Annotated in this window: 50 protein-coding genes, 2 tRNA genes and 2 pseudogenes (1 of these 54 only partly in view); 30 read left to right on the forward strand and 24 right to left on the reverse strand. The window is 40.8% G+C overall.

Translation table 11 applies throughout. The features are described from left to right. The 7 genes from sdhA to sucD all read left to right on the forward strand — a co-directional run. Positions 1-1,666 carry the 3' portion of a succinate dehydrogenase flavoprotein subunit gene (gene sdhA / locus FTU36_RS04255; protein ID WP_180116862.1) on the forward strand. Its footprint begins 233 nt before the window's first position, so the window shows 1,666 of its 1,899 coding nt (coding positions 234-1,899); its start codon lies off the left edge, out of view; it ends in the stop codon at positions 1,664-1,666. A gap of 14 nt (positions 1,667-1,680) precedes the next feature. Further along, positions 1,681-2,388 carry a succinate dehydrogenase iron-sulfur subunit gene (locus FTU36_RS04260; RefSeq protein ID WP_078189905.1) on the forward strand — a complete coding sequence of 236 codons (708 nt, stop codon included), beginning with the start codon at positions 1,681-1,683 and terminating at the stop codon, positions 2,386-2,388. Positions 2,389-3,184: 796 nt separating this feature from the next. Next, on the forward strand, positions 3,185-6,007 hold the full coding sequence (locus FTU36_RS04265; RefSeq protein ID WP_180116863.1) for a 2-oxoglutarate dehydrogenase E1 component: 2,823 nt from the start codon (positions 3,185-3,187) through the stop codon (positions 6,005-6,007). Positions 6,008-6,023: 16 nt separating this feature from the next. Next, positions 6,024-7,241 (forward strand): 2-oxoglutarate dehydrogenase complex dihydrolipoyllysine-residue succinyltransferase, encoded by a 1,218-nt coding sequence (gene odhB, locus FTU36_RS04270; RefSeq protein WP_078192990.1) that lies wholly within the window; start codon positions 6,024-6,026, stop codon positions 7,239-7,241. Between the two features lie 61 nt (positions 7,242-7,302). Next, complete coding sequence (gene lpdA / locus FTU36_RS04275; protein ID WP_078189903.1) at positions 7,303-8,733, forward strand: dihydrolipoyl dehydrogenase; 1,431 nt, start codon at positions 7,303-7,305, stop codon at positions 8,731-8,733. A 180-nt stretch (positions 8,734-8,913) separates the two neighbouring features. Further along, the gene (sucC, locus tag FTU36_RS04280) at positions 8,914-10,080 is read left to right on the forward strand and encodes an ADP-forming succinate--CoA ligase subunit beta (RefSeq protein ID WP_078192988.1); all 1,167 of its coding nucleotides are present in this window, start codon (positions 8,914-8,916) and stop codon (positions 10,078-10,080) included. A 13-nt stretch (positions 10,081-10,093) separates the two neighbouring features. Further along, positions 10,094-10,984, forward strand: a complete 891-nt coding sequence (gene sucD / locus FTU36_RS04285; protein ID WP_168379215.1) for a succinate--CoA ligase subunit alpha — start codon at positions 10,094-10,096, stop codon at positions 10,982-10,984. Between the two features lie 1,014 nt (positions 10,985-11,998). Here sucD and FTU36_RS04290 read toward each other — a convergent pair. From FTU36_RS04290 to FTU36_RS04300, 3 genes are all read right to left on the reverse strand, one after another. Continuing rightward, entirely contained in the window at positions 11,999-13,711 is a 1,713-nt protein-coding gene (locus FTU36_RS04290; RefSeq protein ID WP_168379214.1) for a flotillin family protein, read from the reverse strand. A 176-nt stretch (positions 13,712-13,887) separates the two neighbouring features. After that, positions 13,888-14,526 carry a YqiJ family protein gene (locus FTU36_RS04295; RefSeq protein ID WP_180007473.1) on the reverse strand — a complete coding sequence of 213 codons (639 nt, stop codon included), beginning with the start codon at positions 14,524-14,526 and terminating at the stop codon, positions 13,888-13,890. Positions 14,527-14,990: 464 nt separating this feature from the next. Then, positions 14,991-15,533, reverse strand: coding sequence for a hypothetical protein (locus FTU36_RS04300; RefSeq protein ID WP_180049124.1), 543 nt, complete (start codon positions 15,531-15,533; stop codon positions 14,991-14,993). Between the two features lie 320 nt (positions 15,534-15,853). On the opposite strand from FTU36_RS04300, the gene cysD reads away from it, so the two are divergent. Together cysD and cysN are read left to right on the forward strand one after the other, a co-directional pair. Next, positions 15,854-16,768: a sulfate adenylyltransferase subunit CysD gene (gene cysD / locus FTU36_RS04305; RefSeq protein ID WP_078189893.1), complete on the forward strand. Its 915-nt coding sequence runs from the start codon at positions 15,854-15,856 to the stop codon at positions 16,766-16,768. Between the two features lie 163 nt (positions 16,769-16,931). Further along, positions 16,932-18,545, forward strand: coding sequence for a sulfate adenylyltransferase subunit CysN (gene cysN, locus FTU36_RS04310; RefSeq protein WP_180116864.1), 1,614 nt, complete (start codon positions 16,932-16,934; stop codon positions 18,543-18,545). 53 nt (positions 18,546-18,598) lie between these two features. Here the strand turns inward: cysN and FTU36_RS04315 are convergent, their stop codons facing one another. Next, complete coding sequence (locus FTU36_RS04315; protein WP_180116865.1) at positions 18,599-19,462, reverse strand: hypothetical protein; 864 nt, start codon at positions 19,460-19,462, stop codon at positions 18,599-18,601. A gap of 118 nt (positions 19,463-19,580) precedes the next feature. Here FTU36_RS04315 and FTU36_RS04320 point away from each other — a divergent pair, with 118 nt between their 5' ends. Genes FTU36_RS04320 through FTU36_RS04330 form a run of 3 tightly spaced genes read left to right on the forward strand, consistent with a single transcriptional unit; the run spans position 19,581 to position 20,690 of the window. After that, positions 19,581-20,102, forward strand: a complete 522-nt coding sequence (locus FTU36_RS04320) for a PadR family transcriptional regulator (RefSeq protein WP_180116866.1) — start codon at positions 19,581-19,583, stop codon at positions 20,100-20,102. Next, positions 20,099-20,416 carry a DUF3861 domain-containing protein gene (locus tag FTU36_RS04325; RefSeq protein WP_180011006.1) on the forward strand — a complete coding sequence of 106 codons (318 nt, stop codon included), beginning with the start codon at positions 20,099-20,101 and terminating at the stop codon, positions 20,414-20,416. The genes FTU36_RS04320 and FTU36_RS04325 overlap by 4 nt, the downstream gene beginning before the upstream one ends. Positions 20,417-20,429: 13 nt before the next feature. Next, positions 20,430-20,690: a DUF2798 domain-containing protein gene (locus FTU36_RS04330; protein WP_111885646.1), complete on the forward strand. Its 261-nt coding sequence runs from the start codon at positions 20,430-20,432 to the stop codon at positions 20,688-20,690. Positions 20,691-20,703: 13 nt separating this feature from the next. Here the strand turns inward: FTU36_RS04330 and FTU36_RS04335 are convergent, their stop codons facing one another. Next, complete coding sequence (locus FTU36_RS04335; protein ID WP_180041690.1) at positions 20,704-21,054, reverse strand: co-chaperone YbbN; 351 nt, start codon at positions 21,052-21,054, stop codon at positions 20,704-20,706. A gap of 131 nt (positions 21,055-21,185) precedes the next feature. Between FTU36_RS04335 and FTU36_RS04340 the strand changes: the two genes are divergently transcribed. Continuing rightward, positions 21,186-22,178, forward strand: coding sequence for an NAD(P)H-quinone oxidoreductase (locus FTU36_RS04340; RefSeq protein WP_180116867.1), 993 nt, complete (start codon positions 21,186-21,188; stop codon positions 22,176-22,178). Positions 22,179-22,645: 467 nt separating this feature from the next. Here FTU36_RS04340 and FTU36_RS04345 read toward each other — a convergent pair. Beyond that, positions 22,646-22,731: transfer RNA gene (locus tag FTU36_RS04345), tRNA-Leu, on the reverse strand. A 10-nt stretch (positions 22,732-22,741) separates the two neighbouring features. After that, positions 22,742-22,815 (reverse strand) — tRNA-Cys (locus FTU36_RS04350). 152 nt (positions 22,816-22,967) lie between these two features. On the opposite strand from FTU36_RS04350, the gene folD reads away from it, so the two are divergent. Both folD and FTU36_RS04360 read left to right on the forward strand, forming a co-directional pair. Beyond that, positions 22,968-23,816, forward strand: coding sequence for a bifunctional methylenetetrahydrofolate dehydrogenase/methenyltetrahydrofolate cyclohydrolase FolD (folD, locus tag FTU36_RS04355; RefSeq protein WP_078189885.1), 849 nt, complete (start codon positions 22,968-22,970; stop codon positions 23,814-23,816). 265 nt (positions 23,817-24,081) lie between these two features. Further along, positions 24,082-24,750: a methyltransferase gene (locus tag FTU36_RS04360; protein ID WP_078189884.1), complete on the forward strand. Its 669-nt coding sequence runs from the start codon at positions 24,082-24,084 to the stop codon at positions 24,748-24,750. Positions 24,751-24,817: 67 nt separating this feature from the next. On the opposite strand, the gene FTU36_RS04365 is transcribed toward FTU36_RS04360, so the two are convergent. The 3 genes and pseudogenes from FTU36_RS04365 to FTU36_RS04375 all read right to left on the reverse strand — a co-directional run. After that, positions 24,818-25,246 (reverse strand): hypothetical protein, encoded by a 429-nt coding sequence (locus FTU36_RS04365; RefSeq protein ID WP_180116878.1) that lies wholly within the window; start codon positions 25,244-25,246, stop codon positions 24,818-24,820. A 198-nt stretch (positions 25,247-25,444) separates the two neighbouring features. Next, the gene (locus tag FTU36_RS04370; RefSeq protein ID WP_180116868.1) at positions 25,445-26,764 is read right to left on the reverse strand and encodes an MFS transporter; all 1,320 of its coding nucleotides are present in this window, start codon (positions 26,762-26,764) and stop codon (positions 25,445-25,447) included. Between the two features lie 287 nt (positions 26,765-27,051). Further along, positions 27,052-27,977, reverse strand: a pseudogene (locus tag FTU36_RS04375) (MFS transporter); the annotation flags it as partial. Between the two features lie 34 nt (positions 27,978-28,011). Here FTU36_RS04375 and FTU36_RS04380 point away from each other — a divergent pair. Both FTU36_RS04380 and FTU36_RS04385 read left to right on the forward strand, forming a co-directional pair. Beyond that, a complete protein-coding gene (locus FTU36_RS04380; protein ID WP_087547287.1) occupies positions 28,012-28,317 on the forward strand; it encodes an IS630 transposase-related protein in 306 nt (101 codons plus the stop codon). Positions 28,318-28,364: 47 nt separating this feature from the next. Then, a complete protein-coding gene (locus tag FTU36_RS04385; protein ID WP_227554803.1) occupies positions 28,365-28,850 on the forward strand; it encodes a transposase in 486 nt (161 codons plus the stop codon). Positions 28,851-28,853: 3 nt separating this feature from the next. On the opposite strand, the pseudogene FTU36_RS04390 reads toward FTU36_RS04385, so the two are convergent. Continuing rightward, positions 28,854-29,249, reverse strand: a pseudogene (locus FTU36_RS04390) (MFS transporter); the annotation flags it as partial. Between the two features lie 342 nt (positions 29,250-29,591). On the opposite strand from FTU36_RS04390, the gene glpD reads away from it, so the two are divergent. After that, complete coding sequence (gene glpD, locus FTU36_RS04395; RefSeq protein ID WP_180116869.1) at positions 29,592-31,109, forward strand: glycerol-3-phosphate dehydrogenase; 1,518 nt, start codon at positions 29,592-29,594, stop codon at positions 31,107-31,109. Between the two features lie 81 nt (positions 31,110-31,190). On the opposite strand, the gene FTU36_RS04400 is transcribed toward glpD, so the two are convergent. Continuing rightward, complete coding sequence (locus FTU36_RS04400; RefSeq protein WP_180116870.1) at positions 31,191-33,023, reverse strand: phosphoenolpyruvate carboxykinase (GTP); 1,833 nt, start codon at positions 33,021-33,023, stop codon at positions 31,191-31,193. A 412-nt stretch (positions 33,024-33,435) separates the two neighbouring features. Here FTU36_RS04400 and FTU36_RS04405 point away from each other — a divergent pair, with 412 nt between their 5' ends. The 4 genes from FTU36_RS04405 to groL all read left to right on the forward strand — a co-directional run bounded on the left by FTU36_RS04405 (position 33,436) and on the right by groL (position 37,322). Beyond that, positions 33,436-34,374, forward strand: a complete 939-nt coding sequence (locus FTU36_RS04405; protein ID WP_078192968.1) for a diacylglycerol kinase family protein — start codon at positions 33,436-33,438, stop codon at positions 34,372-34,374. Continuing rightward, a complete protein-coding gene (locus FTU36_RS04410) occupies positions 34,355-35,140 on the forward strand; it encodes a metallophosphoesterase (RefSeq protein ID WP_180116871.1) in 786 nt (261 codons plus the stop codon). The genes FTU36_RS04405 and FTU36_RS04410 overlap by 20 nt, the downstream gene beginning before the upstream one ends. 183 nt (positions 35,141-35,323) lie before the next feature. After that, complete coding sequence (groES, locus tag FTU36_RS04415; protein ID WP_078192966.1) at positions 35,324-35,614, forward strand: co-chaperone GroES; 291 nt, start codon at positions 35,324-35,326, stop codon at positions 35,612-35,614. A 73-nt stretch (positions 35,615-35,687) separates the two neighbouring features. Further along, positions 35,688-37,322, forward strand: a complete 1,635-nt coding sequence (groL, locus tag FTU36_RS04420) for a chaperonin GroEL (RefSeq protein ID WP_180111635.1) — start codon at positions 35,688-35,690, stop codon at positions 37,320-37,322. Between the two features lie 79 nt (positions 37,323-37,401). Here groL and FTU36_RS04425 read toward each other — a convergent pair whose 3' ends face one another. After that, entirely contained in the window at positions 37,402-37,884 is a 483-nt protein-coding gene (locus FTU36_RS04425) for a copper resistance protein NlpE (RefSeq protein WP_180116872.1), read from the reverse strand. Positions 37,885-38,164: 280 nt separating this feature from the next. On the opposite strand from FTU36_RS04425, the gene FTU36_RS04430 reads away from it, so the two are divergent. Continuing rightward, on the forward strand, positions 38,165-38,743 hold the full coding sequence (locus FTU36_RS04430) for a 1-acyl-sn-glycerol-3-phosphate acyltransferase (protein WP_171262613.1): 579 nt from the start codon (positions 38,165-38,167) through the stop codon (positions 38,741-38,743). Between the two features lie 93 nt (positions 38,744-38,836). Here the strand turns inward: FTU36_RS04430 and FTU36_RS04435 are convergent, their stop codons facing one another. After that, positions 38,837-39,166 (reverse strand): hypothetical protein, encoded by a 330-nt coding sequence (locus FTU36_RS04435; protein WP_078189873.1) that lies wholly within the window; start codon positions 39,164-39,166, stop codon positions 38,837-38,839. A gap of 189 nt (positions 39,167-39,355) precedes the next feature. Continuing rightward, positions 39,356-40,093 carry a sulfite exporter TauE/SafE family protein gene (locus FTU36_RS04440; RefSeq protein ID WP_180116873.1) on the reverse strand — a complete coding sequence of 246 codons (738 nt, stop codon included), beginning with the start codon at positions 40,091-40,093 and terminating at the stop codon, positions 39,356-39,358. A gap of 223 nt (positions 40,094-40,316) precedes the next feature. Between FTU36_RS04440 and FTU36_RS04445 the strand changes: the two genes are divergently transcribed. Further along, a complete protein-coding gene (locus tag FTU36_RS04445) occupies positions 40,317-40,766 on the forward strand; it encodes a hypothetical protein (RefSeq protein WP_180116874.1) in 450 nt (149 codons plus the stop codon). 56 nt (positions 40,767-40,822) lie between these two features. Here FTU36_RS04445 and rsmD read toward each other — a convergent pair whose 3' ends face one another. Beyond that, positions 40,823-41,374, reverse strand: coding sequence for a 16S rRNA (guanine(966)-N(2))-methyltransferase RsmD (rsmD, locus tag FTU36_RS04450; RefSeq protein WP_180026660.1), 552 nt, complete (start codon positions 41,372-41,374; stop codon positions 40,823-40,825). A 3-nt stretch (positions 41,375-41,377) separates the two neighbouring features. Continuing rightward, on the reverse strand, positions 41,378-43,420 hold the full coding sequence (gene mrdA, locus FTU36_RS04455) for a penicillin-binding protein 2 (protein WP_180116875.1): 2,043 nt from the start codon (positions 43,418-43,420) through the stop codon (positions 41,378-41,380). A 234-nt stretch (positions 43,421-43,654) separates the two neighbouring features. Here mrdA and FTU36_RS04460 point away from each other — a divergent pair, with 234 nt between their 5' ends. From FTU36_RS04460 to FTU36_RS04475, 4 genes are all read left to right on the forward strand, one after another. Beyond that, positions 43,655-44,173 carry a hypothetical protein gene (locus FTU36_RS04460; protein ID WP_078192958.1) on the forward strand — a complete coding sequence of 173 codons (519 nt, stop codon included), beginning with the start codon at positions 43,655-43,657 and terminating at the stop codon, positions 44,171-44,173. A gap of 64 nt (positions 44,174-44,237) precedes the next feature. Continuing rightward, positions 44,238-45,554, forward strand: coding sequence for a hypothetical protein (locus tag FTU36_RS04465; protein WP_168378316.1), 1,317 nt, complete (start codon positions 44,238-44,240; stop codon positions 45,552-45,554). A gap of 84 nt (positions 45,555-45,638) precedes the next feature. Beyond that, positions 45,639-46,298: an adenylate kinase gene (gene adk, locus FTU36_RS04470; protein ID WP_078189866.1), complete on the forward strand. Its 660-nt coding sequence runs from the start codon at positions 45,639-45,641 to the stop codon at positions 46,296-46,298. Positions 46,299-46,384: 86 nt separating this feature from the next. Then, a complete protein-coding gene (locus tag FTU36_RS04475) occupies positions 46,385-46,582 on the forward strand; it encodes a hypothetical protein (RefSeq protein WP_078189865.1) in 198 nt (65 codons plus the stop codon). A gap of 56 nt (positions 46,583-46,638) precedes the next feature. Here the strand turns inward: FTU36_RS04475 and nth are convergent, their stop codons facing one another. Together nth and FTU36_RS04485 are read right to left on the reverse strand one after the other, a co-directional pair. After that, a complete protein-coding gene (gene nth, locus FTU36_RS04480) occupies positions 46,639-47,328 on the reverse strand; it encodes an endonuclease III (RefSeq protein WP_180020700.1) in 690 nt (229 codons plus the stop codon). A gap of 2 nt (positions 47,329-47,330) precedes the next feature. Continuing rightward, positions 47,331-48,125, reverse strand: a complete 795-nt coding sequence (locus FTU36_RS04485; RefSeq protein ID WP_180073237.1) for an RnfABCDGE type electron transport complex subunit B — start codon at positions 48,123-48,125, stop codon at positions 47,331-47,333. 330 nt (positions 48,126-48,455) lie between these two features. Here FTU36_RS04485 and gdhA point away from each other — a divergent pair, with 330 nt between their 5' ends. Further along, positions 48,456-49,802: an NADP-specific glutamate dehydrogenase gene (gene gdhA, locus FTU36_RS04490; RefSeq protein ID WP_354667291.1), complete on the forward strand. Its 1,347-nt coding sequence runs from the start codon at positions 48,456-48,458 to the stop codon at positions 49,800-49,802. Positions 49,803-50,423: 621 nt separating this feature from the next. Here the strand turns inward: gdhA and FTU36_RS04495 are convergent. From FTU36_RS04495 to rlmH, 3 genes are all read right to left on the reverse strand, one after another. After that, a complete protein-coding gene (locus FTU36_RS04495) occupies positions 50,424-51,200 on the reverse strand; it encodes an META and DUF4377 domain-containing protein (RefSeq protein WP_180040690.1) in 777 nt (258 codons plus the stop codon). 168 nt (positions 51,201-51,368) lie between these two features. Next, on the reverse strand, positions 51,369-52,145 hold the full coding sequence (locus FTU36_RS04500) for a dioxygenase (protein ID WP_180055791.1): 777 nt from the start codon (positions 52,143-52,145) through the stop codon (positions 51,369-51,371). A gap of 137 nt (positions 52,146-52,282) precedes the next feature. Further along, positions 52,283-52,765 (reverse strand): 23S rRNA (pseudouridine(1915)-N(3))-methyltransferase RlmH, encoded by a 483-nt coding sequence (rlmH, locus tag FTU36_RS04505; protein ID WP_078189858.1) that lies wholly within the window; start codon positions 52,763-52,765, stop codon positions 52,283-52,285. 203 nt (positions 52,766-52,968) lie between these two features. Between rlmH and FTU36_RS04510 the strand changes: the two genes are divergently transcribed. Beyond that, a complete protein-coding gene (locus FTU36_RS04510) occupies positions 52,969-53,880 on the forward strand; it encodes a M20/M25/M40 family metallo-hydrolase (RefSeq protein WP_180073246.1) in 912 nt (303 codons plus the stop codon). 416 nt (positions 53,881-54,296) lie between these two features. Here the strand turns inward: FTU36_RS04510 and lon are convergent, their stop codons facing one another. Both lon and FTU36_RS04520 read right to left on the reverse strand, forming a co-directional pair. Further along, positions 54,297-56,723: an endopeptidase La gene (gene lon, locus FTU36_RS04515; protein ID WP_180055790.1), complete on the reverse strand. Its 2,427-nt coding sequence runs from the start codon at positions 56,721-56,723 to the stop codon at positions 54,297-54,299. Positions 56,724-56,870: 147 nt separating this feature from the next. Continuing rightward, positions 56,871-57,458, reverse strand: coding sequence for a 5-formyltetrahydrofolate cyclo-ligase (locus FTU36_RS04520; RefSeq protein ID WP_180116876.1), 588 nt, complete (start codon positions 57,456-57,458; stop codon positions 56,871-56,873). Positions 57,459-57,671 lie beyond the last annotated feature (213 nt).

A 57,671-nucleotide genomic window follows, 5' to 3' on the forward strand; every position in this document is an offset into this window, starting at 1 on the left:
CTTCTACGACACAGTTAAAGGTTCTGACTGGTTAGGTGACCAAGACGCAATTGAGTTCATGACTCGTGAAGCGCCTCAAGTTGTATATGAACTTGAACACTTAGGCATGCCATTTGACCGTAACGCTGACGGTACAATTTACCAACGTCCGTTTGGTGGTCATGCTGCGAACTATGGTGAAAAGCCAGTTCCACGTGCATGTGCTGCTGCCGACCGTACAGGTCACGCACTTCTTCATACGCTTTATCAAAGCAATGTGAAAATGGGTACTCAATTCTTCGTAGAATGGATCGCACTTGATTTGATCCGTAACGAAGCAGGCGATGTACTTGGTGTGACAGCAATTGACCAAGAAACGGGTAAAATTGCAGTATTCCAAGGTAAAGCTACATTGTTTGCTACTGGTGGTGCTGGTCGAGTTTACCGTGCATCTACTAACGCTTATATCAACACTGGTGACGGTCTTGGTATGGCAGCTCGTGCAGGTATTCCATTACAAGATATGGAATTCTGGCAATTCCACCCAACAGGTGTTGCGGGCGCAGGCGTATTGTTGACAGAAGGTTGTCGTGGTGAAGGTGCGATCCTTCGTAACGATGCTGGTGAGCCGTTCATGGAACGTTATGCTCCGACACTGAAAGACTTGGCACCTCGTGACTTCGTATCACGCTCTATGGACCAAGAAATTAAAGAAGGTCGTGGCTGTGGTCCTAAGAAAGACTACATCTTGCTTGATATGACGCATCTTGGTGCTGACACCATCATGAAACGTCTTCCATCTGTATTTGAGATTGGTAAGAAATTCGCGAACGTTGACATCACTAAAGAGCCAATTCCTGTAGTACCTACAATCCATTACCAAATGGGTGGTATTCCTACAAACATTCATGGTCAAGTGGTTGTTCCTGTTTCTCGTGAAACTGAAGCTTTGGTTGCGAACTACAACAAAGAAACTGATGTGTACTCACACAACGCGGGCGACCGTGATTTCACTAAACCAGTGAAAGGTTTTTATGCAATCGGTGAATGTTCATGTGTATCTGTACATGGTGCAAACCGTCTAGGTACAAACTCATTGCTTGACTTGGTTGTATTTGGTAAAGCTGCTGGTGAACATATTGTTGACTACGTAACTAAACACCATGGTGATGAATACGCTCCATTACCTACAACTGTTCTTGAAAACACTTTGAATCGTGTTCGTCATCTTGATGAATCTACTTCTGGTGAAAATGCTCAAGAAGTTGCAGATGCAATCCGTGACATCGTTCAAGACCACGCTGGTGTATTCCGTACATCTGCACTTCTTGAAGAAGGCGTGAAACAGATTCTTGCGATCGAACCACGTGTACGCAACATTCACTTGAAAGACAAATCTAAAGTATTTAACACAGCACGTGTTGAAGCTCTAGAAGTTGAAAACTTGTATGAAGTTGCAAAAGCGACACTGATTTCTGCAGCTGCACGTAAAGAATGTCGTGGTGCGCATACAGTGGTAGATTTCGAATTACCACCTGATCATGCTGACTACCCATACGGCCGTCGTGATGATGAGTGGATGAAACACACTTTATGGTTCTCTGTAGATAACCGTCTTGAGTACAAACCAGTACGTTACAAGCCTTTATCTGTAGATGCTATTCCACCTAAACCACGTACATTCTAATTGGGAGAAGTAAGATGAGTAGAGGTACTCGTACATTTAATATCTACCGCTACGATCCTGATAAGGATGCAGCTCCGTACATGCAAACTTTTAAACTAGAGTTGACTGACAAGCACCGTATGTTGCTTGATGCGCTTCTAGCATTAAAAGTACAAGACGAATCATTAACATTCCGTCGTTCATGTCGTGAAGGTATTTGTGGTTCTGATGGTGTAAACATCAATGGTAAAAATGGTTTAGCGTGTCTTTGGAACCTAAACGACTTACCAGAAGTGATTACAATTCGTCCACTTCCAGGTCTTCCAGTAATTAAAGACTTGGTTGTAGATATGAATCAGTTCTACGATCAGTACAATAAAATCCATCCGTTCCTAATCAACAATCAGCCTGCGCCTCCTAAAGAGCGTTTGCAGTCTCCTGAAGAGCGTGAACACTTAGATGGTTTGTACGAATGTATTCTTTGTGCATGTTGTTCAACTTCATGCCCATCATTCTGGTGGAACCCAGACAAGTTCTTGGGTCCATCAGCATTGTTGAACGCATATCGCTTCATCATTGACTCTCGTGATACAGCAACTCAAGAGCGTTTGGCTCGTCTTGACGACCCATTCTCATTGTTCCGTTGTAAAGGTATCATGAACTGTGTATCTGTATGTCCTAAGGGTCTTAACCCAACTAAAGCAATCGGTCACATCCGTAATATGCTTTTAGATCTAGGTTAATAGATTTAGCAGTAAAAAGAAGCGCACCATTGGGTGCGCTTTTTTTTGTCATATATAAAAGTGATGATAGTGAAAGTTATTCGCTGTTATTGATGTGTGCTTTAAATGGATTTTATAAAAACGCAGCGAATTAAGGGTATAAAGCGATAGATAAATGGTTATTTATTGATGAAACGCTCGTTCAAGTCTGTCAAAAGGATTAGAAGATGTTATTATGTAACGTAGTAAAAAGAGAGAGGATAGGAATGTCAGCTCTCTTTTGTTTTTGTATATGAGATGAGGGAAAAATCGAACGTAGACTTTTGTCTTAATTGAAAGATCATTTTATATGTAGCACCATATCATAGATGAAAATACAAACAGTGTATTTCGCTAATTTATGAGAGGTATGTGTCAAAAAAATCAATTGAAAATGCTCGAACGTGTTAGCATTTAAAGCATCACTATATGTAAAAAATGACTTTGAATTAGGTACATTTTTTCTACAATTTAAGCGCTGTAGACGGTATATAAATGTTAATAAAGTCGCTTTAGAAAAGATAATGGTGCAAATTTTATTTTTTCTAAGACGATTTGCAAAAATTGCCCGATTTATGTCGGGTATTTCTCAATGAGTAATGATGCCGCTGAGGGCGTTATTGTTCATTAATCACATTGGGTAATCCTAATGTAGTGATAACGCCTCAAGGCTTAAGCCTAATGGGGACTAATGTCATATTACCAATTTGACATTACTAATCATGGGTTCGCTTAAAAAGCATCCTGAAATGTTTTGCAATAGGAAATGGGTCCACACATGCAAGAAGTTGCTGACGCACTGCGTCTTGACACTGAACTTAGCGCTGACAGTGCAGCGTATATTGAAGAACTTTATGAGCAGTATCTAACGGCTCCAGACTCAGTAGAGGCTGATTGGCGTGAATACTTCGATAAATTCCCGAAAGGTGATCAACCACACAGCAATGTACGTGAGCAATTCCTATTATTAGGCCGTAATTCAAGCCGTGTTCAGCCAGTAGTGCAAAGTGCAGTAAGTTCTGAACATGAACGCCGTCAAATCGGTGTATTACAGTTGATCGCTGCATACCGTAACCGTGGTCATCAAAACGCAAAATTAGATCCACTTGGTCTTGCAAAACGTGAAATCGTGCCTGATTTAGATCTTGCTGCGCACGGTCTAACTCAGTCTGACTTAGATACTGTATTTAATACAGGTAACCTTGCAATCGGTAAGTCTGAAGCAACACTTGGTGAAATGGTTCAAGCAATGGAAGCAACTTACACTGCTTCGATTGGTGTTGAATACATGCACATTGTTGATACAAAAGAAAAACGTTGGATTCAACAACGCCTTGAAGGTACTCGTGGTCAATTTGGCTACACTGCAGACCAGAAAAAACATATCCTTGAACGTCTAACTGCAGCTGAAGGCCTAGAAAAATACCTTGGTAACAAATTCGTTGGTGCGAAACGTTTCGGTGTTGAAGGTGGTGAATCTTTCATTCCTATGGTGAATGAACTTATTCAACGTGCGGGTTCGGTAGGTTGTAAAGAAGTGGTTATCGGTATGCCTCACCGTGGCCGTTTAAACCTTCTTGTAAACATCATGGGTAAAAACCCAGCTGATCTATTTGGTGAGTTCGAAGGCAAATCTCTGCATAAAAAAGGCTCTGGTGACGTTAAATACCACCAAGGTTTCTCTTCAAACGTCATGACTCCGGGTGGCGAAGTTCACTTGGCATTAGCGTTTAACCCATCACACTTAGAAATCGTTGGACCTGTAGTTGAAGGTTCTGTACGCGCACGTCAAGTACGTCGTAAAGATATCGGTGGTGATGATGTATTACCAATCATCGTTCACGGTGATGCTGCATTTGCAGGTCAAGGTGTAAACCAAGAAACCTTCCAAATGTCACAAACTCGCGGTTATACCGTGGGTGGTACAGTTCATATCGTCGTGAACAACCAAGTTGGTTTCACAACGTCTGACCCACGTGATGCGCGTTCTACAGAATACTGTACTGACATCGCGAAAATGATCCAAGCACCGATCTTCCATGTGAACGGTGATGATCCTGAATCTGTATTATTTGTTTCTCAATTGGCACACGATTTCCGTCATACATTCCGTAAAGACGTTGTAATCGATATGTTCTGCTACCGTCGTCGTGGTCATAACGAAGCCGACGAGCCAGCTGCAACTCAGCCAATGATGTATCAAATCATCAATAAAAAAGCGACTACACGTACGCTTTATGCTGACAAGCTTGTACAAGAAGGTGTTCTTGATCGTGCTTCTGCTGATGCAATGGTTGAACAGTATCGTTCTGACCTTGAAGCAGGTAAACACGTTGCAAATGCGTTGGTACTTGAGCCAAATACAAAAATGTTTGTGGACTGGAAACCTTACCTAGGCCACGAATACACAGACAAATGGGATACCACTTTCCCAATCGAACGTCTAAAAGAGCTTGGTGCGAAAATGCGCGAGCTTCCAGAAGGCTTCGTGATGCAACGTCAGGTTGCTAAAGTGATTGATGACCGTCTGAAAATGCAGACTGGTGAAATGCCATTGAACTGGGGTGCTGCTGAAACATTAGCTTACGCGTCTCTTCTAGATGAAGGTTTCCTTGTTCGTTTAACAGGTGAAGACGTTGGTCGTGGTACATTCTCACACCGTCATGCAAAACTTCATAACCAAGTAGATGGTTCAACTTACATTCCATTATGTAACTTGAAAGAAAACCAACCGCGTACTGCAATTTATGACTCATTATTGTCAGAAATGGCGGTTCTTGCATTCGAATATGGTTATGCAACGACACTTCCAAAGAGCCTTATCATTTGGGAAGCGCAATTTGGTGACTTCGCAAACTGTGCGCAGGTTGTAATCGATCAGTTCATCGCGTCTGGTGAAACGAAGTGGGAACGTGTATGCGGTCTGACTATGCTTCTTCCACACGGCTTTGAAGGTCAAGGTCCTGAGCATTCATCAGCTCGTTTAGAGCGTTTCTTACAGCTATGTGCTGAAGAAAACATGCAAGTGATCACACCGACTACACCAGCGCAGATTTACCATGCGATGCGTCGTCAAGCACTTCGTCCAATCCGTAAACCAATGATCGTGACTTCACCGAAGTCTCTTCTTCGTCACAAACTTGCAACTTCTACATTAGAAGAACTTGCAAATGGTTCATTCCAAACTGTGATCGACGAAATCGATAACATCAACAAGTCAGACGTAACTCGTCTAGTGCTTTGTGGTGGTAAGGTTTACTACGACTTACTTGAAAAACGTCGTGAAAAAGAATTGAACAACACAGCAATCGTTCGTATTGAACAATTGTATCCGTACCCAGAAGCACGTCTTGCTGAAGTTCTTGCACAATATCCAAACGTTAAAGAATTGGTTTGGGCTCAAGAAGAACCGAAGAACCAAGGTGCATGGTTATTCATCGCTCCGCGTCTTTATGACGACGTGATGAAAGCGGGCAAACAAGTTCGTATTAGTTATGCAGGTCGTGAAGCTTCTGCTGCACCGGCTTGTGGTTCACCATATTTGCACGCAAAACAACAAGCTCAGCTCGTAAATGATGCTTTAGCTATCGTAGCTGAATAACAGGAGATTCTTAATAATGGCAACCGAAATTAAAGCACCGGTATTCCCAGAGTCAGTTGCTGACGGTACAGTTGCAACTTGGCACAAACAACCAGGTGAAGCAGTATCACGTGACGAAGTGATTTGTGATATTGAAACAGATAAAGTTGTTTTAGAAGTTGTAGCTCCTGCTGACGGTACGATTTCTGCAATTGTTAAAAACGAAGGCGATACAGTTTTATCGAACGAAGTGATTGCGACTTTTGAAGAAGGTGCTGCTTCTGGCGCTGCTCAAACTCAAGCTGTTCAATCAGAAGAGAAAGTAGAACAAGCTGCTGCGCAAACTCAAGCGGGTGCTGCTCCTGTTGTTGAACGTGCTCAACCTGTTGCTGATCAAGCTCCTGCAGTGCGTAAAGCATTGACTGAGTCTGGCATTGCTGCTGCTGACGTTGCTGGCACTGGCCGTGGCGGTCGCATCACTAAAGAAGATGTTGCAAACCATCAAGCTAAACCAGCTGCTCCTGCTGCTGCGCCATTAAGCGTTGCTGTTGGTGAACGTATCGAAAAACGTGTTCCTATGACTCGTCTTCGTAAGCGTGTTGCTGAACGTCTACTTGCTGCAACTCAAGAAACTGCAATGTTGACTACGTTCAACGAAGTAAACATGAAACCAATCATGGAAATGCGTGCGCAATACAAAGATGCTTTTGAAAAGCGTCATGGTGCACGTCTTGGCTTCATGTCATTCTTCGTTAAAGCAGCAACTGAAGCACTTAAACGCTACCCAGCTGTAAACGCTTCAATTGATGGCAATGACATCGTTTACCACGGTTTCTACGACATCGGTGTTGCTGTATCAAGCGACCGTGGTCTAGTAGTTCCAGTTCTTCGTGATACTGACCGCATGAACTATGCTGAAGTTGAAAATGGTATCCGTGCATACGCTGGTAAAGCGCGTGATGGTAAATTGGGTATCGAAGATATGACTGGCGGTACATTCACTATTACTAATGGTGGTACTTTCGGTTCTTTGCTTTCTACACCTATCTTAAATACGCCACAAACTGCGATTTTGGGTATGCATAAAATCCAAGAACGTCCTATGGCTGTAAATGGTCAAGTTGAAATCTTGCCAATGATGTACTTAGCGCTTTCTTATGACCACCGTCTAATCGATGGTAAAGAAGCAGTAGGCTTCCTTGTAACAATCAAAGAATTGTTAGAAGAACCAGCTAAGCTAATCCTTGATCTTTAATACTTCAGAATAATGCAATGGGCTTAGAGCGATCCTCTTAAGCCCATTTTTGGAGATACACATGTCTCAATTTGATTTAGTTGTTATTGGTGGCGGTCCTGGTGGTTATGAAGCTGCTATCCGCGCTGCTCAATTAGGCTTTAAAGTAGCTTGTATTGAAAAACGTATTCATAAAGGTAAACCATCTTTAGGTGGTACTTGCTTAAACGTGGGTTGTATCCCATCTAAAGCATTACTTGATTCATCTCACCGTTATGAAGATACCGTTCATCACTTAGATGACCACGGTATTACAACAGGTGAAGTGAAATTTGATCTTGCAAAATTGCTTGATCGTAAAGACAAAATTGTTAACCAGTTAACAATGGGTATCGATGGCCTACTTAAAGGCAACGGTATCGAATGGTTAAAAGGTACAGGTAAATTACTTGCAGGTAAGAAAGTTGAGTTTGTATCTCACGAAGGTGAAACTCAAATTTTAGAACCTAAATATGTAATCCTTGCATCGGGTTCTGTGCCAGTAAATATTCCAGTTGCTCCTGTAGATCAAGACATTATTGTTGACTCTACTGGCGCGCTTGAGTTCCCAGAAGTGCCTAAACGTCTTGGCGTAATTGGCGCGGGTGTCATTGGTCTAGAGCTTGGTTCTGTTTGGCGTCGTCTAGGTGCTGAAGTTGTTGTATTTGAAGCAATGGACGCATTCTTACCAATGGCTGATAAAGCTTTGGCAAAAGACTACCAAAAAGTATTGACTAAACAAGGTCTTGATATCCGTGTTGGCGCTAAAGTTGCTGGTACAGAAGTGAATGGCCGTGAAGTTACGGTTAAGTACACGCAAGGTGGCGAAGACAAAACTCAAACTTTCGATAAGTTGATCGTTTGTGTTGGCCGTAAAGCATATGCAGAAGGTTTATTGGCTGAAGATTCAGGCATTAAACTTACTGAACGCGGTCTAGTTGAAGTAAACGATTGGTGTGCAACTTCGGTTGAAGGCGTATACGCAATTGGTGACTTGGTACGTGGTCCAATGCTTGCACATAAAGCAATGGAAGAAGGCGTAATGGCTGTTGAACGTATGCACGGTCACGCAGCTCAAGTGAACTACGACACAATCATCTCTGTCATCTACACACACCCAGAAGCGGCGTGGGTTGGTTTAACAGAAGAGCAAGCGAAAGAAAAAGGCCATGAAGTGAAGACTGGTCAATTTGGCTTTGCTGCGAATGGTCGTGCAATGGCTGCTGGTGAAAACGCAGGCTTTGTTAAGTTTGTTGCTGATGCGAAAACAGATCGTCTACTTGGTATGCACGTGATTGGACCTGCAGCGTCTGATATCGTACACCAAGGCATGATCGCGCTTGAGTTTGTGTCTTCAGTTGAAGATCTTCAGTTAATGACTTTCGGTCACCCGACATTCTCTGAAGTGGTTCATGAAGCTGCGCTTGCAGTCGATGGACGTGCGATTCACGCGATTCAGCGTAAACGTAAATAAGATGTAAAAAGAGCGGCTTAGGCCGCTCTTTTTTGTTTCAGATGGTTGTTTTAATTTGAATAATCATCTAAAAATAAAGATAAGAAATATTTTAAGATTTAAAAAGGTTAAAGCTGCTTTGACGGATGTCTGGGCTTTAATGGGTCATAACAAAGCGAAAAAAGAGTAAAAGGTTGTTCAATGAATCTACACGAATATCAAGCTAAAGCGTTATTAAAAAAATATGGTATGCCAGTTCAAGAAGGCGTATTTGTAACTACCGCAGAAGAAGCAGTCAAAGCTTTTGAGCAACTGGGTGGTAAGTTTGCGGTACTCAAAGCCCAAGTACATGCAGGTGGTCGTGGTAAAGCAGGCGGCGTTAAAGTGGTAAAATCTGCACAAGAAGCCACTGATTATGTGAACCAAATGGTCGGCTCACGCTTAGTCACTTATCAAACAGATGCATTAGGTCAACCCGTCAGCGGTATTTTGGTATCTGAAGATGTTTATCCAGTAGAGCGTGAATTGTACCTAGGTGCTGTAGTTGACCGTTCTAGCCGTCGTGTGACCTTTATGGCATCGACTGAAGGTGGGGTTGAAATTGAGAAAGTTGCAGAAGAAACCCCTGAAAAAATTATTAAAGTTGAAGTAGATCCTCTAGTTGGATTGTTACCATTTCAAGCACGTGAAGTGGCGTTTGCTTTAAACCTAAAAGATGGTCAAGTGAATCAATTTGTCAAAATCATGTCTGCGGCTTATCAAGCATTCATTGAAAATGATTTTGCTTTATTTGAAATTAACCCGTTATCCGTACGTGAAAATGGCGAGATTTTATGTGTGGATGCAAAAATTGGTATCGACTCAAATGCTTTATATCGCTTACCAGAAATCGCAGCACTACGCGATAAAACGCAAGAAAATGAGCGTGAGCTGAAAGCATCAGAATTTGATCTGAACTATGTTGCCTTAGAAGGCAATATTGGCTGTATGGTGAATGGTGCTGGTCTAGCGATGGCAACCATGGACATCATCAAGCTATATGGTGGTCAACCTGCAAACTTCCTAGATGTAGGCGGTGGCGCGACCAAAGAACGCGTAATTGAAGCCTTTAAAATCATTTTGGCGGATAGTTCTGTGCAGGGTGTATTAATTAATATTTTTGGCGGAATTGTACGTTGTGACATGATTGCTGAAGCAATTATTGCAGCGGTTCAAGAAGTAAATGTGACTGTACCTGTGGTTGTTCGTCTAGAAGGGAACAATGCAGAGTTGGGTGCAAAATTACTTGATGAATCAGGTTTGAAATTGATTTCTGCAAATGGCTTGGCTGATGCTGCAGAAAAAATTGTTGCTGCGGTAAAAGGCTAAGGGAGTAGAGATCATGAGCGTATTAGTTAATAAAGACACCAAAGTATTGGTGCAAGGTTTTACCGGTAAAAACGGCACATTCCATTCTGAACAGTCAATTGCTTACGGCACAAAAGTGGTCGGTGGGGTGACTCCGGGTAAAGGCGGCACACAACATTTGAATCTGCCCGTATTTAATACCATGAAAGAAGCAGTGCGTGAAACGGGTGCAACGGCAACCTCGATTTATGTACCTGCACCATTTGTCCTAGATTCAATTATTGAATCGATTGATTCAGGTGTTGAGCTGATTGTGGTGATCACTGAAGGTGTGCCGACACTCGATATGCTAAAAGCTAAACGTTACCTAGAAACCTATGGCAATAACGCACGCTTAATTGGGCCAAACTGTCCAGGGATTATTACCCCAGGTGAATGTAAGATCGGTATTATGCCGGGGCATATTCATCAGCCAGGTAAAATCGGCATTATCTCGCGTTCAGGGACATTAACCTATGAAGCTGTAGCGCAAACTACGAAGTTGGGTCTAGGTCAGTCGACTTGTATCGGTATTGGGGGAGATCCAATTCCGGGCATGAACCAAATTGATTGCTTAAAGCTGTTCCAAGATGACCCTCAAACTGAAGCGATCATCATGATTGGTGAGATTGGTGGTACAGCAGAAGAAGAAGCGGCTGAATATATCCAGTCGAATGTTACAAAGCCTGTTGTTGGTTATATCGCGGGTGTAACTGCACCTAAAGGTAAACGTATGGGGCATGCAGGGGCAATCATTTCGGGCGGTAAAGGCACAGCTGAAGAGAAATTCGCTGCCTTTGAAAAAGCGGGTATGGCTTATACCCGTAGTCCTGCTGAATTAGGTTCGACCATGTACGAAGTGCTGAAAGGCAAAGGTTTGGTTTAATCGCCATACTTAAACATCAAAAGAGAATCTTCGGATTCTCTTTTTTTTTACGCAAAAAAAAGCGTATTTCAGCCGCTATGCAAAAGCCATAAGGGCATGGCTATGTGTTCTGCTTTGGGGTGCAGTGACGCTGCATAAACGGATGGAATATTGGTTGTTCAATAACTATGAAATGTAAAGAACACATAATAATCCGAATATGTGATGATTGCGGGGATGGTCATAGGTTTATGATTTTTAAAAATAATTTCGTATAGCGTGCAGTATATTGATTTTAGGGAAAATAACTAATTTAATTGAGATTTTTAATGGATCTTTATCATCAAAGAGCTTTTTTACTTGGATGAAGCCTAATATTTTCAATAGAAATTATTTTATTTGTAATTTTCTCAAGCCTTATACAAAGGATGGTAGATCAGGAATATGAGAAGGGGGAGCTTTAAAATTGGTGAAATTTGCTATCTCAGTGATGAAATTTTTTTAAGAAAATCTACATGAGCATATACATCTATAGTCAGCTATTATTTTTTAGTTGATGGTTTGAAGTGCAAAAACCTTGTTAGGCCCTATTTTCAATTTAATAAGCAATTTCCAAGTTTTATAAAAACAATAGATAGAACAAAATGTTATCGAGCTGAATATATAGAAGTAAATATCTTATTCTGTAAGATGAGAAGGATATATCAATTAATTGATTTTAAATATTTTGTTTCATAATTTTATGCTGTTTGCTCTATAGCTTCTAAATGAGTATTTTTATGAAATACGCCATTTGTTCATTGATTTAACATCAGGCTGTGATGCGAAATATAAATGTCAGAAACCATTAAAAGCGCTCTGATAAGACAGAAAATGTTGTTCATTTCTTTGGGAGATTGTATGCCCATAAGTACAAGTATCTAAGCCATAAAAAAAGCAGTGCGGACACTGCTTTTTTAATTCATTTAGAATGTGTTGCTCAAGCAATCACTTCTGAATAAAGAGATTTGATGGAGCCCTATCTCAATCAAAAACTTAGTTTTTGCTGGTTTTTAAGCTCTGAGTTAAACCGTTAATATCGCCACCTTGGATACCAAGCTCACTCATCAAGCTATCAATCAGTGGGGCCTGGCTGCGGTAGCGTAGGGCACTATTCACCACTTGGTCTGACAAGGCAACATTACCGCTACCTTCGTGGTGAGCATCACCTTGGCAAGAACCTGCATGACCACCATTTAGACCATTTACTTGCAAAATCTTAATGTCATCAATGTTTTCCATTGGTTTAACACTTTCGCGAATGATTTCAGGTAAGTATTTCAGCATCGCTAAACGAATTTGCATTTCAACCTGTTCAGATGACAATACGTTGTTTGCTTCGTTCACTGCACGTGTACCTTCAGCATCAACTTGGTATTGTTTTTCCATCGCTTGAGCCAAGAGAACTTTTGCGTCAGCTTCACCTTTTGCTTTTAAGCGAACTTTTTCAGCTTCGGCTTCAGCTGCAATACGGATAGCTTCTGCATCATCTGCAGCCGCTTGTTTACCCGCTTCAGCCGCGACAGTAATGGCAATCGCATCTTTCTCTGCTTTTTCTTTCGCAGAGACCAATTCAACAGCTTTTTGACGTTCAGCTTGTTGGATTTGACGAACGGTAATCACTTCTTCTTCGGCTTTTACCGCTTGAGCACGTGCTTGATCGGCATGTGCTTTAGCTTCAGATTCAGCACGAGATTTTTCAGCAATGGCAATGGCACGGTCTTGCTCAGCCAATTCAATGGTTTTCTTTTGTTCCACTTGGGCTTGCTGAATAATTTGTGACTTTTGAATATTTTGATTTTCAACGTCACGTGCAGCAGTAATACGCTTTAAGTCAACTTCACGTTCAGCAGCAATACGCGCTTCTTCGGCTTCACGTTTTTTAGCAGCTTCTTGTGATGCAATTTCTGCAAGCTGTTCTGCACGACGGATTGAAATTTCACGTTCTTGTTGCAGTTTTGCATATTCTTCTTCACGCAAAATTTGTAGACGTGCTTGTTCTGCTTCTAAGTTCTTGGTCTTAATTGCAAGATCTGCATCTTGTTCAATCGCATTACGTTTACGACGACGGTCTTCAATGGTTTCTGTCAGTTTAGTTAAACCTTCAGCATCGAACGCATTTTGTGGGTTAAAGTATTTAAAGCCTGTTTGGTCTAAGCCAGTTAATGAAACAGTTTCAAGTTCCAAACCGTTTTTATGTAAATCTTCAGACACCACTTGCTGAACTTTTTGTACGAAGTCGACGCGTTTTTCATGCAACTCTTCCATCGCCATTTCTGCGGCAACTGCACGTAATGAGTCAACAAATTTGCCTTCAACCAAATTCTTTAACTCATTTGGCGACATGGTCTTTTGACCTAACGTTTGTGCTGCGGTAGCAATCGAATCTGCGGTTGGTTTCACACGGACATAGAACTCCGCCATCACATCGACACGCATACGGTCACGTGTAATCAGCGCTTGGTCATCTGCACGGCGTACTTCAAGACGTAGGGTGTTCATATTGACTGGAATAATTTCATGCAGCACAGGAAGCACAATAGCACCGCCACCTAAAATCACTTTTTCACCGCCGAAGCCTGTACGCACAAATGAAATTTCTTTACTTGAGCGACGATAAAGTCGAGCAATAATAAAACCAATAAAAATAAGTGCGGCAAAAATTATCCCGACTGAAACAAGGATACCGCTTGGAATAATGTCTAACATGGACGTTTATCTCTTTTGTTGTAGTTCAAGTTAACCCTCTAAAGTGCTAACAAGTTTGGTTTAAAAATCAGTATTTTGTTGACTCATCATGACTTCGAGATTTACAGAAGGAATGATGCGTTAAATGTATTTATATGGTGTTAGAAGAACTGATCGAGCATCAATTCATTCAAAATTTAGAGCATGGTGGCTTGAAAGCCTACATTTGTTTTTTGGGTTAAAACCACTGATTGACCTTGGCTGAAAATTTCATCTTGTTCAGGTTCAACCAAAATATAATGGGTCAATCCGTGTTGATCTTTGACTTTGGCTTGAGCAGGAGACTGGGGTCGTGCATCACCCAAAATGATCGTGGCCGTTCTACCGATCAATTCATCACTATAAATGGCAGTGGTTTCATCTTGGGGTAAAATACGGGCAATGAGCATTGCGCTAAAACGTACGAAGGGCATGCACAGAAAAATACAGGCTGGTGCAATAATCCATGCACTGAACATCATACTGGTCATTTGGTTAACGATGGCTTGAATAGCAAAGCCCAATAAACTATAGACACATAAGAAAATGATGAGCCATACAAACAGTGGAATACGACCCAAATACAACCAATCGAGCACACGTGTCACGATACCTGCATCGGCATCTACACCTAGCTCTGCATTATGACCAACATCCTCAGGTAGGAATTGATCTAAGAAGCCTTGAGAACCACCCCCTAAAATTGTTAACACAATCTCAAAAAGTCCAAACAAGAACATTAAGCAGAGACTGATGCTAAACACGATATTAGACGGGTGAGTAAACAATTCCCACATTATATTTATCTCTATATTTATGCTTATAAAAAATCAAAAAAAATAATTCTGGCCGAATTTTTTTCAGTAAATAAAATAACATTATCTGTCGAAATTGTGTAAAAAAATTACAGATCAGATTAACAAAAAGTCGGCTTTTATGTGAGCTATTACTAAGTTTTTCTTTAAAAATAGTTGATCAATTAAGTCAGGATTATCTAAATCTAAAGTTAATAGTATTTCTGCTTTACCCATTTAAGATTTAAGTCATTGTGATCAATCAAATTTTCAGTCTAATTGCAGATATATAAGTGGTCGTGCTCAAGGGAGAGAAATGGCCTGTTAAACGGCACAGAAAACAATGTTAGGAAATGTAAATTTATAAGCGTCACAGCAGTGCTGAGGGCTTTGCCGTGACTTTCGATGTCATATGGAGATTTGAACTGGCGTTCAATAGAGCGCTTTTTAGGTGGCTTTAACCGTTTTTATAACAATGAAGTTTGAATGCGTACTTTCATATCTAAAGCCGCTTGAACAATAAAGGTTTTCATCCACTTCACTTGTTCGCCCATCGGATTGGTTTTAATCGCAGTGTCTAAAAAGCCCATGCTTTCAAGTTGAAACAATTGCTTTTCGATCTCTTCTTCTAACTGGGTGCTATTGGCTGCGAGCGGGAAATGGATTAAGTGAAATGCTTTGGGAAAATTATAAAAAGCATAGAGCAGATTAAATGCGCGTTGATCGGCCTTTAAATTGCCAGCGCCAATTTCGTAGCCGCGATCTTGGTTGCTGTGAGTCACCCCAATCAAAAATTCGAGTTTATTGTCCAAAAGTCGTAGGCCGAACTGAAGGCCAATTTGGTCTGCACTCAGCTCATGTTGGATAAAGTTATTCAGCGGGCTGCCGTCATCATTTAAGGCTTCTTGGAGCACGAGGATGTGTGAAGAATGCTGATAAATATAGCCAGCAAGACCTGCGGCTTCAATCAGCGACTTTAAGGTTTCAAGCGTATAGTGACTATATGGCATATCAATAACTATTGGAGAGCGATATAGCTACTTTAGGTAGTTTGAGCGAGTTTGAATACCGATTGTTTAGAGGATTTAGCGATTAGTTAATTGATAAAAAATTGCGTAAAATTACGGATCTCGGACTAGAATAATAATGAAATTGATAAGTCTATTGTATTAAATTAATTAAAATTGATAAGCAGTATCAGACAATTTGTATATGACGAATAAGAATATCAATATCACAAAACAAGCAATCGTTATGAAAGCTTAATCACTATAATGTATATATATCTTTAAAGTGTAATAAGTACACATATTCTAAGCTGGTGTTGTCCATGTCATTAAATGAGGAAAGACTTACTCATCTTAAACAGCTTGAAGCTGAGAGTATTCATATCATCCGTGAAGTTGCTGCTGAGTTCGAAAACCCAGTCATGCTGTATTCAATCGGTAAAGATTCAGCGGTCATGCTGCATCTTGCTTTAAAAGCATTCTATCCTGCCAAACTTCCATTCCCACTACTGCATGTAGACACGGGTTGGAAATTTAAAGACATGATTACTTTCCGTGACAACATGGCAAAAGAGCATGGCTTTGATTTAATCGTGCATCAAAACAAAGAAGGTAAAGACGCAGGCGTGAATCCGTTCGATTACGGTAGCTCAAAATATACTGACATTATGAAAACTCAAGGCTTAAAACAAGCACTTGATAAATATCAGTTTGATGCGGCTTTCGGTGGTGCGCGCCGTGACGAAGAGAAATCTCGTGCTAAAGAGCGTGTTTACTCATTCCGTGATACCAAACACCGTTGGGACCCTAAAAACCAACGTCCTGAACTTTGGAATCTTTACAACGGTAAAGTAAACAAAGGCGAAAGTATTCGTGTGTTCCCATTGTCTAACTGGACTGAGTTGGATATTTGGCAATACATCTACCTTGAAAATATTAAATTGGTTCCTTTGTACTTGGCTGCTGAACGTCCAGTGGTTGAGCGTAACGGTACACTGATCATGGTTGATGATGAGCGTATGCGTTTGAACGAAGGTGAAGTGCCACAAATGAAATCGGTGCGTTTCCGTACCTTAGGTTGTTACCCACTTACAGGTGCGGTTGAATCAACTGCAACAACTTTACCGGAAATTATCCAAGAGATGCTTTTAGCCACAACATCTGAACGTCAAGGCCGTATGATCGACCATGACGAAGCAGGTTCGATGGAAAAGAAAAAGCAGGAAGGTTACTTCTAAGAATCTCATAATCTCCCTTGCGCAGCAGTGCTGCTCACCCTCTTTACTAAAGAGGGGGAACTCCCGAGAAAGAACGGAGAAGTCTCCCTTTCTTAAAGGGAGATTTAGAGGGATTAAAAAGATTCAGAAACCGATTTCAAAAGAATATGTGGAGCTTTGAGCAATGTCTCATCAATCAGATTTAATTAGCCAAGACATCTTGGCGTATTTAAAACAACACGAAAATAAAGACCTTCTACGTTTCCTGACTTGCGGTAACGTAGATGACGGTAAATCGACTTTAATCGGCCGTTTGCTTTACGATTCAAAATTGATTTATGAAGATCAATTACAAGCTGTGACTCGTGACTCTAAAAAAGTGGGTACTACGGGTGATGCGCCTGACTTGGCTTTACTTGTCGATGGTCTACAAGCGGAACGTGAACAAGGTATTACCATTGACGTGGCTTACCGTTATTTCTCTACTGAAAAACGTAAGTTCATCATTGCTGACACCCCGGGGCATGAGCAGTACACACGTAACATGGCAACGGGGGCGTCTACTGCGGATTTAGCGATCATCTTGATTGATGCGCGTTATGGCGTACAAACTCAAACGCGTCGTCACTCATTTATTGCGAGTCTTTTGGGTATTCGTAATATTGTGGTTGCAGTGAACAAAATGGACTTGGTTGAATTCTCTGAAGCACGCTTCAATGAGATTCAAGCTGAGTACAACGAGTTCGTAAACCAATTGGGCGATCGTAAACCTGCGAATATTATCTTCACGCCAATTTCTGCGTTGAATGGTGATAACGTTGTAAACAAATCGCCAAATACGCCGTGGTACCAAGGTCAGACTCTAATGGAGACTTTGGAAACTGTTGAAATTTCGCATGATACGAGCAAGCACGAATTCCGTTTCCCAGTTCAATATGTCAACCGTCCGAACCTCGATTTCCGTGGCTTCTGCGGTACGATTGCACTTGGTGAAGTAAAAGTTGGCGATACCATTACTGCATTACCATCTGGTAAGTCGTCTACTGTTAAAGAAATTGTAACCTTTGACGGTAACTTAGACCATGCTGTTGCAGGTCAAGCGGTAACTTTAACACTGAATGATGAAATTGATATTTCACGTGGTAACGTGTTGGTAAAAGCGGGCGAACAGCCGTTAATTTCACGTTCTGCACGTGCCTCTGTGGTATGGATGACAGATGCGCCTTTAGTGGTTGGTAAGCTGTATAACGTGAAGTTTGGTACGCAAACTATTCCTGCCAAAGTAGCTAAAATTAACTACCGTACCAATGTAAACACATTGGAAAAAACGGAAGTTGAACAGCTTGAATTGAATGCGATTGCAGATGTAACGATTGAGTTTGATGCGCCAGTGGTATTTGACCGTTATAAAGACAGCCGTTACACAGGTTCATTTATATTTATTGACCGTTTAAGCAACGTGACTGTTGGGGCGGGTATGGTTGAGTCTGCAGTGGAATGGACTGCACACAACGAGCCTGTTACTGCTGAAGCGCGTGCTGCACGTTTAGGTCAAAAACCTGCTGCTGTAACTGTGACTGCTAAAGCCCTTGAAAATGCGCAAGCGATTGAAAGCTTATTGATTCAGCAAGGTGTGGTTGCAATTGCGAAAGCTGGTTTAACTGTGGAGCAAGTTGCACTAGTTCGTGAAACTGGTGTGGTTGTGATTACAGATACAGCTGAAGGTGCAGATGTGGCTTATGCCTTCGATGCTGTTGAAGAAGTTGCTGAGAAAATTGTTGAGTTAGTTCGTCTGTAATAGATTGAATTGATTTAAAAAAGACCCGCCGAAAGGCGGGTCTTTTTTATTGGTTATGTTGGTAAACATGCTGTGAGTATTGGCATTAATCCACTTTGCCATAATGCAGTACCTATGGTCACATGTGCGGAAACATTTGCCATAAAATTATTGTATTTATGATGAAAGGTAGGTTGATTATAGTTTAATTTGAGTTCATCAATTTGAGCTTGAAACTGTTTTTTATCGTCATCTGATACATTTTCAATTTTCGAAATAAAAGTTATAAGTTCATTAAAAATCTCAGGTGGTTGAGTATTTTGAGCTTGATTTACAATTTGTTGGTTATTCGAGCCAGTTTGAATTTGGTTCTGATTGCCTTGGATTGAAATATTAGGTGTATTCATTAATTTGATTGCCTCTATAGTTGTGATTTGCTTTGACAGTATTTGATAGGTAAAAGATTGTTTAAGAATTTCTAGTTGATCTAAAATTTCATCAATATATTCGTATATTTGTCTATAACGTGTATCCATGTAAGTTAATGACCATATGTTGATATTATGAGATTCACTATATTGTTTAACTTCATCTGCAATATTTTGCCAGCGTTGCCTGCTAATCAGTTCTTCAACTAACTTTTCAATTAAGATTTTAAGAGTTGGGTATATTTCTGTATTGTTTATATTGCCCACTTCAAATGCTAGTTCTTCAGATAATGCTTTACCATAACAGTAGGTGCGGTCTAATTTGTGCTGATGTTCATGATATGATCTGTTTAATTCATCAATAAATCTTTCTTCTACTTTACAGTGTAGAAAATCTTTACTTAAACGCAAAAATTTACTGCGATAATTCATTATTTCTTGTACTAAACAATTTACATTCAAATGTTCTGGAACAAGAGTAAAGTTTCTGTTTAATGTGAAATTTTCCATAAATCTATTTTTAATCAGTAGCCTATATTTAATTATATAGATTAAATTTATTTAAATTTGAAATTTTCAATAATTTAGTTAAGATATATCTTAATTAATCTTAAGGTGTATCTTTGCGATGTCAAATTCAGACCTTCTTGCTGTTAACGATAGTCCTGTCAAAACCCGAAAACGCCTGTTTGAAGCAGGGCACATGAAACTATTGGTGCTGCATCTTATCTCCCAAGCGCCTAAGTTTAGTTACGACATCATTAAAGATGTCGGCGCAATCGTTGGCGGCGGTTACAGCCCAAGTACAGGTACGATCTACCCAACGCTCAACTATTTAGAAGAACAGCAGTACATCCATGCAGAACTAAATGCGGAAGACCGTAAACAATACAGCGTTACGCAGTCAGGCTTAGCGCATCTGGATGCCGAAAAAGCCACAGTAGAGAAAATTCTGTGTCGTTTTGATACCCGTAAGCAGATTCATAACAACGAACAATACGTCGACATCAAACGTGCGATGGAAAACTTAAAAGCATCACTGCGCATCAAAATTCAGCACTGTGAACTAACACCTGAACAGGTCTATGCCATTGCAGAAAAAATCGATCAGGCGGCAGTCGAAATCAGCCGTATGGAGGTGACACTATGAAACAGCATCAATATGAAATCACGCTCAAACACATTGCTGATGCGCAGGGCAATCCTTCGACTTATACCGAAGCGTTGCAGTTTAATGCCTACAACCATGATGACATGTTTAAGGTGCTGGAGCATTTGACCAAAGCGCAGTTATTAGATGATGAAAAGACCAAAGCCTTTGCTGTGGGTCTGAAACTGTTTGGTGAAACCTTGTTGGAAAATAAAGACCATCCTTTATTTAAAGATTTCATGCCGCATTTCGGCCAATTTATGAAAACACTAAAACAAACCGTAAAAGCCCAGAACGCAGCCCAAGACGAATAATAGGTATTTACAGATGAATCAACTCCCAAAATTTCATCCCAAACACATGACTTGGCTGATGCCTCTAATTCTGTCCGGCATTATGAGCGGTTCAATTTCCTGCTTTAATATGCTGATGAATAAAGGCTTAGTTGAAGGCTTTCTTGGTATTTGGCTTCGCGCTTGGGGTATGTCATGGATGGTGGCGTTCCCGCTCATTTTGATCGTGTTGCCATTGGTGCGTAATACTTTAATGAAGTTTGTACGCCTGCCGAATGAGTCTGCATCCAAATAAAAGGTACATCCGTTTAGTCATGAGTTGAATGTGACTGCATAGCATCTTGAATGATGGCTGTTAATTCAGTCAGCGATTTAACTCCTGCAATACGTTGAATGACTTGCCCGCGATAAAATACTAAGGTTGAAGGTAGTCCATAAACGTTATAGCGCAAGGTTAGTATCGGTGAGGAATCAATATTTACCTTGCCAAATTTGAGCTGTGCATGCTGTGCGGACATTTGACTTGCGCACTGCTCAAATACAGGGAAGTTCTGCACACAGGGCGCGCACCAGTCTGCATAGAAACGAATCACGGCAAAACCATCGAACCATTCATAGTCGCTGGCGTTATCTTCGTTATATTCAACAACCTGAACCATGTGCTGCCTATTATTAATTTGCTAAATAGTCAGCCAATTATACATAAGTCCATTGTTATTCAATCTGTATGCTTTCTATGTTCAAATAGTACATAGATAGATGAATAGTCAATAATTGAAAAGGAAAAACAATGTCACAGCAAAGCATGCAGCAGGTCATTATTACTGAACCGGGCGGTGTCGATAAACTGGCGTATGAAAGCGTTGCCATCCCAGATGCGAAAGCGGATGAAGTGTTGGTTAAAGTGCATGCCTTTGGTATTAACCGTCCAGACATTTTACAGCGTCAAGGTTTATACCCAATGCCGAAAGGCGTAACGCCAGTACCAGGTTTAGAGGTTGCGGGTGAAGTGGTTGCTGTCGGTGCTGATGTCACTTTGTTTCAAGTGGGCGATAAAGTCTGCGGTCTGACCAATGGTGGCGGTTATGCGGAGTATTGCGTGGTGCCTGAAAGCCAAACCATTCGTATTCCTGAAGGTGTCAGCTTTACCCAAGCAGCAGCAATTCCTGAAACATTCTTTACCGTATGGGCGAATGTATTCCAAATGGGTAAAGCCAAAGCAGGTGAAACGGTGCTGATACATGGTGGAACCAGTGGTATTGGAACCACGGCAATCATGCTGTGTAATGCCTTAGGCATGAAAACCTTTGCAACAGTCGGTTCAGATGAAAAAGTGGCAGCGATCTCTGATATCACGCATGCGATTAACTACAAGACTCAAGACTTTGAGCAAGTGATTAATGAAGCGACCAATGAGCAAGGTGTAGATGTTATTTTAGATATCGTTGGCGCACCGTATTTGGCGCAGAACCTCAATCTATTACGTCGTGATGGTCGTTTGGTCTATATAGCCTTCTTAGGTGGTGCAAAAGCCAAAGAAGTAAAACTGGGTCAAATCATGATGAAGCGTTTGACCATTACAGGCTCAACCATGCGTGCGCGTAATACTGCAGAAAAAGCAGAGATTGCCAAAGGCATTCAGGAAAATGTTGTTCCGTTATGGTCTAAAGGTGAATGCCTGCCAATGATTTACAAAACATTTAAGTTTGACCAAATTCAAGAAGCACATGCAGCCATGGATACAGGCGAGCATGTGGGTAAGATTGTGGTTGAAGTGATCTAAAGGATTATTTTTAAAACGCGATGTATTTGCAGGGTGTTTTAAAATAATTAAAGAGGGCAATGTCCCTCTTTTTTATTGTATTCCTATCTGATTTGACGCAGTAACATCAAAAGCACAATTTGATTCAAATAAAAGAATGATACGCGGTAAGGTCATCCGCAAGTGTATGAGACAGGGTTGTTTTTAATCAAAAATGTTTTTGCAATACTTTGAATAAGTAGACGCTAGTGAACGAGTTTTGCGGATGACAATGGTTTTGGGTACTTTTGCCGAAACAAAAGTACCTCCAGCCGAAGGCTAATCCCTTTATTCAATCCCTAGATGTAAGACTCTGTCGAGTAGATTTAAATATCGGTAAATAATGTGAAATTACTTTTACGTGCGTAACATCTGTTGCTAAATTTTAGGCATAAAAAAACCAGCTTATCGCTGGGTTCTTTATTACACCATCTTCAGTAGTAGAAGAATGGTGCCCGAGGCCAGACTCGAACTGGCACGCTTTGTGGGCGGGGGATTTTAAATCCCCTGTGTCTACCGATTTCACCACTCGGGCTTAACAAGATTGGAGGCGGAGGTCGGAATCGAACCGGCGTACACGGAGTTGCAGTCCGCTGCATGACCACTCTGCCACCCCGCCATGTCTTGTTGATGCGTATATTAGCAAGCTCTGAAAAAAAAACAATAGCAGATTCATCTGTATGAGCATAAAAGCAGCATACAAGGTAAAAAATTTAAAATAATCATGTATTATGTGCAAAATTGATTCATATCATCACTTGGAGAAGTGCCGTGGCATTAGTTTTAGATGGTCGTGCATTGGCGAAGAAAATTGAAGCTGACTTGTTGACTCGCGTAGAAGCGCTAAAAGAGAAAACTGGTCGTACCCCAATTCTTGCGACTATTTTGGTAGGTGACGATGGTGCATCTGCAACTTATGTACGAATGAAAGGGAATGCTTGCCGCCGAGTTGGTATGGATTCATTAAAAGTTGAGCTTCCTAAAGAAACTACAACTGAGCAATTGCTTGCTGAAATTGAAAAATTGAATGCAAACCCTGATGTTCACGGTATTTTGTTACAACACCCAGTACCGGCTCAAATTGATGAGCGTGCTTGTTTCGATGCGATCTCGCTTGAAAAAGACGTAGATGGCGTAACTTGCTTAGGTTTTGGTCGTATGGCAATGGGTGAAGCAGCATATGGTTCAGCGACTCCTGCAGGCATCATGACCATTTTAAAAGAAAACAACATTGAAATCGCAGGGAAACATGCGGTTGTTGTGGGTCGTTCTGCAATTTTGGGTAAACCAATGTCTGCGATGCTGCTTGAAGCAAATGCAACAGTGACTACTTGCCACTCACGTACTCAAAACTTGGCTGACTTTGTTAAACAAGCTGATATTATTGTGGGTGCGGTAGGTAAAGCTGAATTGATTCAAAAAGATTGGATCAAACCAGGTGCAGTGGTTGTTGATGCTGGCTTTCATCCACGTGATGGCGGCGGTGTAGGTGATATCCAATTGGTGGGTATCGAAGAAATTGCTTCTGCTTATACACCAGTACCGGGTGGCGTAGGTCCAATGACAATCACAACATTGATTCGTCAAACTGTTGAAGCTGCTGAAAAAGCGTTAGGTTAATCTTTTAATTAAAAGATATTTATGTCACAACGGAGTCTTACCGTTATGACTTTTAAATGTAAGAAGACCGTATGTTACTTTTGTTTCGGCAAAAGTAACCAAAACCATTTGTCATCTGCTGAACTCGACATAATCAGTTTTTTGATTAATGGTGTCGCAGAAAAAGTGTTCATTCGATTGAGGTCTGTCTCGCACAGCAGCAGATGACGATGTCGCGTATCTGATACGTTTATAAATTCAAATAAAATCATCCCCAAGGCTTAATATGAGCTGTACTTTCCAATTTCCTAAAGCCCCTGAACATTTACTTAAAGCACTTCATGAAGTCATTCCGCATTGTGAATTACATGCACAACAGTTGCCTGAAACCCCGATTTCTCTATGGTTGATTCCACCGGTATTTCCAACCGATAAATTGGATGATGAAGTCATTCGCCGTATATGGAATGACACGCCGTATTGGATCTTTTGTTGGGCTTCAGGACTTGCTATGGCGCAGTGGTTATTGGCTGAGCCGCATCATGTCAAAGATAAAGTGGTATTGGACTTTGGTGCAGGTTCAGGTGTGGTGGCGATTGCAGCAAAAATGGCAGGGGCGAAACGCGTGATCTGCTGTGACATCGACCAAGTGAGCCTAGATGCATGCCGTGCCAATGCAGAGCTAAACAATGTTGAACTCGAATATTTAGATGATCTGTATAAAGCCGAACAAGTCGATATTTTATTGGCTGCCGATGTGCTGTATGACCAATGCAACCGTTTCTTTTTGGATGAATTTTTAAAGTTTGCTCCAGAAGTGTGGGTGGCAGACAGTCGTGTGAAAAACTTTAGTCATCCTAAATATGAAAAACTCGATGAACGAAGCGCAACGACATGGCCTGATTTGGATGAATCACCTGAGTTTCGAAATGTGAGTTTTTATAAAACCCTATAAATATTGAACCGATAAAAAATAAGACGCTTTAAGCGTCTTATTTTTGTCTTTTAAACTGCAAATTTGATTAAGAACAGGTATAGCGAACCACACGTAAGGTGGCAGGGCGAGCATCGAGTGCATCACGCGCGCCTAAGTTTTCAGAGTTACGTGGATCAGGAGTATTTGATAGACCGAAGTTCGCACGTGTATTACCAATTTGACGGCCGTACTGGGTATTTTCCAAAGCAGGATTTGCAATTTCGTTCACGCTTAAGATTTGTAATTTATAGGTCTTTTGCGTATTTAATACTTTTTGGCAAGCACGTTGTAATTTATTGGCATCCGGTTGTTGGTTTTGGCGACCCGCTAAAGTATATGCAAGTGTTGCGCTATCTGCAGATTTGGACTCTATTTGAAAGCCCGTTTGACCATTAAAAGCACGTGGAGTGCTTTGGCAAGCAGCCATCGACATTGCAACAATACCCAAACTTAAAACTTTGTAAATATTTTTCATCATTCATTCGCCGTGTGTATTTGTATGTTCAGTATGCCATAGTCCGTCTGTCGACTCGATGGCGAAAACAAAGAAAGCCAAAGAAGTTTGATTAAATCTTTGATGCAGCCGAAACGATGAGTAGATGGAAATGGAGATAAAAAAAGCTCATCAAAATAGGCTTTGATGAGCTTAAGTGGAATAGCAGGGCTGAGCGAATTAATCGTCAGTGATCATGCTATGTTTTTTAGTATCTTTCATGAAGACATAGGTAATTAAAGATAAACCAATCATGAATGTAATGTAGTAGAAGAAGTAGTTTTCATGGCCTGCATTTTTGAAGCTCAAAGCTACAAGTTCTGCGGTACCACCAAAGAGTGTATTTGCAATGGCATAAGGCAATGCAACACCTAGGGCACGGATGTGTGCAGGGAACAACTCTGCTTTTACTACGGCATTAATCGCAGTATAACCAGTGACAATCACCATACCGCTCATGCAAAGCATAAATGCTGTGGTTGGGCTGGTAGTTGAACCGATACCATTGAAAATAGGAATGGTAAACAGCACACCAAGCACACCAAAGGCGATCATAATTGGCTTACGACCAATTTTGTCTGAAAGCGCACCGACAGCAGGTTGTAAAAGCATGAAGATGAAAATCGCAGCAGTGGTAATTTCAGTTGCTGTGGTTTTTTCAAAGCCAGACGTGTTGACCAAATATTTTTGCAAATAAGTGGTAAAGGTGTTGAACGCTAAAGTACCACCGGCAGTTAACATGATCACAGTGAAGGCTTGTTTAGGGTATTTGGTAAATAACGCTAAAGCACCTGATTTTGGACCACCATTTTTAGCTTGTTCTTGAGCTTCTTTAGAGGATTGAGTTTCAACTAAACCGCGACGAATCCAGAACACCACAATAGCGAGTAACGCACCGATGAAGAACGGAACACGCCAGCCCCATTGAGTTAAAGCTTGTTCTGAGAAATTACGCTGTAAGATAATTAAAACGCAAAGTGCCAATAGCTGACCTGAAATCAGTGTGACATATTGGAAACTTGAGAAGAAACCACGATGGTTTTTACCTGCCATTTCAGTCAAATAGGTGGCACTAGAACCATATTCACCACCAACACTTAAGCCTTGGAGTAAACGCGCTAAAAGTAGAATAGCGGGTGCGAGCATCCCTACAGAATCGTAGGTTGGTGCACATGCGATCATCAGTGAGCCGACACACATCAACGATACAGACAGCGTTAAACCTGCTTTACGACCTTTACGGTCAGCATAAATACCCATGACCCATGCGCCGATTGGACGCATTAAGAAACCGAGTGCAAAGACTGCAGCCGCTTGTAAGAGTTTTACAGTATTGTCACCATCAGGGAAAAATTGCGGTGCAAAGTAAAGGGTAAAGGCAGCGTAGACATACCAGTCGTACCATTCAACGAGGTTGCCGGCAGATCCGCCGAGGATAGATTTGACACGAGTTTTTCTATCCAATTGTTCAGGAACAACTGGCTCAGATGAGTTTGACACATCATTCTCCAAGGAATGAATGCAAAACATATCCATTTAAACTCTTTGGGAAAAGTTTAAATCAATATATTTTGTCGAAATGGGAGATGGAACTATATTTATTTAATTTATACTCCTGTTGTCGCAGAAAATCATGCGACTTTAGTCTATAAAATGCGATATTTTTGACCAGATACATTTTTCACGACTAAATGAAAAAAACAAAGCCTCATAGACTGAGGCTTTGATGGGGAAAACATGCTGTTTTTGATCAGATTGATCAATAACTCATCTTCAAATAACCCTGATCAATGCTCCTGAATTTTGGAATGGTGTTTGGTGTCTTTCATAAAGACGTAGACCAATAACGAAATAAAAATCATGATGGTCACATAGATAAAGAACCATGACTCGTGACCAGCTTCTTTAAAACTCAGCGCGAAGAATTCTGCCGTACCACCAAAGATGGTATTTGCAAGAGCATAAGGCAGTGCAACACCCAATGCGCGAATATGCGCAGGGAACATTTCTGCTTTTACAACCGCATTGATCGAGGTGTATCCTGTGACAATCACTAGACCTGCGAGACAGAGCCAAAATGCAGTCCAATAATCTTGAGTTTGTCCTAATGCACTAAATAGAACATAGGTGAACAGCACCCCTAAGATCCCAAAAGCGATCATTAAAGGCTTACGACCAATTTTATCGGATAGACCACCTGCTAGTGGTTGTAAGCACATAAAAATAAACAGTGCTAAAGTGGTGATTTGCGTGGCCTCAGGTTTACTAAAGCCAGAGGTATTGACCAGATATTTTTGCAAATAGGTGGTGTAGGTATAAAAAGCCAATGTACCCCCAGCTGTTAAAAATAACACCGTGAATGCTTCTTTCGGATAATGCTTAAATAGAGAAAATAAGCCTGATTCAGGCTGGTCCTTTTGCTCTTGTGCATTTTTGAAGGACTGGGTTTCTAGTAGGCCACGTCGAATGCGGAAAACCACTACCGCTAAACACGCACCGATAAAGAACGGAATACGCCAGCCCCAATCATGCAATTGTTCTTCTGTCAGCAACCATTGCAAAATAAGTAGTACGCACAGTGCAGTCAACTGACCTGCAATCAGTGTAACATATTGAAAGCTTGAAAAAAACCACGACGGTCACGGTCAGCCATTTCACTGAGGTAGGTCGCACTAGCGCCATATTCACCGCCGACACTTAAACCTTGAATTATAGCCAAATCCTAAAAACTATAGAACAATAGAGATATGGGATATTCAAAAGATTTTAAAGACAAAGTCATAGAAATTATGATTCGAGATGAAATGTCTGTGCGAAAAGCAGCACAGCATTTTAACATCTGTATACAAACGATTCAGAACTGGAAAAAGTCCACTACAAACAAACCTATTCCTGGCCGTCCAGCTAAAATTAGCAGAGAGCAAATATTGAAGGATGTTGAACAATATCCTGATGATTATCAGTATGAGCGAGCTGAACGTTTAGGAGTAAGCACTCATGCGGTATTTAATGCATTACATGCCGCAGGAATATCGCGTAAAAAAAGACGTTAAAGCATCCTAAAGCAGATCAAAATCAACGTCAGCAATTTCAAAATCTCATAGAGTGTTTAGAAGGGAAATTGCCTCTGATTTACATAGATGAAAGTGGTTTTCAAAGTGAAAGTACCAGAACTCATAGTTATAGCCTTCAAGGAACACGTGCTGAAGGTGAATTTAACTGGCAGTTGAAGAATTGCAGTAATGCGATCGGTGCAATTATCGAAAATAGATTGTTGACAGTTGGTGTGTTTAATTGTTCTGTGAATACAGAAGTATTTGAATGTTGGATTGAACAGGATTTATTACCTAAGTTGAAAGAAAGCAGTGTTTTGATTATGGACAATGCGACCTTTCACAAAGGGAAAAGACTTCAGGAGTTGATACGTTGTGCAGGCCATTACATTGTGTGGCTTCCTAAATATAGTCCAGATTTAAATCCAATAGAAAATATGTGGTCACGAGTCAAGGCGATTCGAACTAAGTTTAGAGTTAAAGATATTGATAAATTATTTAAAGATTACTGTAATGATTTATTTGGTATTTAGCTATAGTCGTGCAACCACAAGAATAATCGGCGCCAAAATACCAATTTGGTCATGCGTTGGAGAAATGGCAATCATCAATGAGCCGATACACATGAGTGTGACGGAGAGGGTTAAACCTGACTTTCGACCTTTTTTGTCTGAATAGATCCCCATAATCCATGCACCAATGGGTCGCATGAGGAAACCGACTGCAAAGATGGCCGCAGCTTGGAGAAGCTGTGCAGTCTGGCTACCTTGAGGGAAAAAAGCATGGGCGAAATAGAGGGTGAATGCTGCATAGACATACCAATCGTACCATTCAACAAGATTACCGGCTGAACCACCGAGAATGGATTTCACTCGGGTCTTTGTATCTAAATTTGATTGAGTAACAATTTCTTCCGTCATTTTAAAATCCATCTTTTTTTATTATGTGAAAATATCTTATGCGTATCGAAAAGCATGAAATGTAAACTAAAAAAGAGGTTTTGTTTAAAAAGTGTACAAATCAACAACTTGTCATGAATTTTGCTTTGAATAATGGTTTGGGCCTTAAAATGATTGATTTCATACTTGAGCCAGCAGGCTTTTAAACGTACATTTAAAATATAACTTCTCATTTATTGAAGGATATAAAAAACTCAGCGTACAGATATCTTGATCAAAATAGGTACTTGATCAAAAAAGCATGATCAATGAGAAAAATAATAAAGCAAAGAAAACGAAGCATTGTTGAATAAAAAGACATAGCGGGAGGGAGCGATGAATACACAACAACAATCAATATATGACATGGTGGTCATTGGTGGTGGAATAAATGGTGTTGGTATTGCCTGTGATGCAGCGGGGCGGGGTTTAAGTGTTTTGCTCTGTGAAAAAGACGATCTCGCGAGCCACACTTCATCTGCAAGTAGCAAATTAATTCATGGTGGTCTGCGCTATTTGGAACATAAAGAATTTCGTTTGGTACGTGAAGCACTGGCAGAACGCGAAGTTCTGCTTAAAAAAGCCCCTCATATTATTCGACCGATGCGTTTTATCATGCCACATGAACCGCACTTACGTCCGGCTTGGCTGATTCGGACTGGATTATTCTTTTATGATTATTTGGGTAAGCGAGAACAGCTTTCAGGCTCAAATGGTATTGAATTTGATGTGGAAGCTAGTCCTTTAGCATCCAAATTTACCCGAGGGTTCGAATATTCCGATTGTGCAGTAGATGACGCACGCTTAGTTGTACTCAATGCAATACAAGCACGAGAACATGGTGCACAGATTCTGACTCGAACAGAATGTTTAAATGCATATAGTAAAGGTGGAATTTGGCAGGTATGTCTAAAAAATGCCAAGGGATTGCAAAATGTGCAGGCTAAAGTCTTGGTGAATGCGGCAGGTCCTTGGGTCGCTGACTTTATAAAACAGGGGTTAAAGCAAGAGTCACCTTATGGTATACGGCTGATACAGGGTAGTCATATCATTGTTCCAAAACTTTTTGAGGGTGATAAAGCTTTTATTATGCAAAATGATGATCATCGCATTGTCTTTGCGATCCCTTATTTAGAACAATTTACCCTGATCGGCACGACAGATCGTGAATATCACGCAGACCCAAATCGAGTAAAGATAAGCCAAGAAGAAATCGATTACTTGCTTGATGTGTCAAATGATCACTTTAAAACTCAATTGACGCAAACGGACATCATTTCAACTTATTCAGGTGTGCGTCCGCTGTGTGATGATGAGTCAGATAATCCAGCCGCAGTCACGCGAGATTATACTTTGGCACTGACCGATGTAGAAGGGGCTGCATTACTTTCAATCTTTGGTGGCAAACTTACCACTTACCGAAAACTAGCAGAAGCGGCATTAGATCAGCTTAAAACTGTTTTTCATCATCGATCCAAACCTTGGACTGCTGATACAGCATTGCCTGGTGCGGAAAATTTAGAATCAATCGAGCAGTTGATAGCTGAAATCCAACAAAAAGTGCGAGGGGTTTCGATCAGTCTAGCCAGTCGTTGGGCACATGCTTATGGAACACGTGTTTGGGCTTTACTGAATCATTTAACTTCGATTGATGAATTGGGTCAAAACTTTGGACATGGTTTGTATGCTCAAGAAGTGGATTATTTAGTTGAGCAGGAGTGGGCGAGAAGTTCTGAAGATATTTTGCAAAGACGGACAAAGTTATATTTGCAATTCAGTGCAGCTGAAGTTGATGTTTTGGATGAATACTTAATGGCAATACGAATAAAGCAAAAAGCTCAAGATGTGGCTTAGTTGATATAAAAAAAGACCGCGCAAGGCGGTCTTTTAAATCTTCCTTAATCCCTCTTTTAAAGGAGGGAAATTAAAGGCCAATTAAGCAGATTTTTTTACAGCTTCTAAAAGTTCGTCTTGACGTACTTTAAGTGCTTTTGGTAAGCGATCACCAAGTTTGTTGAACAATTCAGTGTGGCTTTCAAGTTCTTTGATCCATTGATCTTTATCTTGAGAAGTTACAAGCTCGAATTGCTCTTTAGTGAAGTCTGAACCAGTCCAGTTCAATTGTTCGTATGTTGGAACAAGGCCGATAGGTGTTTCAACAGCGTCTGCACGACCTTCACAACGATCGATGATCCACTCAAGAACACGCATGTTTTGACCGAAACCAGGCCATACGAAGTTACCTTCAGCATCACGACGGAACCAGTTCACGTTGTAGATACCAGGAAGCTTGTTACCAGCAGCAGCAGCTTTCTTGCCAACTTTCTCACCCATTTCTAACCAGTGAGAGAAGTAGTCAGCCATGTTGTAACCCGCAAATGGAAGCATTGCGAATGGGTCACGACGAACGATACCTTGTTGACCAACAGCAGCAGCAGTTGTTTCAGAGCCCATAGTTGCAGCTTTGTAAACACCGTCAACCCAGTCAAATGCTTCTGAAATTAGAGGCACTGTGTCTGCACGACGACCACCGAAGATGAACGCAGAAATTGGAACACCTGCTGGATTTTCCCAGTCAGCATCAATAGAAGGACACTGACCAGCTGAAACAGTGAAACGAGCATTTGGATGAGCTGCTTTTTCTTCGCCGGTGTGTGGTTGACCTTTCCAGTTAGTTAGATTAGCAGGTACTTCTTTAGAAAGACCTTCCCACCATACTTCACCGTTGTCAGTTACAGCAACGTTAGTATAGATTACGTCTTTATGAAGAGTCGCCATACAGTTCGGGTTAGTCTTGGTATTTGTACCAGGTGCTACACCGAAGAAACCAGCTTCAGGGTTGATTGCATATAAACGACCATCTTCACCTGGTTTGATCCAAGCAATATCATCACCTACAGTTTCAATTTTCCAACCTTCGTAACCCGCTGGTGGAATCAACATCGCGAAGTTTGTTTTACCACACGCAGAAGGGAATGCAGCTGCGATGTAGTGTTTTTCGCCTTGTGGGTTTGTCACGCCAAGGATGAGCATGTGTTCAGCTAACCAACCTTGTTGACGACCCATAGAAGATGCAATACGTAAAGCTAGGCATTTTTTACCCAACAATGCGTTACCGCCGTAACCAGAACCGTAAGACCAGATTTCACGAGTTTCTGGGTAATGAACGATGTATTTTTCAGGGTTGCAAGGCCAAGCAACGTCTTTTTGACCTTCTTCAAGCGGAGCACCAACAGTGTGTACGCAAGGAATGAAGTCACCGTCAGTACCAAGTACGTCATAAACAGCTTTACCCATACGAGCCATTTTAGACATGCTTACAGCAACGTAAGGAGAATCAGTAAGTTCGATACCGATGTGAGCAATATGAGAACCTAAAGGACCCATAGAGAAAGGAACAACGTACAAAGTACGGCCTTTCATTGAACCGTCAAATAAACCATTCAGACGAGCACGCATTTCAGCTGGAGCTTCCCAGTTGTTTGTTGCGCCTGCATCTTCTTGTTTTTCAGAACAGATATAAGTACGACCTTCAACACGAGCAACGTCAGAAGGATCAGAATTAGCAAGGTAAGAACCAGGATGTTTTTCTTGGTTAAGTTCTTGCATAGTGCCGTTAGCGATCATCAAGTCGATATAACGTTGATATTCTTCTGCGCTACCGTCACACCATTCGATTTTTGCTGGTTTGGTTAATTTGGCAATTTCTTCCACCCAAGCAATGAGCTTAGGGTGACGAACGAATTCTGGTGCGTTCACTTGGGTCATGGTGAGGCCTATCTCAAAAATGTACTAACCGTACAAAGTATAATCTGCATCATGGATTACATCATGCAGATAAAAGATGAAAAAAAGTGGCTGTATTAAAGCATAAAATCATAAAAAAAATAAGACTAAAGAAGTGGTAGATTTTTTTTGGTAGTTAATGCTATTTATATTAAATATAGATAAAATACAATAACTTAACATATTATGTGGTGAATTTTCACTTTATTTATTAACGTGATGGACAATATTTTATATAGTTATTTTTAATAAAAACAAAAAGTTGCATGTAATTGATATTTGAGAATTATTATTGATTAAATAAATGGTGGTAATTCGATTTTTACATAAAGGCGCTATTATTTGCTGTTAAATTCGACAAAATACAATACTAAGCGGCCAAGATGTATAAAAAGTGATTAAACAAGCCAAGCCTTTATCTATTATCTATAATAAAAAATCAGGATTTCATGCTGCAAACAAAGATGAAGTCTATGAGGAACTTGTGCGGATATTATCCGATCATAATTTCGAAATACAGTCATTTGAGCTTGGGCAGGAAGCGAGTTTTGATACTTTAATGAGCAAGGTATTTGCACGCCATAAAGACCCTGATAATTTGGGTGTTGTGGTTGCTGCAGGTGGTGATGGAACCTTAAATGCTGTTGCTCATCAGTTGATGCATACCGATATTCCTATGGGGGTCTTACCTTTGGGCACATTTAACTATGTGGCGCGGGTACTCAATATTCCTCTCGATTTAATTCAAGCGGCACAGGTGATTGCGACAGGCAATAATCGACAGGTGCACGTGGCGCAAATCAATGAACATATCTATTTAAACAATGCCAGTTTGGGCTTGTATCCTTTATTTATACAAAAAAGAGAATTTTATAATCAGAAGTTTGGGCGTTTCCCATTGCATGCTTATACCTCAGGTTTGGATGTGCTGATTCGAGATCGTAAAGAGCTGAAATTGGAAATCGAAGTGGATCATCATATTTATCCAGTCAAAACGCCCTTGATTTTTTTTGGCAATAATCAATTGCAATTGGCCGATTTAAACTTGCAAATCGCTAAAGATGCAGAGGCAGGTAAAGTTGCAGGTGTGGTGGTCGCAAAAAGTGATAAGAAAACGTTATTTAAAATTTTATGGCAATTGATCCGTGGCAATATCGACAATGCACCAGATGTGTATAGTTTTGCCGCTGATGAAGTCACCATACATACCCAACGAAAAAAAATGACCGTTGCTGTGGATGGTGAGATTGTAGAAATGAAACCGCCGCTTAAAATTCGAGTGCAAAAACAAGCCTTAAAGATACGGGTGCCACATGATACTGCATCTGTCTGATCTGCATTTCGGCACTGAAAAGCCAGAGTGTATGCGCGCTATTCAGCAATTTTGTCGTGAACAGCGTATCGAGGCCGTGGTTGCCAGTGGAGACTTGACCCAGCGTGCGCGTTATCGTCAGTTTTATGCATGTAAGCAATTTTTAGAAAGCTTAAAGCTGCCTTATATCGTTGTGCCGGGGAATCATGATATTCCGCTATATCATTTATGGAACCGTGTTTTTAGCCCTTTTGCACGTTATCAACTTTTTTTTGGTGCCATGGAAAATGTACTGGAAACCGAGCATTTTTATTTAATTGGGATCAATAGTATTCGCCGTCGTTACCATACGCGAGGGCATGTATCGCTCGAGCAAATATATCATGTCGAGGAATTACTTAGACATGCGCCGCCCAATAAAGTGAAATTAATCATAGCGCATCAACCTTTTTATACGCCGCCCAATGACCCGCATGGTGTGAAAGATTGTCCTGTTCAAGGGCGTTTGGCACTCGAACAGTGGAGTCAACACGGTTTAAATGGTTTATTGCATGGGCATTTACATGTTCCAGCCAGCTATGACCTCAATCAGATTTATGCTTTAGGTGCTGCGCATCCAGTTTGGGATATTCATGCTGGAACTGCAACGTCATATCGCCTACACGATAACCTTGCCAACAGTTTTAATGTCATTGATGAGCAGATGAATGTGCAGCATTATTTTTATCATTCAAAGTTAAAAATATTCGAAGAAAATCTTAGTACTCATATTTTGGATGAGCTTTAATCCTTTAAATTTAAATTTTGAAGAAAAAAAATACAAAAAAATGAAAAAAATTAAATTTTGCCCTTGAAGGGTTTTTTTCCATCCCCACAAAAGTGTCATCTAAATTATTTTTTGTCGATGGCTTATGGAAATCAAAATGTCATCGTCTTTTATCTAGTAAATAGACTTAGTCTGGAGTTAACTATGAGCAATATTCGTCCTTTGCATGACAACGTTGTGATTCGCCGTGTTGAAAAGGAAACTAAAACTGCTGGTGGTCTTATTTTAAGTACTTCAGCAGCTGAACAACCTGCTCAAGGCGAAGTAATCGCTGTAGGTAATGGCAAAGTAACTGACAATGGCGTACGTGCATTAGACGTTAAAGTTGGTGACAACGTATTGTTTGGCACTTATGCCGGTACAAAAGTAAAAGTAGCAGGCGAAGAGCTTCTTATTATGAAAGAGTCTGACATCTTAGCGGTACTTGAAGCTTAAGTTTCGTACACGCATTTAGACCCTTTTATTCATCATAAATTGTTAAAAATTTTAAAAAGATTCGGAGTTAGACATGTCAGCTAAAGACGTAAAATTTGGTGATTCAGCGCGTTCAAAAATGATCGCGGGTGTAAATGTACTTGCAGATGCTGTAAAAGTGACTTTAGGTCCTAAAGGCCGTAACGTTGTCATCGACCGTTCTTTCGGTGCGCCGCACATCACTAAAGATGGTGTTTCTGTTGCTAAAGAAATCACGTTAAAAGACAAGTTTGAAAACATGGGCGCTCAGCTAGTTCGTGAAGTGTCTTCAAAAACCAACGATATTGCGGGTGACGGTACAACAACTGCAACTGTTCTTGCACAAGCAATTCTTAATGAAGGGATTAAATCAGTAACTGCGGGTATGAACCCAATGGATCTTAAGCGCGGTATCGACATCGCGGTTAAAGCCGTAGTTGCTGAAATTAAAGCGACTGCAAAACCTGCATCTGACTCTAAAGCGATTGAACAAGTAGGTTCTATTTCTGCGAACTCTGACACCACTGTTGGTAAACTTATTGCTCAAGCAATGGAAAAAGTCGGTAAAGAAGGTGTAATTACTGTTGAAGAAGGTTCAGGCTTTGAAGATTCTCTAGATGTTGTAGAGGGTATGCAGTTTGACCGTGGTTACATCAGCCCTTACTTTGCAAACAAACAAGATACACTAACAGCTGAACTTGAAAACCCATACATTCTTCTTGTTGATAAAAAAATCAGCAACATCCGTGAATTGATTGCTGTACTTGAAGCTGTTGCTAAAACAGGTAAACCGCTTCTTATCATCGCTGAAGATGTTGAAGGCGAAGCGTTGGCTACACTTGTAGTGAACAACATGCGCGGCATTATCAAAGTATGTGCGGTTAAAGCGCCTGGTTTTGGTGATCGTCGTAAAGCGATGCTTCAAGACATCGCGATTTTAACTGGCGCGACTGTAATTTCTGAAGAAGTAGGCATGTCACTTGAACAAGCGTCTCTTCAAGATTTAGGTACAGCTCATAAAGTGACTGTTTCTAAAGAAAACACAGTAATTGTTGATGGTGCAGGTGTTGCAGAGCAAATTGCTGAACGTGTAACTCAAATTCGTGCGCAAATTGAAGAATCTACTTCAGAATACGACAAAGAAAAACTTCAAGAACGCGTTGCTAAATTGGCAGGCGGTGTTGCTGTAATCAAAATCGGCGCTGCAACTGAAGTTGAAATGAAAGAGAAGAAAGATCGCGTTGACGATGCACTTCATGCAACTCGTGCTGCAGTTGAAGAAGGTGTTGTAGCAGGTGGTGGTGTTGCACTTGTACGTGCTGCAAAAGCACTTGAAGGTGTGTCTGGTGCTAACGATGACCAAAATGTTGGTATCAACATTTTACGTCGTGCAATTGAAGCACCGCTTCGTCAAATCGTTGCAAACTCTGGTGATGAGCCATCAGTTGTAATCAATGCTGTGAAAAACGGTGAAGGTAACTTCGGTTATAACGCTGCGACTTCAGAGTATGGCGATATGTTAGAAATGGGTATTCTTGACCCAGCTAAAGTAACACGTTCTGCGCTTGAGCATGCTGCATCTGTTGCGGGCTTAATGCTTACAACTGAATGTATGATTACTGAAATCCCAGAAGATAAACCTGCTATGCCTGATATGGGCGGTATGGGTGGCATGGGCGGTATGATGTAATTCATACTGATCATCCGATCTAAAAAATCCCCGCTACTTGCGGGGATTTTTTTATAACAATCCTACTTAGAGTAAAACACTAATCAAGCTTTTTGGTGAGTTTAAGATTTACTTCAGGCATTTCTAGTTTTTCACCTTTATCACCACGAAGCTCAATAAAGTTTTCACCTACAAAATAAATTCGATTGTCGCCTTGGGCATCAAGTTGAATCATCCCAGGTTGATCTGGCAAAAACTTAAAACTGCCTTTCACTTTATTTTCAGTGTTCGCAGCTTTACCTAAAAACTCTTGGCTGAGTTCATAGCTCTTATCAAGTTTAAGTTCAAGTTCGGTTTCAATTCCTTTGCAATCATGGCAAGGTAGAATCCCTTTATATTCACCTGCCCAATCAAGTGCATTTTCGGTGTTATCACCTGTGGCAATCGGACTTTCTGAGGCAGCGTCTGTATTAGCAATGACATTATTATCTGGTGGTGTAGCGGTTTCAGATTCATTGCTGGTCTTTGAACATGCCGTTAGGGTTGCACTGACCATACAGAGAGCGAGGATTAGTTTTTTCATGAGATTTATACACCGTACGTACCCAATATAATGCTAAGCGTGGCTTTTATTGCTCAAGAAAAATAGCCTATTCTTGTTAACAATTGTGTGTTTGGTTAATACATTAAAACAGACATTTGATTTTTAAAATTCGTAAATAGTGAAATATTGGTGATTTACCTAAAAGTGAACGCTAAAGGACATTTATATATTAATTGGTGGATTACTGAACAATATAGGCTTTTATAATTATTTTGCGTTGTTAAACTCTGTGGCATAGAAAAAACTGTCGGTGCAAATTGTGTTTGAAAAAACAGCGGAAAAAAGTCTGAACTTAATGGGGTGGCAAATTGATAACCATTGGGATTTAAATATCGACCAATGTGTCATGATTGCAGCGCCACATACCAGTAATTGGGATGCACTTTATGCACGCCTTGCCCTGAAAGCTTTAGGGGTTAATGTTCGTATCACGATTAAAGACAGTTATATGAAATTCCCGTTTGGGCCTTTTGTACGTGCCATGGGCGGAATTGGTATTAATCGACGTCCAAAACAAGATGGTGAAGCTCGTCAAAGTATGGTTGAGCTGATGGCTGACTTGTTCAAGCATCATCCAAAATTGGTCATGTTGGTGACGCCAGAAGGGACACGCGCTAAACAAGAGAAGTGGAAAACTGGTTTTTACCATGTTGCTATGCAAGCGGGTGTGCCGATTGCTTTAGCCTATATGGACTATGCGCAGAAAAAGACTGGGGTGGGTAAAATTGTTTATCCTACAGGCGATTATGAAAAAGATATGGCTGAAATCATGGATTTTTACGCGCAAATACATGCCAAATTTCCTGAAAAATTCAGTGTCGATACACGCTATCACTAATCCAACAATCCAAAAAAAGGACAGCATCGGCTGTCCTTTTTTATGTTTAGATTCTTCTATTTAGATTCTTCTGTTTAGATTTTTATATTGATTTTAATCATTAAAGTCGGGATGGATACCGCCCAGATTTTGACATGCCGCCTTATAAATAATGTATTGCTGATCAACTACATCGATGAGCGGGATACGAAATAATTTTTCGCCTTCTTTATAGCTGTCGATATATGACACGACCTTTTGTTTACTTGATGCCAGTTTTTCTTCATGAAAACTTGTAATCGAGCTATGAGTCATATGTGAACTTTCAATATTATTGCATTGAAAATGTGAGAGTAGTTTTTCAGCTTTTTTAATTTCGCTGGACGTGCCAAACATACAGCCGCTAAGCAGAGTTACACCTGCAAGCAGGATGAACTTTTTCATGGTTTTATTTTAAGCAAAATTATGAGGTGCAATATTCTATTAATTTTCGACAAAAAAATTAATCACTTTTTTACCATTTGGCTAATTTTTATTTAAATGTGAACTGTGTCATTGTTACAAGATGTGAATGTCTAACTGAGAAGGCGATTTTCTAGAATCATCTAGATAAATATCTTTTGGTTTTAGTCATCAGGTTAAGACACTCATCGTTACCAAGAAGCAGCCTGAAGAGAATAGAAGACCTAATACAATATGTTTAAATTGGCGTTCTGAAATGCGATAAAAAAGTTTGGCACCAAAAATCACTGGAAAAGCCATAATCACCAAAAGCACGGCTAAATAGGGCAGATGTTCACGATGGATGATCCCTTGTAGCAGATAGCTAATGAGTGTGACGAGCTGAATAGCTAAATTGAAATGTCGCAAAATATAGCGTTGTTCTGCTTTGGGTGTATTTTTCAGCATGAGCCATGCAGAGGGTAATGCACCACAAAAGCCTCCAAGACCACCCAAGATTCCAGCAATATATCCAATACTAGAATCCGCCCATTTCCCTGATTTTTGGATGAATGAAAATTTAGGATTAAAAAATAAAATTGGGCACCAAAACATAAATAAAGCGCCCAAAACCAATTTAAATGTATCTGGATTAATGCTGTCTAATAAATACGTACCGAGCGGTACACCTAAAATTCCTGCAATTAAATAGGGATAAATGATATTTTTATTGATCGGAATGCTTTTGCGTTCTGATGATAATGAGATGAAGTGGCTATAAACTGAAGCGCAGACGACCAAGGGTGCTGCTATTTGCGGGGGAAGTATCCAAACCCAAAATGACATTGCGATAAGGGCGAATGCAAACCCTGTTAATCCTTGTACGAATCCCGCAAAGATGGCACCAAGAATAAAAATCAGCCAAGTCATTAAATTACAGCTTTGAAATACGTGGCGCTATTGTAGTGAATTTTTCTATATAAATGTGGCTGACTGAGTAAATGTAGCAAAATTGGACATCAAATCATGAATAGAACATGAATATTTAAATACAGCAGATGTACACAGACTTCCAATTAAATTCATTTCGATAAGTGAAAATGCTCTTCATCAAAGAGGTGAAAATGCTCTTCATCAAAGAGGAGTGCTACACATGCTTAAACAAGTTGCTTTGCTATCTGTGGTTGCAGTTACATTTACAGGGTGTGTCGTGGCGCCATTTGATGATGGCCGATACCATTCGAATCAATATGGCTATGCAAATCAATATGGTTATTCAGGTCAATATGGTGGTTCATACGGACAGCGTTATGACCGCTCATATGGTCGAGTGAATAGCCCGCAACATCGACCAAACTCACCACGACCGAATTCGAATAGCCGTCCAGACGATACTCATAAACCGAATGTGCATAAACCTTCATCTCAGCATCCGTCAAATGTGCATCGTCCAAGCGCAAAGCCTCAGACGCCAGCTAAACCCAATACAAGTAAGCCCCAGCAGCAAAAACCACAGCAACAACGTCCTAAAGTAACGCCCGTGGATAAAGCTAAAACCCCAGGTGGATTTAACAGCCAGCGTCCACTTCGACCACAGGTTTAATGATTTTCAAGTAATAAAAAAGGACGCATTAACGTCCTTTTTTGTGTGCATTTACATTAAGCCTTCTTATATAAGCCTGCACACACCGTCCCAGCTTTGGTTTGTTTGATTTGCTGCCAACTGCTCGGGAGTTTTAACTGAGCAAGATCACGATCAGCTTCGATATAAATTAAACCATTGTCTGCAATGCACGGATCGACCAATTCAGCAAGTTCTTGCCATAAATCAAGACTATATGGTGGATCTAAGAAAATCAGATCAAATTGATCTTTCAAATTAGGAATGGCTTGTTGAGCCGTCATGTTTTTGAGTTGCACACGTTGTTTGCTCACCCTTAAGAGTTCTAAATTGTCCATGAGAAACTTCGCTTGGGTGCGATCAGGTTCAATTAAAACGGCTTCTGCTGCACCACGTGAGAGTGCTTCAAACGATAATGCCCCTGAACCTGTACAGAGGTCGAGGACTTTGGCATTTTGAACATCCCACATGAGCCAGTTAAATAATGTCTCGCGGACACGGTCAGGTGTAGGGCGTAAACCGTCAATACTGGCAAAAGGTAATTGACGACGCTTCCATTCACCACCAATGATTCTTAATTGATTTTTCATGAATTATTCCTCATCGGTTGCATGTGCTGCACTGGCAGCACGAGGTGTTGTATTTACACTATTCGGTTGTTGAGTGGCACTGTTGTTCTGCTGAGCTGTTGGGCTCGCATTTGGATCGGCTGATAAAATATTCGAGCCGCTTGGTAACTCACTCGGTTTTAGACCTGCAGTCATGAGACCACCGCTAATTTGATGGCTTGCAGGACGAATTGGATTCTTTTTACGTGTTAATAACCAGTAGTCAAACATCGGTTTCGCAATTTGAGCAGCAGAACCACCGTGACGACCATTTTCCCAAACGACTGCAATGGCAATTTCAGGTTTTTCCGCAGGGGCAAAACCAACAAATAAACCATGGTCAAGCTGACGCTCTGTCAATAAGGACTCGTTATAACGTTTACCTTGGGCAATACTTTTAACCTGTGCGGTCCCTGTTTTACCTGCTATTTGATACATTGGGGTACGAATACCACGACCGGTCCCTGTTTGAACCACATCAATCATGGCATCACGCATTTTGATCCAATCATCTGGCTTACCATTAAATTGAATGCGACCATTCGGGGCGTTATGGACTTTGTGAACTTTAGCACCTTTACTCTCACGCAGAACGTGAGGTGTAACATGAGAGCCTTGATTGGCAGTAATGGCAGTCGCCATCGCCAGTTGTAATGGTGTTGCAGTAAAAGCACCCTGACCAATACTGACAGAAATGGTTTCACCTTTGAGCCAGTTGGACTTCCGTGTGCGAAGTTTCCATTCAGGATTTGGATATAGCCCAGTGCTTTCACTTGGTAAATCTACACCGGTTTTTTCACCGAAGCCAAACTGACGCATCCACGTATTCATTTTTTCAATGCCCATACGATAGGACAAGACATAGAAATAGGTATCGCAGGAAACGACTTGGGCTTTGTGTAAATTGACTGAGCCATGACCAGTTTTTTTGTGGTCACGGAAACGATGGCTGTCACCCGGAAGCGTGAAATAGCCCGGATCTGAAATGGCAGTACTCCAGTCCACTAGACCATAATGAATACCACCTAGACCAAACATCGGTTTGATCGTTGAACCTGGAGGATAAGCCCCTTGTACAGCACGGTTATATAATGGCTGATCGAGGCTATCACGTAGTTCAGAATAATCTTTGCTGCTAATCCCGGTAACAAATAAGTTAGGGTTAAAACTAGGACTGGACACAAGAGCAAGAATTTCTCCAGTACGTGGGTCAATCGCCACAATTGCACCACGTCGATCTGCGAGCTGCTCTGAAGCGACCATTTGTAGTCCATAATCTAGGGATAAATATAAGTCATTACCACGAATCGGATCTTTACGACCAAGGTGACGTAACACATTACCAAAGGCATCGGCTTCAACCGACTCATTCCCCGGCATTCCATGTAAAAGTTCTTCATATGATTTTTCAACGCCAATTTTACCGATCAGGTTTGAGCCAGCGTATAAATCTTTATCAATCGTTTTTAGTTCTTTGTCATTAATACGACCCACGTAGCCAATCACATGGGCAAACAGTTCGCCATGTGGATAGTAGCGAGTCATTTGGGTCTCTATATTGACACCTGGGAATTGATATTTCACCTCACTAAAACGGGCGATATCATTTTCATTTAAATTCAGTTTAATCGAAACACGTTCAGTCTTTTTAGAGGTTTTAATCCGACTTTTGAAACGTTCGATGTCTTCATCAGTCAGTTCTAACAGAGGCGTTAGGCGCTCTACCGTATCATCAATGTCTTCAACATCCGCACGGCTCATGGTTGCTGAGAAAACCGGATAATTATCCGCTAATAACACACCATTACGGTCATAGATATAACCACGAGAAGGTGCAAGCGGTTGCAATCGAATTCGGTTTTGATCGGCAGCAGTCGAAAAGGTCTCATAACTTTTGATTTGCAAATATGCATATCGTGCCACAAGCAACAGCATAAAGAAGGAGACAATCCCTATCGAAATCACCACGCGATTACGATAAATCCGCTTTTCTTGCTGGACATTTTTTAAAGGATAATGCTGCTTCATACGCGTTCGACTTAAAGACTGAGAGCTAAAATAACGGAAGAGGCATATTCTAGCGCAACTGACATTTTTTTGATAAATAAAAAAGACTCTGCTGTGATTGCAGTCTATATTTTGACTTTGCAGACATGAAAAATATGGGGCTTTGTGTATAACAGTTCATATTATTCTGCTAAAGTCGAAACGTATAAAAAAGGAATATTCCAAAAAATAATACTAAGGAAGTTTGTGAAAACAATGAATAAATTATATCCATTGCTTGCATTTATGATGCTCGGAAGCATCGCACATGCCAATGACAATTCATTTTTACCTGAGGCAAAGTTAACAGGTAAGGGTTATCAACCATGGAATGTTGGAGCAGGTTTTACTCAAAAAATTATTCACGTGAATGGTGAGTGGGTAAACCCATATGGCATTGCCTATGCAAAAGCTGGTGTTTTCTTGAACGATGATAAAACACCTGGTGGGCAAGTCGGCTTTCGTTACCCCGTTCATTTCACTGGCAAAGATAAAAATGGTTATTATATCGGAGCTTATGCGGGCCACATCGACTCCAAGAAAGTAGATGGTGAAGATGAAGCGCGTTTAGGTGGTGGTATCGATCTTGCTTATGTGATGTTGAGTGCCGAGCGTATTAGTACGTTTAGTGTAGGCTTGGGTGCGGGTGAAAAATTAGAAGACAAATCAGGTAATGTGATTGTGGAAACCGAACCGAGACTACAAATCTCATATACTTTAAGTTTTGGTTTGTAGTGAAAATAATCAACTTTATTTTATAACCGCACTCACTGAATAAAATTAAATATGGAAGTTATGCATGCTTGAGTACGTTAACGAATTGTGGCAAACCTTTTTGCAACGTCCCGATTTTTGGGCTGTGCTGAGTATTATCCCCGTTACCGCATTCGTTACCTGGGCACACGTTTGGATGGCACTGAAAATGGTGTTTTACCCGATTACTTTCTGGGGATTCCATTTAGGTCCATTACCCGTAGGATGGCAGGGGATTGTGCCAAGAAAAGCTGGACGTATTTCTGGCATTATTACGGATAACACATTGTCTAAATTGGGTTCCTTACGCGAGTTTTTGGATGCAATGGATCCTGAGGATATGGCGCGCATCATTGGTGAACAAGTTGGCTTTGAACTTGAGCATTTGATTGATGAAGTCATGCTAGACCGAAATGCGGTGCTTTGGGAAAACTTACCGTATTCGATTAAACGCCGTATTTATGCCCAAGCACATAAACAGCTGCCAAATACCTTAAAAGAACTCGTGACCGAACTGACCATGAACGTAGAGTCACTTGTTGACATGCGAGAAATGGTGGTGAGTCAAATGGAAGCGGATCGTCTCTTGATGGTGCGGATGTTCCTTAAAGTTGGCCAGAAAGAAATCAACTTTATTTGGCATATCAGTGCCTTGATTGGGATGTTCTTTGGTATCTTCCAAATGATCGTTTGGTTTGTGGTGCCTTGGCATTGGACGGTTCCATTTTGGGCAGCAATCTGGGGATTTTTGACCAACTGGATTGCCATCTGGATGGTATTTAATCCAATTGAGCCGCACCCCGTAAAGTATTTGCAATTATTTGAATTAACTAAAGATCGTAAATTCCCTTGGATTAAACCTGTGATTCCACGTATTGGAACGTACAATGTTCAAGGGGCGTTTATGAAACGCCAAGAAGAAGTTTCGGATGTATTCGCAAGTGTAGTCACAGAAGACCTAATTACGTTAAAATCCATCATGACCGAAATGATGTATGGCGGGAAGAAAGATAAGACCCGTCGCATTGTGAAACGTCATATTAATGAAATTATGGAATCTCCACTGGTTCGTACCTCATTACAGTTGTCTTTAGGTCCAAAAGAGTACGCAAAACTCAAGACAGACTTGATCGATCGCTCAATTGAAATTACGATGGTGCCTGTATGCGACCCTGCGTTTAATGCGAGCCGTGCACAGAAAATCTTTCAAATGTTTAGAGACCGTATTCGTGAGCTAACACCGAAAGAATTTCAAAATCTATTACGTCCTGCATTTCAGGAAGACGAATGGATTTTAATTGTCTTGGGTGGTGTAACCGGTTTTATCGCGGGTACAATACATTTGTTTGTGGCTTTCTTATAATTAGATGCTGGAAGATGATCTGAATCTTGGGTTCAGATCACTACATAGCGTCATATACAATGTTTAAAATGAGGATGTTTTTTTATGCGCATTATATTACTCGGACCACCTGGAGCAGGTAAAGGGACACAAGCTCAGTTGATCTGTAAGCGCTACGATATCCCACAAATTTCAACCGGTGATATGCTCCGTGCTGCGATTCGTGAAGGTACTGAATTAGGTCTACAAGCTAAAAGCGTCATGGATAATGGCGGCCTTGTATCTGATGAGCTTATTATTGGTCTTGTAAAAGAACGCATTGCTCAACCTGACTGTGTCAACGGCTGCATTTTTGACGGTTTCCCGCGTACGATTCCACAAGCTGAAGCGCTTGAAAACGAAGGTATCAGCATCGATCACGTAATTGAAATCGATGTACCTGACGAAGAAATCGTTCAACGTTTATCTGGTCGTCGTCAACACCCAGCATCTGGTCGTGTATATCACACCGTTTACAACCCGCCAAAAGTGGAAGGTAAAGATGACGAAACTGGTGAAGATCTTGTTCAACGTCCTGATGACCAAGAAGCAACAATTCGTAAGCGTTTAGGTTCTTACCACGCTGAAACTGAGCAATTGGTTGGTTTCTACCAAGGTCGTGCAGCTTCTGGCGAAAACGCACCGACTTATGACAAATTAAATGGTCTTCGTCCAATCGATCAAGTTCAAACTGATTTGTTCGCGATTTTAGATCAGTCTAAATAATTCAACTTTTTTGAATTTTTGACAATCAAAGAGTCCTACTGCATAGTGGGGCTCTTTTTTTATGTGGCTTTTAGGGCGAATCTGTTATGAAATTTGCTTTGGTTATAATGGTCATCATCGCTGTGGCGGTGTTATTGGGCTTATTATTTGTCAGCTTTAAAATGTTGCGTAAGGTGCAAGTGGAAGAAGCAGAGCAAGCTAAACTGAACCCTAAGCAATATCGCTTACATCCAAAACTGCAGCAAGAGTTTGATAAAAAACAGAAAGAACAAGATAAAAATTAATCATCAATTTGATCAATTGATTCTTACAAATTCCATCTAGCCCGAAATTGAAGAGATTAATCTTCAATTTGGGTGGTTTTAATCGGTCTTAATGCACCAAACTCATACTTATCATTCCAATTACATACATCAGACACGATACATTCATCGCATTTGGGTTTGCGGGCAATACAACAATAGCGTCCATGTAAAATCAGCCAATGATGTGAATCGACGATAAATTCTTTAGGAATCACTTTGACGAGTCGGTGTTCGACTTCCAGAACATTTTTGCCGACAGCCAATCCTGTACGATTACCTAAACGAAAAATATGTGTATCAACGGCCATGGTCGGTTGACCAAAAGCAGTATTCAGCACCACATTTGCAGTTTTACGACCGACACCGGGTAAGGCTTCCAAATCTGCACGATTATTCGGAACGATGCTGTTGTGCTTCTCAATGAGAATCTTGCAGGCTTTAATGACATTTTCCGCTTTTGAGTTATACAGGCCAATGGTCTTGATATATTCCTTCAGTCCGTCAACACCTAACGCATAAATAGCTTCAGGAGTATTTGCTACTGGAAAAAGTTTATCTGTGGCTTTGTTGACACTGACATCTGTGGCCTGAGCAGATAGGGTAACAGCCACTAAAAGTTCAAATGGACTACTATAATTGAGTTCAGTTTTCGGGTTGGGGCGTTGCTCACGTAAGCGTTCAAAAAAAGTTTGAATTTGCTTCTTAGTCATGTTTTTAACAGCCATGATTAAGCCCCTTGCAGTTGTGTTAATTGTTGCGTGAGGGTATGGAGTAACTCACGTTTTTTTGCATCGTCTCGAACACTCAGTTGTTTTTCTAATTTCTTAATTTGTGTACGAATTTTTGCAAGTTCAATGGTGGTTTTTGCATCGAGTTGAACGACTGGCGTAGCAGGTTTTTCCACGACTTCAATGACCGGTACTGAGTCTGTCTGGGTCGAAAATTGGGCAAAAAGTTCCGTGTCAATTTCAGCACGTACGACTGGGCCTTTACGATGAATTCTGCGCTTTTCCTCACGTTGAATATGTGCATAGTAGCGGCGACGTAAATCATTCTGTTCTGCGATTCGAGCGGCTTCAGATGGCACTTGATCAAGCTCTTCGACAAGGTCGATACAATCCACTGGACACGGTGGGATGCAGAGTTCGCAGCCCGTACATAAATCCGTCAAGACCGTATGCATCAATTTGCCTGAGCCAATAATGGCATCGACAGGGCAGGCACTGATACATTTGGTACAACCAATACATTCATCCTCACGAATCACAGCTTTAACCCGTTGCGGGCGTCCATCACTTTGGATTGGCCAAACGCTGGCTTCTGCTGTTAAGTGTGGACGATTTAATAACGCTGCTAGTGAATCTGCTACAGGTTGACCACCGGGTATACATTTATTGGCTTCTTCTCCTTCACTGATGGCTTTGGCATAGGGTAAGCAGCCGTCTCGGTGTCCACAAAGTCCACATTGAGTTTGTGGCAATAGGGCATCAATTTGTTGGATGAGGGAAATTTCAGAAGTCATGGGTAGTCGCGAGTACAAATGAAGGCAGAGAAAAATCAAAGAGGACGTTGAATTCTAGCATGTTTCAGTATGAATTACTGTGCGCAAAAATGGGTCTATAGATGCATCATAAATGAGCAAAATAATTCATTAAAATATTCCTAAAAGTAATAATATTTATAACTAAAATGCCTGAGTAATCAATTTAAATCGCTGTTCTTTAAAGAATTTAAAGATTTTTTAAAAAAACTATTGCTGATTAGTTACAAAAGATATTTAATATTTTGCGCCAAAATATATCTTTGATCAAAATTGTGATCAATTTTGATCCATACATCTGCTGAGGATTAAGTGTTGAAATATAACAGCCTTAACGACTTCCTAGACTACGTTAAAACACGTGATGAATATCAACCTGAATTTCTTCAAGCTGTTGAAGAAGTGATGACGAGCCTTTGGCCATTCATCGAAAAGAATCCACAATATGCTGACTACGGTTTGCTAGAACGTCTTGTTGAGCCTGAGCGTGCAATTCAGTTCCGTGTTTCATGGGTAGATGACAAAGGTCAAACTCAAGTTAACCGTGCTTTCCGTGTTCAATACAACTCAGCAATTGGTCCATTCAAAGGTGGTATGCGTTTCCACCCATCAGTGAACCTTTCAATTCTTAAATTCTTAGGTTTTGAACAAACTTTCAAAAATGCCTTAACTACACTTCCTATGGGTGGTGGTAAAGGTGGTTCAGATTTTGACCCTAAAGGTAAATCTGAAGGCGAAATTATGCGTTTCTGTCAAGCATTAATGATCGAGTTATACCGTCATCTTGGTTCTAACACTGACATCCCAGCGGGTGACATCGGTGTAGGTGGCCGTGAAGTGGGCTACATGGCTGGTATGATGAAAAAATTAAGCAACGACACAGCATGTGTGTTCACTGGTAAAGGTTTAACTTTCGGTGGTTCACTTGCACGTCCTGAAGCAACTGGTTACGGTACTGTGTATTTCGCTGAGGAAATGCTAAAAACTCGTGGCGACAGCTTTAAAGATAAAGTTGTAACGATTTCGGGTTCTGGTAACGTTGCACAATATGCTGCTGAAAAAGCAATGTACTTAGGTGCGAAAGTGGTTTCACTTTCTGACTCAGCTGGTACTGTATACGTGAAAGACGGTTTCACAACTGAACTTCTTGCTGAAGTAATGGAATTGAAAAACGTTAAGCGTGGCCGTATTTCTGAATTTGCATCTAAGCACGGTTTTGAATATTTAGAAGGTCAACGCCCTTGGTCAATCAAATGTGATATCGCGCTGCCATGTGCAACTCAAAATGAATTAGATGAAGCTGATGCTGAAGCTCTTCTTGCTAATGGCGTAATCTGTGTTGCTGAAGGCGCAAACATGCCATCTACTTTGGCTGCAGTTGAGAAATTCGTTGAAGCGAAAATTCTTTATGCACCAGGTAAAGCATCTAATGCGGGTGGTGTTGCAACTTCTGGTCTTGAAATGTCTCAAAACGCAATTCGTTTGGGTTGGACTTTCGAAGAAGTTGACGAGCGTCTACACGCGATCATGAAAGAAATTCACCGCAACTGCGTGAAATACGGTACTGAAGAAGATGGTACTGTGAACTATGTAAACGGTGCGAACATTGCAGGCTTCGTAAAAGTTGCTGACGCAATGCTTGCTCAAGGCGTTTACTAAGTTCTCCGTAAGTTGAACTGAAAACCGAGGCTCAAGCCTCGGTTTTTTTATGGCTTAATGGTTTGGAATATATTGGATTGTTAATTAGTGCTCATCAGGGTAAGTTGGATTTCGCTATCCATAACACTGAAGTGAAAATTTAAGGGTTGGTCGAGCAAACGTTTAAAAATGAAGCCCTGACCGATGTAACTGTGTGCTGAACTTCAGTGTACTCCCTACATCTCCTATAAAACGCAAAGTATGCTTTTCTACATCATAATTGTGGCCAATGTAATTACGGCCACTAAGAATGTCATACTGCCATCGTTAATTTGAGTGTGGTTTGGGGGGAGCGTTATTCTTTACGAGACCCGATTCTTTTGAGTTAATTGTTCTGCTTCAAAATCATGTAAATCAGTAATTCGCTGTATGCCTTTAAAAATATAGGTCTGTTGATTGCGATTCTTCAGGATGAATTCAGGCAGGGCATTTTGCTTTTGTAGTAGCTTTAAATTTACATCGCTAAAGCATTGGCTGAACATTACATCGTGATTTGAAAACTTTGCACGGCTGATTAGCGTTTGCAGTTGTGAAGATATAAAAAAACCGAGGCGATGACCTCGGTTTTTTATCGGCTGTAACTTACAACGTACCTTTTACGGCTTCACGTTCGACTGACATATCAAAAATATAGGCATATTTTGATTGGTCAGCAGCAGGGTTTTTACGTTCAAAACGTTTTACGCGAATAATTTGGCGTTCTGCAGGAGTGTGCTTAAAGCCTTCAATTTGATCGTAAAATAAAGTCCAGTCTTTATCAACTTGTGTTTTTAAGCCTTTTTCATCGTACTTCACTTCACGTACTTGTAAGCAAGTTTGTGGAGCAACACCTGTACATTGTTTGGTTTCAGGGCTGACTTCAAGGAAAATTGTTTCGCCTTGTGAGTTGTACTGGGTTTCAGGTGTTAATTTTCCAGTGAAAACCAGTTTCTCACCTGTTGCAGAAATAATCGTTAACGTTGGATTTTGTGGATCTGTGGTATTTAAAACAAAAGGTGCTTTACGGTCACTAAAGAGTGAAGATGCAAGTCCTTCTTGTTTCATCGCATTATCAGGACATGCCATCATGGTAGATGCAATGTTGCCTGTTACAAGTGTATTGTGTTCCACTTTCCATTGGGTTGACATGCTATTACAGCTGGTTGAAATACCCAAAGTGCCATTTTCTAGAAAATTTAAAACCAAAGGTTTTGGTGCATTTTCAGTGGTGGTGCTCCATTGATATGAAGCTAAAGTTTTATCAGCATTTTGTTGTTGTAATACGCTCACGGCTAAATCTCCAGCTTTTTGGATATCGCTTGATTGACATGCTGCAAGGACTAAAGGGAAGAGGGCGATCGCTAAATATTTTAATTTCATTACGCTAACTGTTCTAAGTGAATTTCAGCCTGTAGCATAACCCATTCATTTTAAAAGAATATGAATACATTCAGCTCAAATAAGTAGCAAAATGTATCCATAAATAATAATTTGTTAACTTATTAATATAAATTATGAATAAGTCAAGCTATCAAGTTTATTTCACGTTTAATCAAAACGATAAATATCCATACCCAGCGAACCCATACTAAAGCTACTGTGAACAATAGAGAAGCGGGGGCCTGCACCCATCGCAAAGAAGATGGGTGCAAAATGTTCAATGGTCGGATGGTTGCGTTGTACAAACGGGATATTTTGCCAATCGAGAACTGCATCAAAATCTTGATGAGTGAGCTTATTGACCACAAAATTACGGAATGTAGATGCCCACTCAGGCACGGTTGCTGCACGTCCATCCCAAGCCAATTCACGTAAGTTATGAGTAATACTGCCCGATCCAATCAACAGGATTTGCTTGTCACGTAAAGGTGCGAGCGTTTGTCCAATTTTATAGATCTCTTGCGCAGACATAGTCATCGGCAGCGATATTTCAATCACAGGAATGTCTGCATCAGGATACATATGCAACAACGGCATCCAAACGCCATGATCACGTGGACGAGTGCTGTTGGCATGTGCCGATAATCCTGCATTGGCAAGTAAATGAAGAATTTCTTCTGCAAGCTCTGGGTTACCCGGTGCTGGATAACGAATATCATAAAGTTCCGCAGGGAAACCACGGAAGTCATGCCAAGTTTCAGGACGGGCACTGGTACTTACTTCTAGTGCGTTACTTTCCCAATGTGCGGACATGATAATAATGGCTTCCGGTTTTGGAAGATTCAGGCTTAAACGTTCCAACGCAGGACCGACTTGCTCAGGATTGATGGCAAGCATAGGTGAGCCATGGGAAATAAATAAACCTGGAAGTGTATGTAAATTCATCGCGGTCGCCGTTGGTTGTTTAAAGGAATATGATGATCATGCACTATATTATTCAGCGTAACAATTCGGATAATTTCAACGGTTTGTTTCATTGTTGCAACGCTGTAACTGCTGTATACGCTGGATGTTAGTTCGGATTAACCCGCACGATGGTAAGGGTGATTATGATTAATACTCATTGCACGGTATAGCTGTTCGATGAGCATGACACGAACCATTGGGTGTGGCAAAGTTAGTTTAGACAAAGACCAATGCCATGCTGCTGCTTTACGTACCGCCTCAGAATGTCCATCTGGCCCACCAATGGCTAAAACCACATCATTGCCTTCAAGCATCCAGCCTTTCATGGTTTCAGCTAGTTTTTCGGTACTAAACTCACGACCACCGACTTCTAAGGCGATCAGCACTTCATTCGATTTCATGGCATTTAAAATGCTGTCACCTTCAATTTGACGGTATTTTAAAATGTCGGCTTCTGAGTCGTTCTTGCCACGCTTAGCCATAGGCAGTTCAATGATTTGCGTTTGAACAAATGGCTGAATACGTTTGAAATAATCTTCAAAACCCGTCAGAACCCATGCTGGCATTTTTTGACCGATTGTCAGAATACGAATTTTCATACAGCGCCCGAAAGTATACAAAAGAGCATTATAACGGTTCGCTTGCACTTTGTATGTTCAGACACAATTTGCAATTGAAATCGTGTTCTGCTTGCTGTTTAAATACGCAGCATAAGCAGATTAGATCAAAGATGAAAATTGGAATAATAACAATGAAAAAAACATGGCAGGACGGTAAATTATTTTTGCTCAAGCAAGCAGCAATGCTTTCAATTTTTGCATGGTGTTCATTTGCGACGTATGCCAACAATATTAGAACCGCTGAACCAGATAATTTAAAAGTCTATTTAGAACAAATTATTGGTAATGAAGCTGAATATCGTAACTATAAGAACATTCAAGAGTTAAACCGGGTGTCTGCTTGGATTCGTGAGCAGATGCGTTTATTTGGTGTGAATTGTCGTTTTCAAACCTATACCGTAAACAGCCAGCCATACCGTAATGTGGTTTGTCCCTTAAATGCAGGGCATAGCAACCGAGTGATCATTGGCGCGCACTACGATGTATTTGAGGAGCAGCATGGCGCTGATGATAATGCTTCTGGCGTTGCAGGTGTACTCGAAGCTGCTCGGATTCTTTCGGCTGAAAAAGCGCGTTTAAAACAAAATATTGAATTTGTATTTTATACCCTCGAAGAACCGCCATATTTTAGAACAGAGTCGATGGGCAGTTTTATCCATGCAAAATCGGTAGCAAAGGAAAAGGATAAAATTTCAGGTGTATATATTCTAGAAATGATTGGTTATTTTGATCCGAAAGTCACCCAAGAATATCCTGTTGGGCTGAAATGGATTTATCCATCGCATACAAATTTTATTGCATCGGTGGGGAACATTCAGTCTCGTGACTTAACCTCATCGTATTGTGCTGCGATGGAGTCATTGAAGCAACTACAATGTGAGCGCTTGATTTCACCTTCATTTATTCAGGGTGTGGATTTTTCAGACCATATGAATTATTGGCAATTTGATATGCCAGCGATGATGATCACTGATACGGCATTTTATCGTAATAAGCACTATCACACCGAGCAAGATACCTTGGATAAATTAAACTTAGACAAAATGGCTCAAGTGATCGATGGTTTGGTGAAAACCATCTTAAATTTGAAATAGCATGTCTTTAAACACATGACATAAAAAACGCAGCCCCGAAAGCCTGTGGACTGCGATAAAAGGTCATCTACCTGGAGATGTAGATGACCATCCTGTTCCAATGATCATCACGCTTTTAGACGTGATTGGAACCAATAAAGAAACATACAACGCGTATATCTCTCTACTATATATGTGGGATAGAGGGCGATATTTCAAGTAATAGCATTCAAATTTTGTAAGACTTTCTTATTGACTATTCTTAATCTTGATGTCGAATTTGAAATAGTAATCCAATCAAAAGTTGTAGCTGTTGTCTTGAGTCTTGTCATAGCGAAGGATTTGAATGAAATTTTTCGAATATTTAGTTGAAAGCATGAATGAAAAAAAGCCCTGTCGAAACAGGGCTTTTTTCTTTTATTGCGAGTTGCTAGCGCTTAGTGACGAGCAGCTTTTCCACCTTCAGTTGCTTTGACAATCGGTGTCTTTGCAAGAGGTTTAGGCATATCAACTAAGGCTAGAGGTAAAATCTCATCAATCGATTTCACTGGTTTAATTTCTAGACCTTCTTTGACATTGTCTGGAATCTCAGTCAAGTCACGAACGTTATCTTGTGGGATAAAGACAAGCTTAATGCCACCACGGTGAGCAGCGAGAAGTTTCTCTTTTAAACCACCAATGCGCATTGCACGGCCACCCAGACTGGTTTCACCAGTCATTGCGATATCTGGACGAATTGCAATGCCTGTAAAAGCTGAAACAAGAGCGGTAGTTAGGGCTAAACCAGCAGATGGACCATCTTTCGGTGTTGCACCTTCTGGTAAATGCACATGCACATCTGTTTCTTCAAAGCGAATCGCTTCAATACCCAGTTCATCTGCACGGGTACGTACAACGGTCATCGCTGTTGTGATCGATTCTTTCATGACATCGCCAAGAGAACCGGTGGTAATGAACTTGCCTTTACCTTTCACTGCTGCAACTTCAATTGTTAGTAGTTCACCACCAACAGATGTCCACGCCAAGCCGTTTACACGACCCACTTCAGCTTCTTCTTCGGCCATACCGAAGTCGAATTTGTGTGGACCTAAGTAGTCAGGAAGATTTTTCGAATTCACTTCAATTTGAAGATTTTTCGCTTTCTTGCTCACTGCTTCTTTTACCACTTTACGTGCAATTTTAGACACTTCACGTTCTAAGCTACGGACACCGGCTTCACGTGTATAACGTTGTACGATATCGCGGATGGCTTCTTCGTGAACGGTTAATTCTTTCGCACGTAGACCGTTGTTCTTGATGGCTTTTGGAACAAGGTAACGTTCAGCAATATTCACTTTTTCATCTTCGGTATAACCCGGTAGACGAATCACTTCCATACGGTCAAGCAAAGCTTCTGGAATATTCATGCTGTTTGCAGTGCAGATGAACATCACTTCAGAAAGGTCTAGATCAAGATCTAAATAGTGATCATTGAACTTACTGTTTTGTGATGGATCGAGGACTTCAAGCAATGCTGAAGCAGGGTCACCACGGTAGTCTTGCGCCATCTTGTCGATTTCATCGAGTAAGAACAGTGGGTTCTTTACGCCAACTTTTGTCAAAGACTGCACAATTTTACCGGGCATCGCACCGATATATGTACGACGGTGACCACGAATTTCAGCTTCGTCACGCACGCCGCCAAGCGCCATACGGACAAATTCACGACCAGTCGCTTTGGCAACAGATTCACCGAGTGAAGTTTTACCAACACCTGGAGGACCAACTAAGCACAGGATTGGACCACGAAGTTTTTTCACACGTGATTGAACAGCAAGGTATTCCACGATGCGGTCTTTCACGTCGTCTAAACCATAGTGATCGGCATCAAGAATATCTTGAGCTTTCGCAAGGTTAATGCTGACTTTGCTGGCTTTGTTCCAAGGCGTATCTAAAATAACTTCTAGGTAGTTACGCACGACAGCAGCTTCGCTTGAAGCAGGTTGCATCGCTTTTAGCTTGCGGAACTCATTTTCAGCTTTTTTACGTACATGTTCAGGTAAATCGGCTTCAGCTAGACGTTTTTCAATTTCTGCAACGTCATCTTCAGCACCGCCATTCATGTCAGAAAGTTCGCGTTGAATGACCTTCATTTTTTCATTTAAGAAGTATTCACGCTGATTCTTTTCCATTTGGCGTTTTACAGAATCATGTAAGGTTTGCTCAATTTGCTGTTCTTCTGACTGTTGTAATAAGTAGGTCATGAGTTCAGCTAAATGTGCTTCAAATTCATCATGCTCTAAGAATTTTTGTTTGACATCAATATTCAAAGGCACGCGTGTTGCTACGAAGAATAATAATTGCAGTAAATCATCAATTTTATTGGCTGCTGCAATCAATTCACGTGCATTACGCAGTTTTGCTTCTGCATATTGAGCAAATAAGGTACGTAATTCTTCGACACGGTTATTCTGAGTTTCTGAGTCTACAGAAACCGTCATTGGGCTTAATGAATGCTCGGCAGTCAGGTAATCATCGGCATCGATAATTTTTTCTAGCTTGGCACGATATAAGCCTTCAATCAGTACTTTTATACAGTTTTCATCATTCTCATGATTCACAACTTGCACAATCTTCGCGACAGTACCGTATTGATATAAATTGTCGTGATCAATTTCTTCTGTAAGCGAATCTTTTTGTGCAACTACGAATACAAGATTGTCACTGTCACGTGCGACATTGACTGCATTGATCGACTTTTCGCGACCCACAAACAGTGCAATTTGCATGTGAGGATATACAACCACATCTCGTAGCGCTAAAAGCGGTAATACGCTCGGAATTGTAGTTTCCAAGCTTTCTTCATTCATAATAATCTCAGACATGGGCACTCCTAATGAGTGACAACGGTGTTGCCATGTTTTTTATAGTGATGTGTATTTTTTAAATTACAAGGGTCATGCCAATTAAAATGTATAAAAAATGACTAAATATGTGATTTTTAAGTGTAACTCAGCGTCAAAAATATCAAATTAACGTTTGAAACTTAAAGTTTGAGATGGGCTGATAAAGCCATCTAGCGGTTGATCCCATGCTTCTCGGACTAAGGGGTCTTGGATGAGTTGAAAATCGTGACCAAGTCCTAAACGGTAGGGTATAGAGTGAGCTGTTGCTAATGTTTTATCGTAGAAGCCACCCCCCATGCCAATACGTGTGCCGTACTTGTCGCAAGCGAGCAAGGGCATGATTAAAAGGTCAAGATGAGAAACATGCTTCCCACGACTCGCCATAGGCTCTTTCATGCCGAGTGGGTGATGAGAAAAACGTTTGTTGATGTATTGATGTCGTGAGATTTCAACCCAAACCAGTTGCTGATTCATGTTGCAAATCATGGGTAAATACACTTTTTTTTGATGAGTAAAACAGTAGTGGATGAGCTGTTTAGTGTGAATTTCACCGAATGCATGTAAATACACGCCTATATGCTGACTGCGCTGAAAATGACTGAGTCGGATTAAACGCTGTAGGACCTGTTGTTCAGCTTGTCGTTGGGCCCATAGGTGTAGGCTACGACGCTGCTTGCGGAGTTGTTTGCGAAGGCTGGTGGTGCTCAAAGTCATGATTCATTTCAAAGTAGCACAAAATTCTCAAGGCATTTTAACGTGTTCAAGCTTAAAAGTCCGAAAAAATAGGTTTTATCTTTTCTTGTAAAAGCGTCCTTAAGAAGCGGTCTGCTCAATGAATGTGTATCTATTTTCCCCCCTCTAATCTTGTTTAAGCCAATGATTTCATAGTTTGAATTTTTGGCTTATTTCGATAGATCAGTAGATGTG

Source organism: Acinetobacter sp. YH12096 (assembly GCF_013419215.1).
In the GTDB taxonomy this organism is placed as follows: Bacteria; Pseudomonadota; Gammaproteobacteria; order Pseudomonadales; family Moraxellaceae; genus Acinetobacter; species Acinetobacter amyesii.

Excerpts from the sequence above, each read along its gene's own strand:
- sucC (WP_078192988.1), top strand. The coding sequence starts at position 8,914 with ATGAATCTACACGAATATCAAGCTAAAGCGTTATTAAAAAAATATGGT.
- FTU36_RS04330 (WP_111885646.1), top strand. The coding sequence starts at position 20,430 with ATGAATCAACTCCCAAAATTTCATCCCAAACACATGACTTGGCTGATG.
- lon (WP_180055790.1), bottom strand. The coding sequence starts at position 56,723 with ATGTCTGAGATTATTATGAATGAAGAAAGCTTGGAAACTACAATTCCG.
- lpdA (WP_078189903.1), top strand. The coding sequence starts at position 7,303 with ATGTCTCAATTTGATTTAGTTGTTATTGGTGGCGGTCCTGGTGGTTAT.
- FTU36_RS04410 (WP_180116871.1), top strand. The coding sequence starts at position 34,355 with ATGATACTGCATCTGTCTGATCTGCATTTCGGCACTGAAAAGCCAGAG.
- FTU36_RS04475 (WP_078189865.1), top strand. The coding sequence starts at position 46,385 with ATGAAATTTGCTTTGGTTATAATGGTCATCATCGCTGTGGCGGTGTTA.
- FTU36_RS04510 (WP_180073246.1), top strand. The coding sequence starts at position 52,969 with ATGCTTTCAATTTTTGCATGGTGTTCATTTGCGACGTATGCCAACAAT.
- adk (WP_078189866.1), top strand. The coding sequence starts at position 45,639 with ATGCGCATTATATTACTCGGACCACCTGGAGCAGGTAAAGGGACACAA.
- FTU36_RS04290 (WP_168379214.1), bottom strand. The coding sequence starts at position 13,711 with ATGTTAGACATTATTCCAAGCGGTATCCTTGTTTCAGTCGGGATAATT.
- FTU36_RS04340 (WP_180116867.1), top strand. The coding sequence starts at position 21,186 with ATGTCACAGCAAAGCATGCAGCAGGTCATTATTACTGAACCGGGCGGT.
- groES (WP_078192966.1), top strand. The coding sequence starts at position 35,324 with ATGAGCAATATTCGTCCTTTGCATGACAACGTTGTGATTCGCCGTGTT.
- FTU36_RS04520 (WP_180116876.1), bottom strand. The coding sequence starts at position 57,458 with ATGACTTTGAGCACCACCAGCCTTCGCAAACAACTCCGCAAGCAGCGT.
- sucD (WP_168379215.1), top strand. The coding sequence starts at position 10,094 with ATGAGCGTATTAGTTAATAAAGACACCAAAGTATTGGTGCAAGGTTTT.
- FTU36_RS04365 (WP_180116878.1), bottom strand. The coding sequence starts at position 25,246 with ATGAAAAATATTTACAAAGTTTTAAGTTTGGGTATTGTTGCAATGTCG.
- nth (WP_180020700.1), bottom strand. The coding sequence starts at position 47,328 with ATGGCTGTTAAAAACATGACTAAGAAGCAAATTCAAACTTTTTTTGAA.
- FTU36_RS04265 (WP_180116863.1), top strand. The coding sequence starts at position 3,185 with ATGCAAGAAGTTGCTGACGCACTGCGTCTTGACACTGAACTTAGCGCT.
- FTU36_RS04495 (WP_180040690.1), bottom strand. The coding sequence starts at position 51,200 with ATGAAATTAAAATATTTAGCGATCGCCCTCTTCCCTTTAGTCCTTGCA.
- FTU36_RS04400 (WP_180116870.1), bottom strand. The coding sequence starts at position 33,023 with ATGACCCAAGTGAACGCACCAGAATTCGTTCGTCACCCTAAGCTCATT.
- FTU36_RS04300 (WP_180049124.1), bottom strand. The coding sequence starts at position 15,533 with ATGCCATATAGTCACTATACGCTTGAAACCTTAAAGTCGCTGATTGAA.
- FTU36_RS04485 (WP_180073237.1), bottom strand. The coding sequence starts at position 48,125 with ATGACTTCTGAAATTTCCCTCATCCAACAAATTGATGCCCTATTGCCA.
- FTU36_RS04445 (WP_180116874.1), top strand. The coding sequence starts at position 40,317 with ATGCTTAAACAAGTTGCTTTGCTATCTGTGGTTGCAGTTACATTTACA.
- FTU36_RS04320 (WP_180116866.1), top strand. The coding sequence starts at position 19,581 with ATGTCAAATTCAGACCTTCTTGCTGTTAACGATAGTCCTGTCAAAACC.
- FTU36_RS04465 (WP_168378316.1), top strand. The coding sequence starts at position 44,238 with ATGCTTGAGTACGTTAACGAATTGTGGCAAACCTTTTTGCAACGTCCC.
- FTU36_RS04335 (WP_180041690.1), bottom strand. The coding sequence starts at position 21,054 with ATGGTTCAGGTTGTTGAATATAACGAAGATAACGCCAGCGACTATGAA.
- cysN (WP_180116864.1), top strand. The coding sequence starts at position 16,932 with ATGTCTCATCAATCAGATTTAATTAGCCAAGACATCTTGGCGTATTTA.
- rsmD (WP_180026660.1), bottom strand. The coding sequence starts at position 41,374 with ATGAAAAATCAATTAAGAATCATTGGTGGTGAATGGAAGCGTCGTCAA.
- groL (WP_180111635.1), top strand. The coding sequence starts at position 35,688 with ATGTCAGCTAAAGACGTAAAATTTGGTGATTCAGCGCGTTCAAAAATG.
- FTU36_RS04460 (WP_078192958.1), top strand. The coding sequence starts at position 43,655 with ATGAATAAATTATATCCATTGCTTGCATTTATGATGCTCGGAAGCATC.
- FTU36_RS04260 (WP_078189905.1), top strand. The coding sequence starts at position 1,681 with ATGAGTAGAGGTACTCGTACATTTAATATCTACCGCTACGATCCTGAT.
- FTU36_RS04295 (WP_180007473.1), bottom strand. The coding sequence starts at position 14,526 with ATGTGGGAATTGTTTACTCACCCGTCTAATATCGTGTTTAGCATCAGT.
- FTU36_RS04360 (WP_078189884.1), top strand. The coding sequence starts at position 24,082 with ATGAGCTGTACTTTCCAATTTCCTAAAGCCCCTGAACATTTACTTAAA.
- FTU36_RS04440 (WP_180116873.1), bottom strand. The coding sequence starts at position 40,093 with ATGACTTGGCTGATTTTTATTCTTGGTGCCATCTTTGCGGGATTCGTA.
- FTU36_RS04500 (WP_180055791.1), bottom strand. The coding sequence starts at position 52,145 with ATGAATTTACATACACTTCCAGGTTTATTTATTTCCCATGGCTCACCT.
- rlmH (WP_078189858.1), bottom strand. The coding sequence starts at position 52,765 with ATGAAAATTCGTATTCTGACAATCGGTCAAAAAATGCCAGCATGGGTT.
- glpD (WP_180116869.1), top strand. The coding sequence starts at position 29,592 with ATGAATACACAACAACAATCAATATATGACATGGTGGTCATTGGTGGT.
- mrdA (WP_180116875.1), bottom strand. The coding sequence starts at position 43,420 with ATGAAGCAGCATTATCCTTTAAAAAATGTCCAGCAAGAAAAGCGGATT.
- FTU36_RS04380 (WP_087547287.1), top strand. The coding sequence starts at position 28,012 with ATGGGATATTCAAAAGATTTTAAAGACAAAGTCATAGAAATTATGATT.
- FTU36_RS04325 (WP_180011006.1), top strand. The coding sequence starts at position 20,099 with ATGAAACAGCATCAATATGAAATCACGCTCAAACACATTGCTGATGCG.
- FTU36_RS04425 (WP_180116872.1), bottom strand. The coding sequence starts at position 37,884 with ATGAAAAAACTAATCCTCGCTCTCTGTATGGTCAGTGCAACCCTAACG.
- FTU36_RS04435 (WP_078189873.1), bottom strand. The coding sequence starts at position 39,166 with ATGAAAAAGTTCATCCTGCTTGCAGGTGTAACTCTGCTTAGCGGCTGT.
- cysD (WP_078189893.1), top strand. The coding sequence starts at position 15,854 with ATGTCATTAAATGAGGAAAGACTTACTCATCTTAAACAGCTTGAAGCT.
- odhB (WP_078192990.1), top strand. The coding sequence starts at position 6,024 with ATGGCAACCGAAATTAAAGCACCGGTATTCCCAGAGTCAGTTGCTGAC.
- FTU36_RS04315 (WP_180116865.1), bottom strand. The coding sequence starts at position 19,462 with ATGGAAAATTTCACATTAAACAGAAACTTTACTCTTGTTCCAGAACAT.